This is a genomic window from Thermoanaerobacterium butyriciformans, assembly GCF_017874545.1.
Taxonomy (GTDB): Bacteria; Bacillota; Thermoanaerobacteria; order Thermoanaerobacterales; family Thermoanaerobacteraceae; genus Thermoanaerobacterium; species Thermoanaerobacterium butyriciformans.
Genome location: NZ_JAGGLT010000001.1, coordinates 1 through 57,671 on the forward strand (window position 1 = coordinate 1; position 57,671 = coordinate 57,671).

Sequence of the window (57,671 nt, forward strand, 5' to 3'; positions counted from 1 at the left end):
AAGACTGATAATCAGAATGCGAACGCCATGCGCCCAACATAAAATCACCTCAATAACAAGTAGTATGGTAAAAATACCATCCATTTCGATTATTGGGGCGATTAAAAAAAGTCAAGATAGAATGCAACCAGATATGTTAAAAGAAGGGAAAAAAACAAAGAAAAAATTCTTACGATGTAAATAAAGATGTAAGTGAATTGGAAATCGAAAAATGATTTCAGAATGAAATTTTGGGGGATAAATTTAAAATATGTCTCCTGAAATTCAGTTATATCAGGCAACAGAAGTTGCCGAGAATACTCATTATTTTAGAGGAGGACATTTTATGAAGACAGGAACAAAAATTAGGGACAAATTGACACCTTATGCGTTTTTGTCACCTGCAATATTATCAATGACGGTATTAAGTTTCTTACCTATTGCATATACCATATATATTGCGTTTACCAATTTTAGCCTGAATCACTTTAAACAATATCAATTTGTAGGATTTAAAAACTTTATAGATATTATAAATGGACCGTTAAGAACGGTATTTTTACCAGTGCTTTTATGGACGGTGGTTTTTGCAGCGATAGCAACATTGGCTAATTATGTTATAGGTTTATTTTTAGCGGTTTTACTCAATAACAAAAATATGTGGGAAACGAATATTTATAGAGCCATACTTATAATTCCATGGGCATTGCCATCAACAATTGCAATATTAGCTTGGCAGGGTCTGTATAATCAAGATTATGGTGGAATAAATACTTTGTTAAGTTACTTGCATATTTCAAAAATACCTTGGCTTACGGATCCGTTCTGGGCAAGAGTGGGAATAATAATTGCCAGTGCGTGGATGGGATATCCTTTTATGATGAATGCATCTTTAGGGGGATTACAAGCGATACCACCAGAATTATATGAAGTAGCAGATTTGGATGGTGCTACTTGGTTTCAAAAGTTAAGACTTATAACACTTCCTATGCTTATGTCATCAGCGCTGCCACTTATTATCTCATCATTTGCTTTTAATTTTAATAATTTTGGTTCTGTGTTTTTGATAACTGGTGGAGGTCCTCCAAGAACAGATACAGCTTTTGCTGGTACTACCGATTTGCTTGTAAGTACTGCTTACAAAATGACGATGCAATTTAATAGATACGATTTAGCATCAGCATTGTCAATAATTATATTTTTGATAATTGGGACATTAAGCTATGTAAATATGAGGATGACGCATGCATTTGAGGAGGTGGACTAGATTGATGGATTCAGCTAATGCAAATATGAATAAAAAGAAATTAAAAGAAGATCGAAAAATGCGTCCAAATGAGAAAGTCACTTTGTGGGTTAGCAGAGTTATAATCTGGATTTTTATTGTAATAATTCTTTTCCCTGTAGCATGGGTTGTAGGTGCTTCGTTAGGGACAGGTGATGCTTTCTTCTCCGGTACGATTTTTCCAAAGCAAATAAGCTTTCAAAATTATATAGACTTGTTTCAGAAAACACAACTATTAATATGGATAAAAAACAGCATGATTTTGTGCTTTGGTGTGGCGATCATACAATCTATTTTAACATCTACTTCCTCATATGCATTTAGCAGAATGAAATTCGTTGGAAGAAAAAATGGATTAATGACTCTTTTGATTTTACAGATGTTTCCGACATTTATGTCTTTGCCAGCGATATATGGAATTTTGGCAAAATTAGATTTGCTCGATAATTTATATATATTTGTTTTGGTGCTTGCAGGTGGTAGTGCTTTTAATATATGGCTTCTAAAGGGGTATATAGATGGATTGCCAAAAGAACTTGATGAAGCAGCATTGGTTGATGGTGCATCGTATTGGCAAATATTTATTAGGATAATATTGCCACTTACTGCACCTATGCTTGTTGTAATATTTTTGTTTAGCTTTATAGGGACATATAGCGAATTTATATTATCGAGTGCTGTACTGAAATCACCTGAAAGTTATACTGTAGCACTTGGACTGCAAAGATTTATTACAAATCAATTTTCAGCCCATTGGACATTATTTGCGGCAGCGTCTGTTGTAGCATCATTGCCTCTTGTAATCATATTTATGGCGTTGCAGAGGTATTTGCAGCAGGGACTTGCAGCTGGTGCTGTAAAAGGATAAAATGTTACACATGGAACAAATTGTAAACACTGGAATACATTCCAGTGTTTTTTGTATATTATGGTCGTTTAATGTTAAAAATAATAGTGTTTTATTATTAAATTATTTGGAGGTAAGAGATGAGTAAAAAAGTTGGTATTCCAAAAGGGCTTTTATACTACAACTTTTATCCTATGTGGAAAGCATTTTTTGAAGAACTGGGCGCTGAAGTGGTTACTTCCAGTGATACATGCAAAAAAATAATTGATGATGGTGTCAAGACTTGTGTAGATGAAACCTGCCTTCCTGTAAAGACATTTATGGGTCATGTGATTGATTTGAAGGGAAAAGGCGTTGATTATATTTTTGTTCCAAGAGTCATAAGCGTAGAAAGGCGTAGATATCTCTGCTCAAAATTTTTAGGGTTACCTGACTTAGTGAGAAATCTGATTTCGGATTTGCCGCCAATAATAGATATGAAGATTGATTTTTACCGTGGCGATGATTTTATGAAAAAAGAAATTTTGAGAGTTGGCAAATTGTTTATTAACGATATCAGTAAAATTAAAGGCGCATACGAAAAATCTTTAAAAATGCAAAGGACTTTTGAATGCATTATTAGAGAAGGATTTTCAAATACAGAAGCAATAAAAATTATGGAAGGGGAAAAATTAGATGCAAATACAAAAGGGGATTTAAAAATAGCCTTATTAGCCCATTCCTACGACATAATGGATGATTATTTATCTATGGGGTTGATAAATAGGCTTAAGAATATGGGAGCTTATGTGCTTACGACAAATATGATAGAAAGGGATAAAATTGAAAAGGGCGCCAGCAAACTTCAAAAAGATTTATTTTGGAATTATGGAAGGGATATTTTAGGTGCAGGTAAATATTTTATCGAGAGTGAAGACGTGGATGGTGTAATTTCTGTTTCAGCATTTGGATGTGGACCAGACTCTATCACTGAAGATCTTTTAGAAAGAGATTATAAAAGAGATGGTAGGATTCCATTTATGTCCATAACTATTGATGAACATACTGGTGAGGCAGGTCTAAATACTAGGATAGAAGCATTTATTGATTTGTTAAGATGGCGCAAAGGAGAGATTATGGCATGAAAATAACATATCCACATATGGGTTCGTTAAATATGATATTAAAGACGATGTTTGAAGGAATCAATGTAGAAGTTGTGGAGCCGCCACCTGTGACTAATAAAACCCTGTCAATTGGAGTAAAATATTCACCTGAGTTTGTCTGTCTTCCATATAAGATAAATCTGGGGAATTTTATAGAAGCACTTGAAAATGGTGCTGATACTATAATAATGTTGGGTGGCATAGGACCTTGCAGGTTTGGCTATTATGGGCAAGCACAAAAAGAAACATTGATAGATTTAGGATATAAGTTTAACATGATAATATTAGATCCGCCTCATGGAAGGTTAGTTGATTTTTTAAAAGAACTTTCATCGTATTTTCCAGACGTATATTGGAAAGATGCTTTGAAGGCTTTTATTTTTGCTGTTCAAAAAATGATAATTGCTGATAAATTCGAAAAGAAACTTTTGATTTTAAGAGCACATGAAAATAGATCAGGAATTACGACTAAAATTTTTGAAGACTACATGGAAAAAATAAAAAATGCGAAAAACAAAAAAGAGCTAGATAGCATTTACAAAGAAGGCTTGGAAAAGTTAAGACAAAATGCAACCATAAAAAGGGAAATTCAGCTTAAAGTCGCTTTAGTAGGGGAAATATATCTTATGCTGGAACCTTTTTCTAATTTAGATATTTTAAAATCGTTGAATGAATTAGGCATAGAAGTTACTAAAACTGATTTTCTCTCTGATTATTTAATAAACAGTGCTTTTAAATTGCCTCAGAGAATGGAATTTAAAAAATATGCCCATGGGTATTTAGAAAGGGATATTGGTGGTCATGGTTTAAATACAGTTGCAAACACTGTAAAATATGCAGAAAAAAATTACGATGGAATAATACAGATTTTTCCTTTTACGTGTACGCCTGAAATTGTCGCACAGGGAATAATCGCCAAAGTAAGCAGTGATAAAAACATACCGGTTATGTCACTAAGCTATGATGAAAAAACCGGTGAAGCAGGGTATCAGACGAGATTAGAGGCATTTAAAGATTTATTGGAGAGACGGAGATTGAAAAATATAAAAAAATATTAAATTTTTTATCTGGATATCGAAAAAATTATAAATTATTGGTATACTTATATTTGTATATAAATAGATTATTTTTATGGAAGATCGACGATGAGGTGATTTTATGAATGAACTTGGTGATATACTTAAAAATGCGAGATTAAAAAAAGGCATGACACTTGACGATCTTCAGGAGATTACGAAAATTCGCACGAGATATTTGAAAGCTATAGAAGATGGTGACTTTAATGTAATACCAGCTTTAGTTTATGCAAAAGGGTTTGTTAAAAGCTATGCAGAGGCTGTAGGTTTAGATGCTGGTGAACTGTTAAAAAAGTATAGCTATCTTTTTGAGGAACCTAAAGAAAAGGATGATGTAGCACAATATGTGACTACACCTTTAGAAGAAGAAAGCTCTTTTGATCTATCGGTACTCCTGAGAAGGTTTATAAAGCCATTTATAGGGGTTTTAGTGGTGTGCCTTTTCGCCTTTGGCATATATTACATGGTGAGCCAGATAAATAAAGGACTGGCGCCTCTTCCAAGTACAGAGCAAAGCACGAATAACACTACTCATAAGTCACAAAATCAAAATAAAAATAATACTACTTCAAATGATGTCTATAGCAATAACGAGAAGACAACTACGTTTAATTTGGTAAACAGCACAAAAAGCGAATTCGATTATAAAGTCTCACCTGTTGCTGATTCATACAAAGTCGATCTGTCTGTACCTGGACAAAAATGCTGGGTTAGTGTGAAGGTGGATGGTGTCAATACCTATCAGTATTTGATGACATCAGGCATGATAAAAACTTTTGATGTCAAAAATGACATAGAAATCTTGATGGGAAATCCGCCAGATGCTAAAATAACAGTAGATGGCAAAGAAATACCACATATCGATATTCCAGCACCAGTAACTGTAAAACTTGAAAAATGAGAGAGGGGTATTGTATGATAAGACAAGCTATATATCACAAAAGTGATGTTCCGTTTGCATATCCTTTAAATAAGGATGAGCTTCATATAGTCTTAAGGACTGCTTCTACAGATATAAAAAGATGTTACATTTTTTATCGTGACAGGTATGATTGGATGGGTAAGTTCAAAGTAAAAGAGATGTTTTTAACTCAATCAAATGATTTATTCGATTATTATGAAACGACACTTAAATTAAACAAGAAATTTGTATACTTTTTTTACCTAATATCTAAGATGAATGAAAAAGTCTTCTATACAGAGTCAGGTTTTTATGAGGAGAGGCCAGAAAAAAGTTTCCATGGATTTTTCCAGTTTCCTTACATATGCGATATGGATGTTTTTTTTGCACCAAAATGGACAAGCGATTGCATTGTATATCAAATATTCCCTGATAGGTTCAACAATGGGGATAAATCAAATGATCCAGAGAATGTGAGACCTTGGGGTGAGAGACCTGAACCAACTACATTTTTTGGAGGAGATATTCAGGGGATTATTGATAAAATTGGATATCTTAAGGAACTTGGAATTAATGCAATATATATGACGCCAATATTTTTGTCACCTTCTACACATAAATATAATACAACAGATTATTATAAAATAGATCCTCATTTTGGTGATACACAAAAGGCAAAAGAATTAATTGATAAATGCCATAAAAATGAGATAAGAGTGATTTTTGATGCTGTCTTCAATCATTGTGGCTATGACTTTTTCGCATTTCAAGACGTAATTAAGAATGGGAAAGATTCAAAATATTGGGATTGGTTTAACGTATATGAATGGCCTATAAAAACAATACCTCTTCCATCATATGAGGCTTTTGCGGATCATGAATGGAGAATGCCGAAGCTTATGACTAAAAATCCTGATGTGCAGGAGTACTTGCTTAATGTTGCTGAATATTGGATTAAAGAAGTAGGCATTGATGGTTGGAGGCTTGACGTTGCAAATGAAATAGACCATCATTTTTGGAGAAGATTTAGGGAGACTGTGAAAAAAGCGAAGCATGATGCTATAATTGTCGGCGAGGTTATGCATGATGCATCACCTTGGCTTTATGGCGATCAGTTTGATAGTGTCATGAATTATCCTTTTAAGAATGCTCTTGTTGACTTTTTTGCAAAGAGAAGCATAGATGCAAAGCAATTTAACACTATTATGACTGAACAGTTGATGAGGCATATGGACGGTGTTAATAGGGCTATGCTAAACCTGATAGGAAGCCATGATACAGAGAGATTTTTGACAATGTGCAATGGCATGGTAGTGCGGATGAAGTTGGCTCTTGTATTTCAATTTACATATATTGGAGTTCCATATATATATTATGGGGATGAAGTTGGTATGGTTGGTGGTTATGATCCTGATTGTAGAAGATGTATGATTTGGAATGAAGAAAAACAAAACTTGAAGTTATTCAATTTTTATAAAAGGCTTATTTCTTTGAGAAAGGAAAATGAAGAACTAAGATATGGAACATACAAGACACTATATGCGAGAGATGGAATTATAAGTTTCAAAAGGGAATACAAAGGTAAATCGATTATTGTGATAATAAATAATAGCAGCAAAGAGCATTCAATATTATTAAATGGTGTACAAGGGAAGATAGATATTTTAGGAATGGGTAAGATAAAAATAAAGGGTAAAATTATATCATTAGAGCCAAACTGTGCCTATATTTTGAAATAATTTAATGAATATTTTAAGTTAATCTTTATGGAATAAAGCCGGACTTTTTGTCCGGCTTAAATCATGGGATATTTAATGTTTTGCATACATTAATTCGTAGTATTCTTTAAGCATTCTATTTGCTGAAAAGGCATCATAGGTTGTTCTAATGCTTTCTCTCATCATATTTTCCCATTTTTCCTTATCGTTATAATATGTTGGTACAACTTTATTTAACAGTACATCGTACAATGCTTCAAGGTCGTGCTTGTCTAAAATTTCTACATCATTAGATTCAAATCCATCGCCAAATTGCCAGCCATTTACACCGTCAATGCAAGCTTCAGGCCACCAACCATCTAAAATACTTAAGTTTAATACACCGTTCATAGCAGCTTTCATGCCAGATGTACCACTTGCTTCCTTTGGCCTTCGAGGATTGTTAAGCCAAACATCGGAACCTCTTGTCAACATTTTGCCTATTGTCATATCATAATCTGGAAGAAATACGACGCTTTCTGGGTATTTTCTGGTCATCTCAATTAGTTTTGCTACGATTTTTTTTCCAACATCGTCTAAAGGATGTCCTTTTCCGGAAAACACCATTTGTATTTTTCTTGATTTTAAGTATTCACCTATAACTTCATCATTTGTGAAAATAAGGTCACTTCTCTTGTAAGGAGCAGCTCTTCTTGAAAAGCCTATTAACAATTTATCAGAATCAAGTTTTACACCAGTGCGATCATATACAAAATCAATTAATTCTTGCTTTATTATATTATGTGTTTTCAGGAGATTTTCACCTTTATTGTATGCTTCCGTGATTCTACTATCTACCCATGTTTTTCTGTCAATACCGTTTGTAATTGATATGATTGGAGCTGCATTATCAACATGTGCCCACATTTTATTTGCCGTTTGTCCGTGTAGTTTTGCGACACCGTTTGCAATTCGTGAAAGTCTTAGCCCTGCAACAGTCATATTAAAAGGAACTCCGCCTATTTGAGCCATTTGCTCAATTGTTAGACCGTTGTTTGCACCCATGTACATGAGAAGCTCTATGTTGTGAGATTCGTTCCCTTCAATTACAGGTGTATGTGTTGTAAATACAACTTCTTGTCGTGTTGCATTCCATGCTTCATTAAACGTCATATTTTTATTTTCCATTTTTTCTCGTATAAGTTCTAATGCTGCTAATGCGGCATGGCCTTCATTAAAGTGATAGACATCGACGTCGATTCCCAATGCTCTTAAAGCTCTTACGCCACCGATTCCAAGCACGATTTCCTGTGCAACTCTTTCTTCGCCAAACCACCCGTAAAGTTGTCCTGTTATCCATCTATCTCCATTTTCAGGTATGTCTGTATCTAAAAGATACAGCGGTGCATTGTCAAAACTATCTACAAGCCAGACTTTACAGTATACATCTTGATTTCTAATTTTAACTTTTACTTTTACACCTGTATCTTTTAGAAAATCGTACTTGTAGTTATGATATGCATCATAAGGATAACCGTCTTCGCCTATATGCTGTTCTGTATAACCTTGTTTCCACAGGATGCCGATGCCTACAAGAGGCATGCCAAGTTCTTTTGCGGCTTTCAAATGATCACCTGCTAAGATTCCAAGTCCTCCAGCGTAAAGTTTAAAATCCGAATGAAGTCCGTATTCCATGCAAAAGTATGCTACTCTTGGAAGTTTTTCTCTGTCCATTTTATACCTCCTTATAGAACTTTTAAGTATATTATAATATTAAAAAATCAACAATGCAATTGGTTGCACAAAAACTTTATAGTCAAATAGATGCTTAAGTAACCTTATTTGAGATTTGTGAATATTATGCAGTATATATTAAAATATGGCTAAATGCCATCTTTCCATATTGTAATTGGGGTGAGAGTATGGAGGCAAAAGGGAGATACGGAAGAGATTATCAGTATTACAAGGAATACGAAAAGCTGTATGGAAGCTTTGATATTTTCAGATTCTTAACTGCAAAAAAATTAAATGAACTAGGAGAATACGAGGAATGGAAGGACTATAAAGAATTCAAAGAGTGGCTTTCATCAAAGGAAAAATTTGATTGGAAAGATTCTAAAGATTATCTTGATTGGGAAATCAGAAAATTAAATTCATAAATAATTTTTGTACTCCTATAAAAATTTATAGGAGTTTTTTTTAGAATTATGTAGTATAATAAACTTAGGACTTGCGAGGTGAATTATATGTCCTTTTCATCAATCACAAAAAATGAGCTATCAAGAATATACCCTGAGGAAAGGTGCTGTAAATTAGCCGAGCTTGCTGCTTTGATAAGAACTATAGGCGTTATATCTATATATGGACATCAAAGAATTAGTTTGAGCCTTGTCACTGAAAATGCTTCTGTTGCAAGATTGGTATTCAAAGTTTTAAAAGATATATTTAATGTTGTAGCAGAGGTGATGGTGAGAAGAAACAGTCAATTAAAAAAATCTTTAAGTTATCTTATTTTGGTGTCTGATAAGACGGCTGCGGAAAATATCTTAAAAGAAGTCGGATTTATAAAGCATGACAGCGAAGGCATTAAGCTTAATTACGGCATTGAGAAAAGCTTGATAAGCAAAAAGTGTTGCAAGAAAGCTTATATTAGAGGAGCTTTTCTTGGAGGTGGTTCAATAAGTGATCCAGAAAAGGGATATCATATGGAGTTTATTAACCACAATATTGATCATGCTAAAGATTTAAGTAAATTAATAAATAATTATCATTTGCATTCAAAAATTATTGCAAGAAAAAATAATTATGTAGTATACTTAAAAGAGGGAGAACAAATAGTAGATGTCCTAAACATAATGGGGGCACATAATTCCTTATTGAACTTAGAAAATATACGCGTATATAAAGATATAAGGAACAATGTAAATAGGCTTGTTAATTGTGAAACTGCCAATCTTACAAAGACTATCAATGCATCATTGAGGCAGATAGAGAATATAAATTATATAAAGGATAACGTAGGATTGAATTATCTCCCTGACAATTTAAAAGAGATTGCAGAAAAAAGGCTCAAATATCCAGATATAAGTTTAAAAGAATTGGGACAAATGCTAGATCCTCCTGTTGGAAAATCAGGAGTAAATCATAGATTAAGAAAAATTGAAGAAATAGTATCAAAATTAAAAGAGAGGAGAGTCAATAACTATGACTGAAAAGACAGTAGAAATTAAAAATAAGACAGGTCTTCATGCAAGACCGGCAGCTTTATTTGTACAAGCAGCTAGCAAATTTTCTTCACAGATTTGGGTGGAAAAAGAAAATAAAAAGGTGAATGCTAAGAGCATCATGGGTATTATGTCGCTAGGTGTTGCACAAGGGAATACAGTAAAACTTATAGCTGATGGTAGCGATGAGCAGGAAGCTATAAAGGCTCTTGTGGACTTAATTGATTCAAAATTTGGAGAAGAATAATCTAAAAAAGGTTTCTTTAGGAAACCTTTTTTGTATGAAGGATGATTTTTTTATGACTAAAAATGAAAAAGTACTGGAATATCTTAAAAGCCTGCCAGAAGGTACAAAAATATCAGTCAGAAGCTTAGCTCAGGCTTTAAAGATAAGTGAGGGTACAGCATATAAAGCCATAAAAGATGCAGAAAGTATGTATATTGTAACAACTATTCCCAGAGCTGGAACAATAAGGACGAAGGCAAAAAGTAAACAGATTGATAGGCTTACGTATGAAGAAGTAAAGAATGTGGTTGATGGAGTTGTACTGGGAGGCGAAAATGGGCTTGATATTGAGCTTCACAAGTTTTTGATAGGCGCTATGACAACCGAAGAAATGGTTAAGTATATTCAGCCTGGAGATTTGATAATACTTGGAAACAGGGACAATGCACAGACAGCTGCATTAAAAGCGGGTGCAGCTGTCTTAATCACTGGTGGATTTGATGCTAAAGATGAAGTAAAAAATCTAGCAAATCAACTTTCACTACCTCTGATTTCTACTACCTATGATACTTTCACGGTTGCCACATTGATAAATAAGGCAATTAATGAAAGAATGACAAAAAAGAGAATACTTCTGGTAAATAATATCATGTCTACAAATCCAATTTATATGACAACAAAACAGACTGTTAAGGATTGGAAAATGTTATTAAACAAGACAAGCCATACAAGGTATCCGGTTGTTGACGATAGCGGAGCTTTGGTGGGTATAGTCACATCAAGAGAGGTAGCCAAAGCTGATGAAGAAGATAGAATTGGAGACATAATGTCAAAAAACCCCATATATGTAACAGAGACTACAACTGTAGCTTTTGCTGCACATTTAATGATATGGTGGAATATAGAAGTTTTACCTGTCACAAATAATAAAGAGCTTGTAGGCATTATAAGCCGAGAAGATGTTATAAAGGCATTGCAATATATGGCAAAGCAACCTCAGATTGAAGAAACTATAAATGATACATTGTTAAAGGATTTTCGAGCCGAGAAAATTCAAGACGGTATGAAGTTTTTTGGTACGATACCGCAGAACATGGTAAATCAATTGGGAACTGTCAGCAGTAGTGCGCTTATGATGCTTATGTGTGAATGTGGTGTATCATCAGTGACGAGAAATAAAAGATTTGATGCTGTTGTTGACAATTTTTTAGTTTATTTTATAAGGCCTCTTCAAACAGAGAAAAGTATTGAAGTAAATACTACAATAATTGATTACAGCGGTAACTTTTGCAAAGTTGAGATATCTGTCATATACGATGGAACTATGATTGCTAAAGCATTAATGTCATTGAGGCTTCTAAAAAACAAGAAATTATTTTAAGGTGATTGACATGTTTGTACATTTGCATGTTCACAGTGAATATAGCCTTTTAGACGGTTCTTGTAGAATAAAAGAACTAGTTAAAAGAGCAAAAGAATTGGGTATGGATTCTATCGCTATTACAGACCATGGAGTTATGTATGGTGCTATAGAATTTTACAAAGAGGCAAAATCTCAAGGGATTAAGCCTATAATTGGATGTGAAATTTACGTTGCTCCAAGGTCATTGTATGACAAAGAGTATGGCATAGATAACTTAAACTACCATTTAATATTGTTATGTAAAAATATGACTGGATATGAAAATTTGATGAAGATCGTATCGAAGGCATCTATTGATGGTTTTTACTACAAACCTAGAGTAGACCATGAATACCTAAAAAAACATAGTGAAGGATTAATAGCACTAAGCTCTTGCCTTGGCGGTGAAATACCGTCGTATCTTCTCTCAGATGATTATGAAAAAGCTAAAGATACAGCTATTTTATACAATTCTATTTTCGGAAAAGGCAATTTTTATTTAGAGCTTCAGTATCATGGCTTAAATGAACAAGAAAAAGTAAATTCTGAATTAATAAAGTTATCTAAAGAGCTTGATATACCGCTTGTTGCAACAAATGATGTGCACTACCTCAATGAAGACGACCACATGGCACATGAAGTTTTACTATGCATACAGACAGGTAAAAATATGGATGATGCTGACAGGATGTCATTTCCAACAGATCAATTTTACTTAAAGTCATCAGATGAGATGTACGAGATGTTTTCATATTGCAAGGACGCTTTAGAAAATACCAGAAAGATAGCGGAAATGTGCAATTTGGAATTTGAATTTAATAAGACTAAGCTGCCTAAGTACGACGTACCAGATGGCACGACATCGGCGGAATACCTGCGAAAGCTTTGCATTGAAGGGCTTAATAAAAGATATGCAAATCCAAGCAAAGAGGTAATTAAAAGGCTTAATTACGAATTATCTGTGATAGAAAAGATGGGCTATGTTGACTATTTTCTTATCGTGTGGGATTTTATAAAATTTGCCCGCGATAATGGTATTATGACTGGCCCAGGCAGAGGTTCTGCTGCTGGAAGCCTTGTGGCATACTGCCTTGGGATAACAAAGATTGATCCTATAAAGTACAACTTGCTGTTTGAAAGATTTTTAAATCCAGAGAGAGTCAGCATGCCTGATATAGATTCTGATTTTTGTTATGAGAGAAGACAGGAAGTAATTGATTATGTTGTAAAAAAGTATGGCGAAGATAAAGTGGCACAGATAATCACATTTGGTACAATGGCTGCTAGGGCCGCAATCAGAGATGTAGGGCGAGCATTAAATTTTCCATACGCTGAAGTTGATGTTATTGCAAAAATGATTCCCTTTGAACCAGGGATGACCATAGATAAAGCTATTGAATTAAATCCAGAGTTAAAGGAAAAGTATAAAAATGATGAAAAGATAAAGCAGCTAATAGATATATCCAGATCTCTTGAAGGACTTCCAAGACATGCTTCAACGCATGCGGCAGGTGTCGTCATATCTAGTGAACCACTTGTAAAATACGTACCATTGCAAAAGAATGAAGGATCTATTGTTACACAGTTTACAATGACGACTCTGGAAGAATTAGGTCTATTAAAGATGGATTTTTTAGGTTTAAGAACTCTTACAGTCATCAGAGATACTTTAAATATCATAAAAGAAACTCGAGGTATAGATGTAGATATCGATAATATAGATTTTGAAGATAAAGAAGTCTATGCGCTAATATGCAAAGGCGAGACTGAAGGTGTTTTTCAATTAGAGTCATCTGGAATGAAACAGTTTATGACAGAGTTGAAGCCAGAAAAACTTGAGGATATAATAGCAGGGATATCTCTTTATAGACCTGGCCCTATGGATCAAATACCTAGATATATTGAGAATAAAAATCATCCTGAAAATATAAAGTATGAACACCCGCTTCTTAAGCCTATACTTGATGTAACATATGGATGTATGGTGTATCAGGAACAGGTTATGCAAATTGTAAGGGATCTTGCAGGGTATTCGTTAGGAAGGTCTGATTTAGTTCGCCGTGCCATGGCAAAGAAAAAAATGAAGGTCATGGAGGAAGAAAGAAAAAACTTTATATATGGAATAAAGGATGAAAGTGGAAACTATGTGGTACCTGGAGCCATAAATAAAGGTGTCGATGAAGCTACAGCTAATAGGCTTTTTGATGAGATGATTGATTTTGCCAATTACGCATTTAATAAATCACATGCAGCTGCTTATGCTGTTGTAGCATTTGAAACAGCCTATTTAAAAAAGTATTATCCAGTTGAATTTATGGCTGCTTTACTAAACAGCTTTGTTGACAATACCGATAAGGTGGCTTTCTATGTTCAAGTTTTAAGAAAGATGGGTATTCAGGTGTTGCCGCCAGACATAAATGAAAGCTATTCGCATTTCAGCGTTACAAACGGAAAGATAAGATTTGGACTTGCGGCTGTAAAAAATGTCGGATTAAATGCCACATTAGAGATCGTTGAAGATAGAAAGAAGAACGGCAAATACAAATCGATTGTAGATTTTTTTGAGAGAATAGATGACATGCAGTTAAATAAAAAGGCTGTTGAAAACCTAATTAAATCAGGTGCATTTGACTCATTTGGTGTATATAGGTCACAATTGTTGGCTGTTTATGAAGATATTATGGACAGCATACATAAAAACAAAGAGAGAAATATAAAGGGGCAAATGTCACTATTTGGCAGCGAAATCGAAAGAAATGAAGTTAACTATTCACTTCCTGATATTAAAGAATTTTCTCAAAATATGATACTTTCAATGGAAAAAGAAACGATGGGATTATATATAAGTGGACACCCACTTGATGAATTTCAAGAAGACATTCAAATGGTAGCAAATTGTACGACGCGGGATTTGAAAAACAGCGATGACACATTTGTAAAAAAATCGATTTTTGATAATCAAGATGTGGTTTTGGCTGGAATAATCGAAAGCAAAAAAATAAAATTTACAAAAAACAATAATATGATGGCATTTGTAAACCTGGAAGATTTGTATGGGACGATAGAGGTTATCGTATTTCCTGCAGTATATGAAAGGTATTCAAAATTTTTAAAGGAAGATTTACCTGTGATAATAAAAGGCAAGGTCAGTTTAAAAGAAGAGGAAGAGCCGAAAATTTTATGTGACGAAATTGAGCCACTTACCCACAAAATTAGAGAAAAACTGTGGCTTAATGTAAAAGAGCAAAAAGATATTGAAAAGATTAAGGGAGTTTTGTTAAGGCATAGAGGAAATATCCCTGTATTTATAAAATACACGAATAAAAGCCTTGCTGCCAAAAAAGATTTGTGGGTAAATGGAACGAATGAGCTTTTAGATGAACTTGTCAGTATACTTGGAAAAGAGAATGTTAAAATTGTATAATACATAAATATATATTGATATTATAAAAAAAATAAATTAAAATAGTAGTTAGAATAATCAAGGAGGCCTTTTTATGTGGACTGTTATATACATGGCGCACAGCATGGAGATTGCTGAAAAGGTCAAGGATATACTGACAAAGGAAGGCTTTTTAGTAAAATTAAAACCTCTAAAAAAAAATGTAGATAATAGTGAAGGATATTGCGAGGTTATGGTTCCCAATTCAGAAGCACAGGACGCACAAAATACTATTATTGAATATGGTCTTTAATTGCCCCTATAAGGGGAACTTTTGATAAAACGGGACGCAATATGACCCGGTTGGTAAGGAGGATATATTATGAAAACTATAGGAGTATTAACAAGTGGTGGAGATGCGCCAGGCATGAATGCCGCAATAAGAGCAGTTGTAAGATGCGGTATATACAATGGACTTACAGTTAAAGGCATCATGAGAGGATATCAAGGACTTATCGACGATGAAATAGAAGACATGACATTGTCATCTGTAGGTGATATTATACAGAGAGGTGGCACAATACTTCGAACAGCCAGAAGTGCTGAGTTTAAGACAAAAGAAGGTAGGGCTAAAGCTGCAGAAATTCTAAAAAAACATGAAATTGAAGGGCTTGTAATCATTGGTGGCGATGGTTCTTTCAGAGGGGCACAATTGTTAAGCAATGAGCATGGAGTCAATACTATTGGAATACCAGGTACTATTGACAACGATATACCATGTACTGACTATACAATTGGTTTTGATACAGCGTGTAACACTGCGATAGATGCTATAAATAAGATCAGAGATACAGCTACATCGCATGAAAGAGCCAATATCATTGAGGTAATGGGGAGAAATGCTGGATACATAGCGCTTTATGCAGGACTTGCAGGTGGAGCAGAGATCATTATAATACCTGAAGTAAAATTTGACATTGATGAAGTGTGCGAAAAAATTTCATACGGCATTAAGAGAGGTAAATTGCATCACATAATTGTATTGGCAGAAGGAGTAATGAGCGGACTAGAGTTATCAAAGATGATTCAAGAAAGGCTTCCTAAGCTTGATTTGAGGCATACTACGTTAGGCCATATACAAAGAGGCGGTGCACCGTCGGTTATGGATAGAATTATTGCAAGTCAAATGGGAGCAAGAGCTGTTGAGCTTCTATTGGAAAATAAATCACAGAGGATAATCAGCATAAGAAACAATCAAATAGTTGATGATGATATTGACACTGCATTAGCCATGAGAAAAGAGTTCAACTTTAAGTTATATGAACTTAGCAAAATATTATCAATTTAAGGAGTGAAGATATGCGTAGAACCAAGATAATATGCACGATAGGTCCTGCAAGTGAGAAATATGAGATACTGAGAGAACTAATTGAAAGTGGCCTGAATATTTGCAGATTGAATTTTTCTCACGGCGATCATGAAGAACATGGAAGCAGAATAGACAATATAAAGAAGATTAGGGAAGAGCTTCAGCTACCGATTGCTATTATGCTTGATACGAAGGGACCGGAAATAAGAACAGGAAAATTTAAGGGTGGTGTTGCAGAATTAAAAGAAGGACAGACATTTACAATAACCTCAAGGGATATTGAAGGAGATAATACTATTTGTTCTGTGACATATAAAGGCCTTCCTCAAGATGTGGAGAGAGGTTCTCACATATTGATTGATGATGGTCTAGTATCTTTAAAAGTCAACGATGTAAAAGGCGAAGACATAGTATGTACAGTTGAAAATTCTGGAACGATTGGAGATCATAAAGGTGTAAACGTGCCGGGTACAAAGCTTAATTTGCCTGCTATCACGCAAAAAGACGTAGACGACATAGAGTTTGGAATAAAAAAGGGCATTGATATGATAGCTGCATCTTTCGTTAGAAAGGCTGCGGATGTAATTGCAATAAGAAGGCTATTAGAAGACAATGATGCAGGTCACATACTCATCATCTCTAAGATAGAAAACCGTGAAGGTGTAGAGAATATAGACGAGATTATAAAAGTTTCAGATGGCATAATGGTTGCTCGTGGAGATTTAGGTGTAGAAATACCAATAGAAGAAATACCGATTGTTCAAAAAAGAATAATTGAGAAGTGCAATAAAGCAGGTAAGCCAGTTGTCACAGCCACTCAAATGCTTGATTCTATGATAAGAAATCCAAGACCTACAAGGGCAGAAGTTACCGATGTAGCAAATGCTATATTAGACGGTACTGATGCAATAATGCTTTCTGGTGAAACGGCCCAAGGAAAATACCCTGTAGAAGCATTTAAAACAATGTCAAAGATAGCTGAAAAAATAGAGACGTATATAAATTACAAAGAAAATTTGGACAAGAATGTGGACTACAATATTTCCATGACAAACGCTATAAGCCATGCAACATGCACTACCGCAAGGGATATAGGTGCAACTGCAATTATCACATCTACGATATCAGGTTACACTGCACGAATGGTATCTAAATACAGACCGTCAGCTCCTATAATCGCGGTAACACCAAACAAAGATGTAGCGAGAAGGCTTAGTATTGTATGGGGTGTACATCCTTTGATATCACAAGAAGTCAACTCTACAGATGAAATGATAGAAGTTTCGGTAAATACTGCTTTAAACGAAGGTCTAATTCGGAATGGTGACATTGTTGTAATCTCTGCGGGAATACCAGTTGCTACGACAGGTACAACAAATATGTTAAAGGTCCATATAGTCGGCGATGTGATAGTAAAAGGAACGGGTATAGGTACGAAATCGATAAGCGGTGTTGTATCTATCATAAGAGATCCGTATAAAGACAAAGATAAGTTTAGAGAAGGAGATATTATAGTTGCACAAAAAACAGAAAGAGATTATATGCCTATAATAGAGAAGGCGTCGGCGATAATAACTGAAGAAGGAGGCCTTACATCACATGCTGCAATAGTCGGATTAAACTATGGATTGCCTGTAATTGTAGGATGTGAAGGAGTTACTGCAAAACTGAAAGATGGCATGACTGTTACGCTAGATGCAGCGAGAGGCTTAGTGTATAAGGGAATAGTAAATATAAAATAGACAGGAAGATTTCTTCTTGTCTTACTTTTTTGAGGTGAAAATTTATGTATACATATGATGCTAAAATTCGGGTCCGTTATGGTGAAACAGATAAGATGGGCATAGTGTATTATGCTAATTATCTAAATTGGTTTGAAATAGGTAGGACAGAATTTTTCCGCTCTTTAGGTATGACATATAAGGAACTTGAAGATAATAAAATTATGCTACCTGTAATAGAAGCAAACTGCAGATATGTTTGGTCTGCAGAGTACGATGATGTCATTATTATCAGGACTAGGATAGATTTTTTGAAAGGAACCAGAATAAGGTTTGCCTATGATATCATAAGAGAAAATGACAATAGGCTTTTGGCGCAGGGAATGACGGAGCATCCATTTACTACTTTAGATAAAAAGCCTGTAAATATCAAAAAAGTTTTACCTCATGTATATGAAATGCTTAATAAATATTATGGCGATCGCTAAGAAATTGCTTAAAAGGTATGTTGCAAACATAGCGAGAGGTGGCGACAAAAAAATTTTTTCAGGCGATGAATATAATTGAATAAGTTGGTTATAATGGTAAGGGTAGCCGATTGTACTGTGGGGCATTTTGCCCTATTTTTTTACATTTGAAGCAAAAACGGTTGCACAAATATCAGATATAATGTAAAATGTTATTGGAGGCGATGAAATTGAAAAGGAAGTTTATAAAATATTTACCGGTATTATTTTTTGCATCCAGCGTATTAAGTGGATGTGCTAATAATAACATATCAAATATAAAAATTGAGAGATTGAATAATACACAAGCAGTAAATGGCCCGGGAGAGGCCGATACATGGGCAAAAGCTCAGAAACAAGGTGTAGGGACTGCAAACAATTATACTTCGAAAGTTTGGTTTACACTTGCAGATGGCGCCATATCAGAGGTATATTATCCTACTATAGATACTGCTGATGTAAAAGATATTAAATTTTTTGTGACAGATGGGAAATCGTTTGTCTCTGATGAGACAAAAGACACGATGACCAAAGTAGAAAAGTTCACTGAAAAATCGTTGGGTTATAAAATCATTAACACAGATAAAGATGGGAGATATATGATAACTAAAGAAGTATTTACTGATGTAAAGCGAAATTCTCTCATAATTAAGACGAAATTTGAAGCATTAAAAGGCAAAATTGATGATTACAGGCTTTATGTAATATGTGATCCTCATGTAAAAAATCAAGGCAAATACAATGAAGGATATGCAGTTAAGGCAAATGGCAATGTTGCGCTAATTGCTGAAAGAGATGGAATTTACACTGCATTGTCATCTGACATAGGATGGAAAAAATATTCAATAGGGTATTATAAAGTAAATGACATTGAAACTGATCTGTATAAAAACATGCAGATGACTTACAATTACGACAGTGCAAGAGGCAACATAATAGAAGGTGCGGAGATAGACCTTAAGAAAAACAGCCAATTTGAAATCGTATTGTCTTTCGGACAAAGTGAAAATGAAGCGGTAAGGACAAACATGGAAACTTTAAATGATGATTATGGTAGTTTAAAGAAGGCGTATATAGACGAATGGGAGAAGTATTGCGATAGCCTTAATGACTTTGGCGGAAAAGCAAATTCACTGTATTTTAACAGCATGATGATATTAAAGGCTAGCGAAGACAAGACAAACAAAGGTGCTTATATAGCATCGCTATCTATTCCGTGGGGTGATGGTCAAGAAGATGACAATATCGGTGGTTACCATCTCGTATGGTCAAGAGATCTGTACCATGTAGCGAATGCGTTTATTGTTGCTGGCGATACTGATTCAGCAAATAGAGCACTGGATTATTTAGTCAAAGTAGTAAAAGACAATGGAATGATTCCTCAAAATACATGGATAAATGGAAAGCCTTATTGGACAGGCATACAGCTTGATGAGCAGGCAGACCCAATAATATTAAGCTACAGGCTTAAAAGATACGATCTCTATGAAAGCCTTGTTAAGCCTTTGGCGGAGTTCATCGTGAAAATAGGCCCTAAGACGGGACAGGAAAGATGGGAAGAAATAGGAGGATATTCACCAGCGACGCTGGCTTCAGAAGTAGCAGGACTTACATGTGCTGCGTATATAGCTGAAGAAAATAAGGATTTTGAATCTGCTAAAAAGTATCAAGAAAAGGCGGACAACTGGCAAAGGCTTATTGACAGCCTAACTTACACAGAAAAAGGTCCTTTGGGAAATGGTCAATACTATATAAGGATAGCAGGACTTCCAGATCCAAATGCCGATTTCATGATAAGCATAGCGAATGGCGGTGGTGTATACGACCAAAAAGAAATCGTAGATCCAAGTTTTCTTGAACTTGTAAGGCTTGGAGTAAAATCAGCAGATGACCCTAAAATACTAAATACGTTAAGAGTTGTTGATAGCACTATTAAGGTCGATACACCGAAAGGACCGTCGTGGTACAGATATAATCATGATGGATATGGTGAGATGTCTAAGACAGAACTATATCATGGGACAGGGAAGGGAAGATTGTGGCCACTGCTTACAGGTGAGAGAGGCATGTACGAGATTGCTGCAGGAAAAGATGCGACATCTTATGTAAAAGCCATGGAGAACTTTGCAAATGAAAGCGGCATAATATCTGAGCAAGTATGGGAAGATACTGGACTTCCTACAGATTCAGCATCACCGCTTAATTGGGCACATGCCGAATACGTAATATTATTTGCATCGAATATAGAACATAAAGTGCTTGACATGCCAGACATTGTTTATAAAAGGTATGCTTCGAAGTGATACACAGATTTTCCGGATGACTATATCCGGGAAATCTGTTTTTCATTGTTTAAATAGGGTATAATTGTGTATGTGAAAATATTAATTTGGAGTGATAATTGTTGCGAAATTTAAACATTGGCGATATATACGAAGTATTCATTGACAATATGGCGCATGAGGGCCAGGGCGTCGGAAGATTAGATGGAATTGCTGTTTTTGTAAAAGGCGCTTTAAAAGGAGAGAAGGTCTTAGCCAAAATTGATGAAAAACATAAAAATTATTTAAATGCACATGTAGAAGAAATATTAGAGCCATCACAGGAAAGAATTATGCCTAAATGCCAATATGCTGATAAATGTGGAGGTTGTATGCTTCAACATTTAACATACAGCGGACAGTTAGAATTTAAAAAACATATTGTTGAAGAAAGCTTGAAAAGAATTGGGAAAATTGATGCTTCTGTATTTGATACGATAGGCATGTCTGACCCACTGCATTACAGGGATAAAGCGGAATATCCATTGAGCTTTAGAAATGGCATGGTAGAAGGTGGATTTTACGCATCTAAATCAAATGAAGTGATCAGCATAGATTCCTGCATGATTCAAAATAGCGTCAGTGTCGATGTGATGAAAACCGTTGTAGAATGGGCAAACGACTATAAGATTGCAGTTTACGATAAGAAAACTGGGAAAGGGCTTTTAAGGCATGTTATAACAAAGATTGGTTTTGCAACAAAAGAAGTCATGGTTATCATTGTGGCAAATGGCAGAGACATTCCACACAAGAAAGAACTTATAAGTCGGCTTAAAGGAAATATTGACAATGTAAAAAGCATTGTTTTAAATGTAAACAGAAACCGCGGGAAACAAGTTATGGGAAACGAAAATATTGTCATATATGGCGATGGGTATATTACTGATTTTATTGGAGACAAAAAGTTTGAAATATCTCCTTTGTCATTCTTTCAAGTAAATCCTGTTCAGACTAAAGTGTTGTATGAAAAAGCGCTGGAATATGCTGATTTAAAAGGTGATGAAACAGTCTTTGATGTGTACTGTGGTATAGGCACGATATCGATATTTTTTGCAGAACATGCAAGAAAAGTCTATGGGATAGAGGTAATACCAGACGCTGTAGAAGATGCGAAACGAAATGCAGCTATAAACGGAATATATAATGCAGAATTCATCGCTGGAAAGGCAGAAGACGTCATGAAAAAGCTTTTTGACAAAGGACTAAATCCTGACGTCATAGTGTTTGACCCACCAAGAAAAGGCCTGGACAAAGAGGTTGTGAAAACGTCCATAGAGATGAATCCTAAAAAAATAGTTTATGTTTCTTGTAACCCGACTACATTGGCAAGGGATTTAAGGATTTTTGAAGACAATGGATATAAAACAAAAAAAGTACAACCGGTCGACATGTTTCCATACACATATCATGTGGAGTGCGTGACATTGATGTCAAAGGTTGAGAAATAAAAAACTGAAAAGCTTGTAAATAAAGGGTTTCCAGACATTTAGTTTTTCTCGAGGCCGATCTGCTGGATGTGGCAATGTCAGGAAACCCTTATTTTTATTGTTTGCGGGAACATATCAACCGTCCCGAAAATTAATAGTTGAGTTACCAGATTAGATAACCCCCTTTTTTACAGGGGGTTGAGGATACAGGATGGATGTATAATTTAATCTTCTCGCTCAGCATCCGTATCAAAAATTCTATCAAGTTCCTCGTTTGATGTAATGCCACGAACTTTATTTCTAACAGCTACTTTTGCCATATCAAGTCTATAGAAATGTTCACGACCGTCTAATCCTTTCTTTTGCCGGATAAGTTGAATTCTTCCAAATTTATCCCAATGTTTCTCTGCGAATTTTGCTAGGCCAACTGCCTTGGGATAATTGTCCTTACGGCTGGGGTCGTGTGGTTCTAGAATATCAAAAATGTAACCTTGTGCATCAGCTCTCACTACCACTAAATCAGGAAACATAGAAGTGATAACACCGCCGACCTCATATGGGATTTCAAGTGACCACTTTTTACGATCAAGATTACGTAACCAGCAAACGGCACCGTTTTTTAGTTCTTCTTCAATAACTCCCTTTTCCCATGGGTTTAGTGATGCTTGGAATGTCCCATCCTCAGAACAATAGAGGTGTCGATCAATTTTTATACTGTTATCTGAAACTGAAAAATCGATTGAATCTGGCAATACCCAAGGAATAGCTATTGGTTGAACGGAAGCATTTATTAATCTTTCATAGATGTTTTTTCGAGCCTCATTTAATCTTGCAATAGAGCGTTTATTATTCTCATATAGACTAATAAATTTCTCTTCTGCAAAGGCGTTTATTCGCTCCATAGCAGCAGTATCACTTGTAAGCACAATGACTTCAATCTTTACTTCGATATGGTCTCGGGTACTGTGGCGAATCCAATACTCCTTATGTAAGCCTTCTCCCAATATCCTTCCAGCTTGTTCAAAATGTCGAGAAATGTCAAATTCGGTAACAGTCATGGTTTGTGTAGCTTCATCAAATGAATAAGCATTTTCTCCATAGTCAAATGTTAGCGTATTAAGAGCAAATCCAGTGATTGAAGCAACTCGACCATCAAAGTCACCACTTTCTTTTATGCGAGCAATTTCTTCGTCCATTTTTGATAAAACTGCATTTTTAACGGCTTTTTGTGCTTCCAAATCAATACCATCCATTGTTAATGCTCTAGAAAGCTGTATTAATAACTTAAGCGGTGCTTGCTTGCGGGATGAATCCAGGCGGTATGTAATGAGCTTATCCATTGAATCAAACACATCAGAATAAGCGAGGTTGCGCCCGAGTGTTATAAGCTCTTTATTTGTACCAGTTTCAGTGGGCATAACCGATTCACTATCATGTAGAGCATTAACAACATTTTTTACTGTATCTTTATCAAAGTATGGAAGAAACAGACTTACATTATTAAGTTCAGCATCGGAGGCAATTCTTCTTGCCAAAGGAGTGCGAATCATACGCCCCAAAAGCTGTGCTATGTAGGTATAGTCCTGCGCGCTACGAAATGACATCATTGTTTCAGCACGAGGACAGTCCCAACCTGTGGAAAGGTTCATTTTGAAGAACACAACCTTCACATTTTCTTCGTCTTCGATTCTAGAAGCTTCAATTTGATGAATTTCAACGTCACGCACTTTGATCGTACCATAATCATTAAAGGTATGTACCACTTCACCGGGCAATAACTTGCGTACCATTGCCTCTTCCAGCAAATCGATACAAATCCCTAAATCGGTACGGGTTATTTCTCGTTCATTACCATCTTCGACTTGGACGACAAGGATAGGGTTTACCATTTTCTCATTTTCACGTTCACAGTAAGCTTTCCAGTGAGCACATTTATTAAGCCAATTTTCGACTGCACCTTTGAACATTGTCATATCGGCACCAAGTTGGATATCTGGGTAATGAATAATGATTCTGTCCTTTAAAAGCCCCGATTCACGTACTTGTTCAGGTGGAACAATAACTTTTTGTACTGTCGAAGTAGTCCCAGCAATTAAGTTATCAAATCTCTGGGGTGTTGCGGTCACGCCGATAACTAAAGGCATAATACAAAGTCCGTCTTCTTCGCTACCTTTGATGAATTTTTGCATGATGGATTGTGCTTTATTTTCTGCTTGAGCAGATGTATAAGTCCCTCTATGTGCTTCATCAATGACCACATAGAACTGTTTGGGAATGCGTTTAGCTGTATTTGTGAGTGTTTCCCAAATTGTATATTGCCTTGTATCGGACTTAGTTGTTAATAACTTGTCAGAACCGAGTTTTTGTGTGTTAATAAAATAAATACGTCCACCCTCCAAATACTCGGCATCAAAGTTTGAATCTACAGTTACTAAGTCCCGTACACGAATTTTGTCTGATTTGCTTTCAATTTTTAATCGCGTTTGCTCGTTAAGTTCCGGCGAATCGGAAAGCCAAACAAATACTGAATTCGGATCGCCGATATTATCTGAACCTCCATATAGGATTTCTTCAAAAAGTGCAGTCATAATTATAGTTTTTCCAGAACCCGTAGGTGCGGAAAACGATATTACCTGAGGGTCTTTTTCGCTCCACATTAAATGAGCTTTATTAATTTTCTCATGCAATTCTGCAAGAGCCGTTTCCTGAAATGGAAATAAAGTAACTCTCATTTATGAATCCCTCCTACTTCCCAACACAAAGTTATCAATGTAATCGCGGTATAGTTGGTATGTATTTTTTATTTTTATGCCATCAGTCATTTCGCGGAAAGCTTCCTCCGAGTTTGTTACAAAATATACCACTTTAATATTATTTACTTCTGAAATCTTTTTTGCAAACTCGGCATATTTTGTTTCATCAACCAGAACTGCAAAGCCGTTTTGAGGAAGAATTAACATATCTGGTTCTTCATCGCTGTTTATTTCTGGCCTCCGGCCGATAGCACCGGATTTTAGCCAAAGCAATGGTAATATTTCGCGGAATTGTTGACCTAGTGATACGCTGTTTTTATCTAAAAAACCTAGTTTAAAATACTCAACATTTGCAGGAAAACCATCGCTCATGGGACGTTTAACTTGCAATGTTACATTCATTGGACCGAGCAAGTTTGATACCTGTGCTTTAATTTCCTTGAAAGTGGCAGCAGATTTTACCACTATATAAAAGTCTGTGATGTGGTCTTGATCTTCTAAAGCTTCCAGCCATTCATTAACAGCATTTACATCAAACAAGATCGTCGCCGAATGTTTATCCGAAACAATGAATTTACTATCTGCTTTGACTAATGATTGTGGTAATTGCGACTTTCCATCCTTACCGCGTAGCAAAGAAACAAGCTGCTTTTTTGCATTAGTTGTTAGTTCCGTAGGATTATCAATAAAGCCAAGCTGATAGAATGAACGCTCTACCTCTTTTGATACTGTTTGGTTTGTGTAATACTCTCCTGATAGGATAGTGCCATCATCACGTTTTCCAAGGATACTATATTTTATCCTAGGCCAAGTAACCGAGCGACATATACCATGTTTTTCCCATTCTGGGTCGCCAGGTTGATATCCTTGTTCGCGTAAAGCTTTTGATTCTGCGTCTGATACTTCGTTATTTGTTACTAAAATACAACGACGGTTACCATTATCCTCTACGTTTAGTAAATTTACCGCATGGAGCGTTGTTCCACTACCAGCAAAAAAGTCGACAATTAAAGCATTTTTCTTTCCTGATACAGCGAATAACAATGCATCATGGACAGCATAGAGTGATTTTGGGTAAGAAAAACCGCCACCAATTATGGTTTTAAGCATATCTGTACCATGGGCTTCTGCATTATATAAAGGATCAGTCCAAACCGTTTTTGGAGGTTCGCTTTCTCTACGTAAAATAATTTCTATTCGATTTCCTCTTTTTTCAATAAACATTCTATCTTTTACTGATTCTACGGTATCACGTCCATATCGCCATTTCTTTTCAATGCCATTCTTATCAATTGGCCAAACATAAATTGTACCATCTGCATTATATTCTACTTGAGCTGTAGGGTGTAACTCTTCATCGAGTAAATCACCAAAACCGATGATGTTATAGTTAGAGTCTAGAATTACTGGATAAAAACATGTTGCACCTTCGTAGCGACCTGAAGTGCTTCCCCAACGTCTTAAATTTATACATCTCCACCAGTATGTTGCTTGCGAAAAATAGTACTTTCTGATGAATATGAAAATATTGCATATTCATGAGTCACAGAAAATTTTTTGCCCTGAGTTCCGCCGGGATTATGCTGAATGGTTATGCAGGTATGAGTTAGGTTTGGAAAAATTTCGTGAAGGAGAATCCATAGATGAGCATATTCATTGTCATCTATTGTAGTAATCAAAACACCATCATCAGCAAGTATTCTTTTTGCTATCTTTAAACGTTTCTGCATCATGGATAGCCATTTACTATGACGCCAATTATCAGTGGAATCAACATAATCATTATTATATTTCCAATCCCGAGCACCGGTATTGTATGGTGGATCTATATAAATGCAGTCTACTTTCTTTGGATATAAATATTCTAATAACTGGAGAGCGTGGTAATTATCTGCTTCAATAATAGTGTGCCATAAATTACTGTCACGTGCATTCTCTACAGCAGCAATTGGCTGAAGCATGGGGAAAATAGGTTCTCCAAATTGAGCAACTGAAACCAACTCCGAAACTGGGATATTTCTAGTATCACCTGTTGTTTTGTTGCGGCAAAGGGCAATATCCTCTTCTATTTTTAACACCGTATACAAATCGTTAATATGACCTGTTTTGAGTGCAACCGTCGAGCCACGTTTTACAGGAACATCATAAAGAGGAGTACATTCAGGAATGTGCTCTTCAAATACAAGACCAAATTTTTTATTTTTTGATAAGCGGGCAAATTCCTGTTCTAATCGATCACGCAAAGAAGTGTCAGGAATTTGACGCAGTAAATCATTGATTGCAGCCATATTTTTCATCCTCCTAATATTTAATCATTCGATTCGTATTTACTCCACGAACGACCAAATAGTTCATTACCATCTGATAATCGCAAGATTGCTGTTTCTTCTAAAATCTTGTGCGCTTTCTCAGTTGTAGAATCAGCTTTATCAAACGCAATGAAAACCTGGCGATTACTGGATTGATAACGTTCCAATATATGTTCTAAGTGTATATCCTCAATACGTTTAAGGATATTGGAGTCGTGGATAAGTGCAGGGATTGGACGTAGTTCAAGTATAGTTAAATCGTATATAACTAGGCTCTTGAAAGCGGTTCCCTCACTTGTGTTTCCGGGTGTTTCAAATATAATTTCCTTTTGAGGAGTTATCTGCAAAAGTGGGGCGATTTCCTGCTGTTCAGTTACTACGTCGTTAATCATTTTCATTCGTAGGTTAATGTTATCTTGTATTTCATGTATTATTTCGGTTTGTTGCAGCAGCAAATCTTTTAATTTCCTCTCCGCTTCAATGCGAGCTTCTTGAAGCTCTTTCTGACGAATTAAATCCGCCGTTTCTTCTTCAAGTCTATCAATTGTTTTAGACACATTAACACACTGTGATAGTATTCTCTCTGACATTTCCTTAGCTAAGCCAGTTTCTTTAATTTTTCTATTAAGGCGATTTATTTCTTTATCATATTGATCAATTATTTGCTGCAAACGCTCAATTTCCTGATTCATCTCTTCGCCTAAAATTTCTCTAATTTTCTCATGAAAATATTCAATCTTTTCAAATGCTGCTATATTAGCATTTGGGAAAAAGTGTAACAATGAATCAAATTCACTTGCGATTTCGGCCTTACTATCAGCTATATTGCTCGTAATAGCATTAAGCTGCGATTGCAAGCGATTACGTTTGCGAATAAAACTATTCAATTCTTTTTGAATTGCAGTTATTTGTTCGAATGTATGTGTATCAAACCCAAAAACTGCTAATTGCGCTTCTTCGTTGTTTTTCATTAATTTTTGAAGCCTTTTCTTTAAAGACTCGATCATTTTTTGATTGGTTTCGATTTTTTCTATATCCACTCTCTGATGTTGGCGGTATTTGAGCTGCGAAAATTTAATCCCAAGTTCTTCTTCCATGCTCTTAATCGCAGATAGAATTTCATAATGCCCAAAAAGTTTTAATAAAAAATCGACTGCCTTTTCATCTTGTTCACGAGGTTTTACAAGTAATGGATACTTTTCAAGCGTATTTTCGCGCCCATAAATGCGGAAAAAACGCTCAGTTATATCTGAAAATGTAAGAGAGGGGATACCAACTTTATATTCTTGAAATAGAAAGCTACGAAATTCATCAAGTGTCAATTTTGTAATAAAATGTCCGTCCTTATCACTTCGATATACATTTTTAGTATCTTCAGTACTTCTATAAAAATAGTACGGTTGTCCTTCAAACTCGTAAGTGAAATGGATGGTATGTGGGCCTATTTCCTTTTTTATATCATCCGACATGGAGTAGTATCTGTCACCGCCGAATGCATAATCTATAACCCACAGAAATGTTGATTTTCCTATTGCATTAGTACCGCTGGAACTGCCCAAAACCGTGTTTAATCCTTCATTAAGTTTTATCACTTGATGATTTGGAGCAAATTTATCGCATCGTATCTCTTTTAACATAGCGCAGTACCCTCTTTTCCTCAATTAGTTTAATTCTGCCTAATGCAAACAAGCAGTCTAAAGCACTTAGAAAATCAGCCATGTTTTTTTGGCGTGGCATGGTTCGTTCAAATAATTCTTTTGGGGACATATCTTGCTGTGACAATGCTTCTAAAATACCTGGAAAAAGCGCAATAATACTGTTTGAATATGATGTTACTTTATTTGGTAATCTCATCGAACACCTCACACCTTTGCACGAAGTAGGAGATTATTATCTCACAAGCCTCTCTGTATTTACGACCGGTCTTTTCAAATAATGTCTCAACAAGGAGGTTGTAAATAGCACTTTGTGAAATCTGTGATTCACTAGCATCTTCATACATCCGTTTAATACTTTTAGCAAATCTATCCACATTTAATTTATTTTCTCCGGCTAACCGATCTAATGTATCATTTACTCCTTCATAAAACTGTCTAACATCAAAAAGCACTCTTTCTTTCAGGCGTTTTTCAGTAATTTTATTTTCAACCTTAATAGGTTCCATTTTGAGTTGTGTATCGGCTGTAACATCCATTAGATCAACTTCTCGAAGTACTTGTTCAATTTGCTTTTCTATTTCATGTCTTGATGTAGCATCTCTTGCCTTAACAAGTATTTCTAAGTCATGCTTGTCGGATAATAAAGCCAATTTATCTTCTTCAGATAAATTTCGAATTTCGCGTTCACAGTCAACACATAGAATAATATCGTCAGTTTCTGAAAGGCGAACGATCTTAGCGTAGTTAATATCGTTGCCTTCTTTTTTTATACCAAGAATTCTACCGCACTTTTGGCATCTGCCGCCTGTTTCAGCTAGTAGCACCAAAGCTCGAGCATCGATCGCAACTTCATTAGCGGCTTCCATAGAAAAATTATTGTAAGTTGTAATAAATTTAATGCTTTTCTTTTGAGTTTCAAAGGATTGTATGTACTCATCGGTTATCTCTCTTACACTATTTTCACAATTCCTGTTTTCGACATTAAGTACTGTATAAAGAAATATTCCGGCAAGAAAGTCTTCCAGAACAAATGAATTACAGCTAACAATATCCTTCTTTGTCATGTTATTTACTTTCTCAACAATTGTTTCAGGTTCGATTGTGTCATCAGAAGCAATGATGTCCTTCAATGCAAGAACTATTAGGCTATTTTTATTACTATCCAACATGGGGAGGACTTTCTCCTTAAAGAAAACCGAAATATCACGAGCATCTACATCCGGAGCAGCATCGGTTACAACAGGTGAAAGATTTTTTTTACCTAATATCAAATCTGAAACGGTGCCATCATCGCTGCGAATATCATAAGTAGGCGCAATAGAAAGCAGCATGGTACCGCACAATTGCTTTTGTGTTACTCTTTTTGCCATGCAAATCTTTAAAATTGTTGCAAAAGTGCCAAAACATAGCTTCTTCATGTATTGCGCCCTCCTGTTATTTTGTTTTATTGGTTGGAATATCGTCGTCAACATAGTCGACAATATCGCCTATGTTGACATCAAGAGCTTTACAGATTCTTCCTAACACATCCATGCTTACCGGCAAATCTTTACTCAACTTCGCTATTGTTGTCGATGTTAAATTCGTCATCGCCATCAGATCTTTTTTCATCATCTTTTTATCAATTAATAGTTTCCAAAGTTTATTATAACTAAATGCCATTTTAATCGCCTCCAAGCACTATTGGATGGTATTCCCAACAGGTTATTTATTATTATAGCAATTAACTATACAAATTACAATTAGTTATTTATATATACAAACTTCGGCTTTACAAACGCTTATGTTAGTTTTGTTCCAAAAATAAATGGAGATTTGCGGAGTTTCAGCGGAGTAACAGCGGAGTCATAGCCGAGGACTTCAGGTGCTCGAATTAATAAAATTTAGATAGACGGCGGAACAAAGCTGTAATTTAAGAAAAAGGAGGGTAACTCATGAAAGATATTCGCGATTTCAATGGTCGCTTAGTCTGTAAAGCTGACGCAGCCACAGGTCTTGTAGAAGTTGCATATAAACGATGTAAAACCAGCACACAGATACCTATCGGAGGAACATTGAAGATTGAACGTGATGGGGTTGTCACAATAATCAAACGAATAAATGATGCTGCTTTTCATGTAGAAAGCTATGTCTGCGCAGCATAAGACGTTAATCAACTAAATAGAAAATCCGCGGAGCTGCATGACGGCCAGGATTAATTCTCATACCAGAGAATTATCCCGGCCGTCATTTTTTGTTCTACGGATTTTCGGCTCCTGCGGATTTCAAAAATCTGAAATTCAAGGAGCTGAGAAAAATGAAAATCAAATATCACTTCAACACTGAAACCATTGAAATTGAAGTATCTGAAGAGTGGGGAGAAATTCTGGTCGAACTTGACCGTCAGGAATACAACATTAACCATAAAGAGACTCGCCGACATACATCACTTGATGCAATGAAATATGAGGGAGAGATTTTCGCAAGCAATACCGACATTGCCGCAGAGTACATAAGAACTCAAGAAAATGAGACATTGCTAAAAGCCATCGATAGTCTTCTCCCACAGCAAAAAGAACTGGTACGAAGGGTGTACTTCAATAATGAATCCCTTGCTTCAATAGCACGAGAAGAAGGGGTCAGTAAGATGGCTATTACAAACCGCATGAAAAAGATCCATGAAAAACTAAAAAAAATTTTGAGTTAGGGGGTTTACTTTTACTGTTTTCGTGGCCTAACAGTGAGGGCCAAAACATCAGTCCTAAGAAAGATGAGGTGAAAAGAGCATATGAAACACAAACTCAAAATCAATATCTCGGATAATGACAGAGATTTAGGTATTGTGAAATGTCGCAATGTCACTCTACGAGAAAGGTTTTTGCAATATCTGCTGGGGAGAAAACAGAGAGTAACGATTATTGTTCCTGGTAACAGTGTAAAGTCTGTCGATATCCGCGAAGTTTCGGAGGTAGATGATCTTGATGCATTCTAAACGCGAAGAAATTATTCCAATGCCCATAAAGGGCAGACCATATAAGCATCAGATTCGTGCTTTCAATTTCATCTGTAGTCTATTTGGGCTTTTGAAGGGTGGTGGTGTTCCTGCCATTTCCGGATGGGGTGCAGCGCTCCTGATGGAAATGGGTTGACCGGCACCGGAAAAACGCTTGTCTCAATCGCCATTATAGGCGCATTGCTTGCTGCAGGAAGAATAAAACGTGTGCTGATTGTTGCTCCGCTTTCCATACTTGGAGTGTGGCAAGATGAGTTTAAACGGTTCGCAGATTATCCATATCAGCTTATAGTCCTTAATGGCACGATTCAAAAGAAAATCCAACAACTAAGATTTTTAACTGGCGAAGGTGTCCATGTAGTGGTAGTCAACTACGAATCTGCATGGAGAATGGAAAAGGAACTGGCAAATTGGCATCCTGACATTATCATCGCCGATGAAGGACATAAAATTAAAACTCATAATACAGCGGTTTCAAAAGCAATGCACCGATTGGGCTTGCTTGCACGGTATCGGCTCCTACTGACAGGAACGGTTATAACCAACAAAGCCATAGATGTATTCAGCCAGTATAAATTTCTCGATCCACGCATCTTTGGCAACAGCTTTTATGCATTCCGAAACCGGTATTTCAACATGGTCGGCTATGGCAACCATACACCAGTGCTGAAAAAATCAATGGAACAGGATTTGATGAAAAGGATCCACAGCATTGCATTCCGGGCGACCAAAGCGGAGTGCCTGGATTTGCCGGAAACCACCGATATTATTCGCCATATTGAGCTTGAGCCTGTCACTTTAAAGAAATATAAAGAGCTTGTCAAACAAAGCTATACTGAGCTGTCAGCAGGAGAAGTAACAGCTACAAACATACTGACACGCTTGCTTCGTCTTTCGCAATTAACCGGCGGCTTCATCGGAAGCGATGACGGTGGGAAAATCGAGCAAGTCAGTGATGCCAAGTTGAAAGCTCTTGAAGATATCCTTGAAAGCAGTATTCAAGAAGGACATAAGCTGGTTGTTATAGCAAGGTTTATCCCTGAAATTCATGCCATATGCAGGTTGCTGGAGAAGAAGAACATCGGTTATGCGTGTATTTATGGGGCAACAAAGGATCGCCAAGGGCAAGTAAACCGGTTTCAATGTGATCCCGACTGCATGGTGTTCGTAGGCCAGATTGCAACTGCTGGACTCGGTATTACACTAACCGCTGCAAGCACAATGGTATTTTACTCACTTGATTATTCCATGTCGAATTTCGAACAGACAAAAGCCCGCATCCATAGAGTTGGACAAAAGAACGGTTGCACATATATCTACCTTATCGCCAAGGGTACTGTAGACTCAAAAATCCTGACTGCTCTGCGCAATAAGGCAGATCTTGCAAAAATGCTGATAGACGACTACCGCAAAGGAGCAAATCCTTTTGCCCCAGAGGGAGGTGAAAGCTGTGAGCAATAATGCGATGTTTGAACTTGCTGACCGTCTTAAGGAGCTTCGCGATGCAAAAAAGGCCGCGGAAGAGGAACTAAAAAGCATTAATGCAGAGATTGACGATGTTGAATACCGCCTGTCTGAGCTGATGATCAGCAGTGAGACGCAAAACTTCACAAGAGCAGGAACAATGTTCTGCCTTTCAACGACAACAAGAGCCAGTGCTGCCGCAGGCATGAAGGAGGAACTGTTTGACGCACTACGCAGTAAAGGCTTTGGAGAACTCATCTATGAAACAGTCAATGCAAATTCCCTGTCAGCATTTGTTAAAGAACAGATTGCGGAGAATGGGGACGAGCTTCCGGACTGGCTGAAAGGCCTTGTGAATGTCTTCGAAAAGACAACAGTAACTGTGCGGAAAGCAGCAAGGTAAATAGCTTCAGAAAGCAATGCTCCAATATCAATGTTCAAGGAATAACTGTTCGAAGAACAATGCTTCAAAGAACAATGATATAGATTACATTTCAAATTCATATTTACGGAGGTATAAAAGCATGAAAAACAATGAACTCGTAACTATTAACGAAAATACAGGTTTTCTTCAGCTCGCTGATTTCAATCTTGACGAGGCAATGGCATCAGAACTTGACGGTCTTGACATGACTTTTGAACGCATAAAAATCCCGTCCGCAGGCAGCACAGTATTCGAAGTACCCGGGGAAAATCCCGGAGAACCTGATACTGTCAAGGAATTCTCAGCGGTAATTCTTTATCATCATCCACTTTATGCATACTACAAGGACAAGTATACCGGAGGCAGTAACCCACCGGATTGCGGAAGCTTTGATGGTATAACCGGCGAAGGAGACCCCGGAGGAAGCTGTGCCAAATGCCCATATAATCAGTTCGGTTCGGGGGAAAACGGCAGCAAAGCTTGCAAGAACCGCCGCAGGATATATGTACTGCGTGAAGGGGAGATTTTCCCGTTGATACTCTCATTGCCAACAGGATCGTTGAAAGAGTTTTCCCGCTACATCAAAAGGCTGCTTTCTAAAGGTAAAAAATCGAACAGCGTAGTTACCCGCTTTTCATTGAAAAAGGCGACCAATTCAAGCGGTATCACCTATTCACAGGCTCAGTTTGCTGTAGATCGGGATCTGACCGCTGACGAATATGCGTTGATATCCAAGCTCTCCGAGCAGGTCAAAGTATTCAGTACCCGAGTCGGCCATGACACTGAACCTGCCGGTGAAGAGGTAATAAATGTAGACCCTGAATCAGGTGAAATTACTGAGCCGCTTAAGTGATCAAAGGCCCTATCGGAGAGTAACTTCCATCTCCGATAGGGCGGAAAGGAGAACCGCATGGGATACAAATGTGTTTATATGCTGCCTGAAATAAAAGAGTATCTGAAAAACACTGGTTTATTTGCTTTCGATTTTGAAACCTCGCCTTGCGATAAATGGAGGAACGATAAAAGTGCAGCTCTGGATGCTCATAAAGCAGATATTACAGGGATCAGTTTTTCAGTATCAGAAGGGACTGCTATATATGTTCCACTTAAACATCGTAGCGGGCGAAATGCAGAGAACCAGGCGGCAATATGGGATTATCTGAAATTACTATTCGAATCAAAAGATGTAATAAAAGTTGCTCATAATCTGGCTTTTGAGTCTATGTTCCTTTACGCAAGAGGTATCGTCCTTCAAAAGCCTTGCTATGACACGATTGCAGCATCACAACTTACATTAAAAAGCAAGTGGGAGTTCAGAAGTCTTGCTGACAGCGGACTTAAAACGCTTGCGCCTGCACTCTGCAAAGCAGAAATGACAGAATTCTCAACGGTTACTGAAGGTCGGTTTTTCGATAAATTGAACCCTCAGGATGAGAAGACTGTCCGCTACGCTTGTGCTGACAGCGACTACACTCTTCGCTTGTATCATGTTTTCAATCAGTGGTTTGATAGATTTTTACCCAAACACAGAACTATTGTGGAAGAGGTAGAATCGCCTACATCAGTATATGTCGGGATAATGAAGTATAACGGCATATTGGTGGATAAGTCAGCCATGCTGAAGAAACAAGCGGAAGCCACAGAAAAGATTGTCAGTATCAGAAAAGAGATTGCCGGAATTATCGGCAATGTAGAGATTGGGGCAAATGCTTCAACTTCAGCATTTAAAAAATATCTTTTTGTGGATCTCGGTCTTCCGGTAATGAAAACGACCGCAAAACATCAGGAAGCTGCCGATGATGAAACCATGATCCTATTAAAAGAATGGTGTGAATCCAACAGGCCTGAACTTGCTCGCTTATTTGAACTGGTGCAGGAATACCGCAAGTGGGGAAAACTCAAATCCACCTATATAGACGGGTATCTTCGATTTATTGATGAGGATACCGGCAGGATTCATCCGGACCTTATGCCACTGGGGACAGAGACAGGCAGATTTGCGTCAAGAAACCCGAATATGCAGAATTGTCCGCAGAAAGACAATGACCCAATAGGCGTACGGAAATTTATCATTTCGCCAGCCGGAAAGGTTCTTTTATCTCTTGACTTTTCACAGATAGAACTGCGCGTCGGAGCATTTTATTGCAGGGACAAACGTATGCTGGAAACCTATCGTACTGGCGGTGATATCCATGCTCAGACCACTTCTATTATTTACCGCATTCCTTTTGAGGAGGCAGCAGACAAAAATGCTCCACATTATAAAGAGCGTAGGACCATTGCAAAGAACTGCAATTTCGGTGTGTTCTATGGCCTGTTTCCTACTGGCTTACAGAGAACACTTAAATTTAAAGCTGGGCTGAACCCAACTTTGTCCGAATGTGAGACCATCATTCAAAACTTGAAATCCGGATACCCCGGTCTTGCCAAATGGCAGGATGAGGTAAAAAAGCGGGCTGCTGTAAGCTGCTATTCAGAAACATGGCTGGGCAGGCGAAGATACCTGCTGGGAATTCGGTCATCAGATTGGGGCAAGAAGTCGTTTGCCGAGCGGTGCGCATTAAATACACCCATTCAAGGTACTGCGGCAGATATTCTAAAGCTTGCCTGTGGGCGCATCATCAGTGGACTTCCCGAAAGGCTCTGGCTGAAACCTATACTGCAGATACATGACGAGCTGGTTTTTGAATTACCGGAAGACAAGGCGGACGAAGCAGTTGTTTTTATAAAAGAGTGTATGGAAACACAACCCTTCCCTGAATTTGATGTACCTATTGTGGCAGAGGCTTCGGTAGGAAGAAATTTTGGAGAAATGAAAGAAATGGAGGATTGATATTATGAATAATTTACAGGTTTTTAAGAATACAGAATTTGGCGAACTTAAAGTACTCGTTATTGATGGAAAGGAATACTTCCCTGCAACAGATTGTGCAAGGATGCTGGGATACAGTAACCCACACAAGGCAGTAATAGATCATTGTAAGTACCTAACAAAACGTGAGGTACCTCATCCGCAAAATCCTGAAAAAACCATCAACATAAATTATATTCCTGAAGGTGATTTGTTCAGACTGATAGTTAAATCCCAACTTCCTGCAGCCGAACGCTTTGAGAGATGGGTCTTTGATGAAGTGCTGCCCACGATCAGAAAATATGGAGTTTATGCTACAGATAAAGTTATCGAAGAGATGATTTCTAATCCGGAGTATGGTATCAGGATTTTCTCTGAACTGAAGGCAGAACGCGACAGACGGAAAGCTTTAGAAATAGAAAATGCAAAGAATAAACAGATTATCAGCGAGCTAAAGCCCAAGGCGAGCTATTATGATCTCATATTGCAAAATAAAAGCCTTGTGCCGATCAGCAAGATTGCCAAGGATTACGGAATGTCTGGCCGCGCTTTCAATAAGCTGCTTCATGAGCTTGGAGTACAGTACAAAATGGGAAACTGCTGGCTTTTATATCAGGAGTACGCCGATCAAGGATACACGCAGTCCAAGACCCACGCTATTGATGCAGAAAGAAGCGTAATGCACACATATTGGACACAAAAAGGAAGGCTATTTATCTATGACCTTCTTAAAAACAAGAAAGGTATATTGCCTGTAATCGAACGTGAACAAAAAAGCACATAGGCAGGGGGTAATACCATGAGTATCAGCAAGTTTAACGCGGAAGGATATTACGACCCCACACCTTATGAAGCATTGCTTAGGATTGAGCGAGAGGCCAGGAAAGCGCCTTACAGACCGATGGTATTTATCTGCAGCCCATATGCTGGTGATATAGAACGTAATATCCGTAAGACTCAGGGGTACTGCCAATTTGCAGTGAGCAGGAATTGCATACCTATTGCTCCGCACCTCTTGTTTCCGCAGTTTATGGATGACGATGATGAACAAATGCGAAATCTGGGATTGTTCTTTGGCATGGTATTGATGTCAAAGTGCTCAGAAGTGTGGGTATTTGGCAGAAAAATTACTAAAGGGATGTCCATTGAGATTGAAAAGGCAAAGCAGCGCAGCATTCCGATTCGGTATTTTAATGAACGATGCGAGGAGGTGCAGTGTAAGTGAGAATCTCATTCCCTAAAGAATTGGCAAACCGGAAGCAATGGATATGCTGGCGTCTGGAACCAAACACAAAGGACGGAAGAGACAGTAAAATCCCTTATAATCCCTTAACTGGTAGAAAAGCCTCAAGCACTAACCCAAACGACTGGTCGACGCTTGACGATGCGATTGCGGCAAAAGAACAATACCTCTATACCGGATTAGGTTTTGTATTCGCAAAAAGCGGAGGTTTAGTAGGGATAGACATAGATCACTGCCGCGACAAAAACACTGGGGAATTAAGCGATACCGCCAAGGATATCCTTGAGCGGTTTCCGTCCTATACGGAAATCAGCCCTTCAGGAACTGGGCTTCATATTTTCTATAAAGGGGAGATGCCTGCTAAGGGCAATAAAAACACTAAAACCGGCGTTGAAATGTATGCCCACAGCAGATACTTCACAATGACTGGCGAGCGACTGCCAGGGACCCCTGATTACATTACTGAAGATAACGGGGCACTGGCCTGGATACATGAGAATTATATCAAAAGTAAAAAATGGAGAGGAAAAAGCAAGAAAGACCGTAAAAATTTTAAGCTAGAGCCGCTTACAGATGAAGAAATTCTGGAGAAAGCCCGTACAGCCGAAAACCATAAGGAATTTAATCTGCTATGGGAAGGAAAATGGCAGGAAGCAGGGTATCCGAGCCAGTCCGAAGCCGACCTTGCCCTTTGCTGTATGCTAGCTTTCTGGTCAGGCAAAAACAAAGAGCAGATGGACAGGCTGTTTAGAAATTCCGGGTTATTCCGGGAAAAGTGGGATACGGTACATCATGCAAGTGGAGCAACATATGGGCAGGAGACACTGGATAAGGCCATTGAAGTTACAGAGAACGTATACAGCCGCGAAAGCGAGTCAGTTATCTTTGAACATGAGGGCAGGTATTACCGCACCAGAGGCGAAAGTGTGTATCCTATAACAAATTTTATCATTCAACCGGTGGAGATGATTGTATCGGAAGATGAAACGCAGATGACTGCTGACCTTATTACAATTCGTGATGAAATATACCGCCAGACATTTATGACTACCGACTTCAATAACATCCAAAAATTTAAAAATATCTTGAACCGCCGGACAATATCCTTAGGCTATTTTGGCTCAGAAGGAGATTTGGAACTGCTGAAAGGTTATATATCTGAAATGGAGTGGGTAAGGAAAACAGGGGTCAAGGCTCTTGGGATTTATGAGCATGGCGGGCGGATGGTATATGTTTCAACGGATGGTGCCATTGAAGCCGGAGGCAACATGGTTGAAGATATCGTGCAGCTTGATAAGTATAAAAGCATAACAACCGATATCCTAATCTTTGAACCATTGACAAAGGAACAGCTTATTATGCTTGGTGAATGGCTTCTCAGCTATAACGAGCCCATAAAAACGGTATCAGTGATGGCCTGGGTGGCCGGATGCTTTATTAAACCGCATCTAAAAAAATCAGGTATCAAGTTTCCTCATTTATTGCTTGTCGGAGAACAAGGCAGCGGAAAAAGTAATACATTGGAGCGGGTTATTCTGCCGGTATTTTCATGCAGTAAAATCCGTGCGGCTACGCAGGTTACTGCATTTACACTGATGAAGGAATCTGCATCATCGAATCTGATACCGCAGTTGATGGATGAGTTCAAGCCTTCAAAGATAGATAAGTTAAGGCTAAATGCTTTATACAACCATCTTCGAGATGCATATGACGGCCATGAAGGTGTCCGCGGTAGGGCGGATCAAAGTGCTGTTACTTATGAACTGTTGGCGCCTATTATTGTAGCTGGTGAGGAATCGCCGGATGAAGCGGCTATCAGGGAACGGAGCATAGAATTGCTTTTCAGCAAGAAGGACTTAAAACCAGCCAGCCACAGGCAAGCATTTTATAAGCTGTGTGCAAAAGCGGACCTGCTTGGCAGCTTCGGTCGGAGCCTGCTGGATACAGCACTCAGAGTATCGGTTGCTGAGGCAGAGAAGTGGTATGAGGAAGCAAAGTCAGAGATATCTGATGAGTTTCCATCTCGTATCATCAATAATCTCGCCTGTTGCTATGCCGGACTGAGCCTAGTAAACAAACTATGTGAGTTCCTTAATGTTACATGGTCTGAAGTGTTTCCCATTAACAAAGGGGCGTGTATTCGATATCTTCAAAACGGTGTGCAGGAGTATTTGCTGGATGGCGGCAGCAATAACAAGACTATTGTAGAACAGACGCTGGAAATCATGGCCCGGATGAAACTGGCTCCGAATCAAGACTACACTTTTGATAAAGATGGCAAGGTTATCGGGATTCGTTTCTGTGATGTATATGACCGCTATACCAAGTACAGACGCGATTATGCAATCACTGGTGAATGTCTTCCATATAACCAGTTTCTGAAGCAATTGAGGCAAAGTGACTTTTTTATAGAGAGCAATAAAACGATGCGTTTCGGGAATGAAACAAAAAAAGCCTGGGCTCTTGATTTCTCGATACTGAAAGAGCGATGCGATGTGAGCGGCTTTGAAATCACAGATATTGAGCCTCTTTAACCTCAAAAAAAGGTAACAAGGTAACAAAAAGGTAACACCCGAAACGCTGATGAATAGCCACTTGTTACCGATGTTACCTTTGTTACCTCAACTTTATATATACGCGCGAGAGATGAAATTATTTTTTAAAAAATAAAAAATAAAAAAATATAAATATTTGTGTCTATACCTACCCCAAAAAAGAGGTAACAAGGTAACAAAATCCGCAAATGCGCTTGTAAAGCGGGTTTGAGAAGTTACCTTTTTAGAAATACCGAGGTAACAAGAGGGAAAAAGGTAACATTATTTTGGAGGATGAGCAGGTATGTCCGAAAAAAGTATTGTGACTAAAATCCTGCGGTACTTAAAGACAGTACCGGGGTGCTTTTGCTGGAAGGAACATGGTGGTATGTACGGGACAGCGGGGATACCAGACATTATTGCCTGTGTAAATGGGCGGTTTATAGCTTTTGAAGTAAAAACCCCATCGGGAAAGACAACAAAACTGCAGGAAGCAACTATAAGGAAAATCCTCAGTGCCGGAGGTGTGGCAGCGGTTGTCCATTCGGTAGATGAGGTGAAGGCTATTCTGGAAAAGCATGACCTTCTGCAAGGAACGAAGCAATAACAAACAAGGAAACAAGCACTGCAAAGCAATGCAAAAAAGCACACTGCTTCAAAGATCAAGGTTTTTATCTTGATTTTTTGGAGGTGCGATATGCTGATTGCATGGCAGTATTTAGATAAAAAAGCGGCTGCTGTTGAAGCTTTGAAAGATTACAGCAGCATGCAGTACATTATTGAGCATAGTGATGAGGATATATATGAAGTTGAAACCCGTATGACAAGCCCCCATAGTGCAAAGATTACCGGAGTTCCGGGCAAACATAATCCCAAAAGTGGCGAAGAACGCCTTGCTGCTTGCCTTGACGAGATTGATGTGTTGAAAGAACGTTACAGACGGGCATTGGAATATATGGAGTGGTTCAAGCCTGCTTGGGAAGCCTTGTCGGAGGAAGAACAGTTTATACTGACAGAATTTTTTGTTAATGATGTGAGCAAGACAGAAGCCGTAGCAAACATCGGAGAGAAGCTGTTTCTTGAAAGAGCACAGGTATACCGCAGAAAAGACAAGGCACTTAATCATCTGGCACTGCTTTTATATGGGAAGTAGTAATGAGATTTTTATGAGATGCAAAACACAGGTATCCCATATATAATGGTATTGTGGAAAAATGACATAAAAATGTATAAGCCCTTCGGGGCTTTTTCTTATGCCATAAAACAGGAGTGAGGAAAGATGGTTGATAAATGCTTTGGCAGTAACGGAAGGGATGGCTGCAATATCCTGACTGTACACAAGTGTCAGCAAGATAAATGTTCCTTCTATAAGAGCACCCAAGATTTAGAGGAAGACAGAAAAAAAGCTTATCTTTTGCTTGCAGCTTTACCACCCGATATGCAGCGGTATATCTCCGATAAGTATTATAACGGCAGGATGCCATGGGTGAAAAGCAATTGTGCTGTTTAGTATTCCAGATGAGATTTTTATGAGATGAAATTCATTATAAATCCAAATATAATGGTATTGTGAAAAGTTATGGATAAGCCTTCATGGGATGAACCTGTGAGGGCTTTTTTAATACCCGAAAAGGAGGTGGCCAGATGCCAAGAAAGCCAAAAAGGCCTTGCTCCTTTCCCGGCTGTCCTGAGCTGACGGACGGAAGGTACTGCGACACGCATCAAAGGCAAATGGATGCTTATTACAACAAATATGAACGAGATCCCCAAACAAGAAAACGCTATGACCGGAGATGGAAACGCATCAGGGACAGATATATATCAGAGTACCCGCTTTGCGAGGAGTGTCAAAAGTACGGAAGGCTAACACCAGCCGAAGAGGTACATCATATTATCCCTTTATCCAAAGGCGGAACCAATGCAGACAGTAACCTTATGAGCCTGTGCAAACAATGCCACTCATCGATTACTGCCCGCGAAGGAGAGCGATGGGCAAGACGGTAGGGGGGTCAAAATCTCTGGTGAAGCAGTTTTGTGCAACGGGCGGGGGGTCACGCGCGAAAAATCGCAGTTTCAAACGGGGTATATCCCTCGTCGTCGCAAACTGCGCTTTGCTCGTTTTGACGCCAGCGTCAAAAGCTCGCCTGCTCCGTTGCTCCTCCTCTCCCCGCAAAGCCTGCGGCTTTGCGGGGGGCCCCAATTAATTACAGGAATCGAGGTGATGTGTATGGCAAAGGACGGTACCAACCGCGGCGGGGCACGTATTGGTGCAGGACAGAAGAAAAAACCTCTGGCGGATAAGATTTTGGAAGGAAACCCCGGCAGACGAAAGCTCATGGTAATGGAGTTTACGGATGCTGCGGAACTAGAAGGAGAGAGCATGCCGCCACCGAGGGATTATCTTGCTGCAAAGCAGAAGAACGGAAAAACAACACTGGCGGTGGAAATATACGAAAAAACATGGCAGTGGCTTAAGGAACGCAGGTGTGTTCACCTTATCCCTGCGCAGCTTATAGAGCAATATGCCCAGAGTGTGGCGCGGTGGATCCAGTGTGAGGAATGTATCACTGAATTTGGCTTTCTTGCTAAGCATCCGACAACTGGCAATGCCATCCCGTCACCTTATGTGGCTATGAGTCAAAGCTTTATGAAACAGGCCAATAACCTGTGGTATCAAATTTATCAAGTCGTGCGGGAAAACTGTGCTACCGAATACAAGGGGGCTACTCCTCACGATGATGTTATGGAAAAACTACTGACAGCCAGGAGGGGTGGCTGATGCATAAAACAAATTCAATCTTTCTTAGGGAACTAAGAAAATATAAAGACCATTTAACGAAGCAGCAGTTTAAGACTCTGCGGGGACAAGTAATAAACGGAGATTGTGAGGGCGCAAAAAAGGGTCTTAAGAAAATATTGAACAGGAGAATGCAGCATGAACATACAAAAAATATCTGTTGAAAAACTTAATCCAGCAGCATACAACCCGCGCAAGGATTTAAAACCTGGCGATAAGGAATATGAAAAGCTAAAACGGTCAATAGAGGAATTTGGCTATGTGGAGCCTGTTATCTGGAACCAAAAAACAGGTAATGTGGTAGGCGGGCATCAACGCTTAAAGGTTTTGCTGGACTTGGGACAGACAGAGATAGATTGCGTCGTTGTAGATCTTGACCCGCAGAGGGAAAAAGCGCTTAATCTTGCTCTTAATAAGATTCAGGGAGAGTGGGACGAGAATAAACTGGCTGAACTGATGGCCGAGTTGGACGCAGGTGCATTTGATGTTTCACTTACAGGGTTTGACGCTTCTGAAATAGACGAACTGCTTAACCGATGGTACTCCAAAGAGGCGATACAAGACAGCTTTGACATAGATAAAGCGCATGAGGAAATTGTGCAGCGCGAGCCTGTAACGAAGCGGGGCGATATCTGGCTTCTCGGGAATCATCGCTTGATGTGCGGCGACTCTACTAAGGATGAGGATTTTGAGAAGTTGATGGAAGGGTGTCACGCACAGATGGCAGTAACTTCCCCTCCATATGGGGTAGGCAAAGAATATGAAAAGGCTGGGATTGAACCATGGTTCGAGACAGTACGCCCAGTGATTAGAAACCTGTGCAGGTATGCAGATATTGTCTGCTGGAACTTAGGTGATCTCTATGCCACCGGCTCTCAGTTTATTGAAACCACCAGTGTTTACAGCGTGAATATGTTCTTGGACAACGGTTACCGCCCTATCTGGATCCGCATTTGGAAGAAACAAGGGCAAAATTTCGGTGTAGGACCTTATCATCTTGTTTCAAACAAGCCGGTTCAGCAGTATGAGTATATTTCAGCCTTCAGCAATAAAGGAGAAGTTGAGGAATATAACGATCAGGAATATGTATGGCTTTCAGCCTTTGCGGGACACAGTTATAAATTTGTGAAACGGCTTACAAAGGAAGAACGCAAGAAATGGGGCTATGCTGGGATATGGGAGATGACCACTGTACGGGCAAACAAGGAGCATCCTGCAATGTTCCCTGTGGAGCTTCCATGGCGGTGCATCAAAATGCACAGCGACAAAGGCGGTATTGTGCTTGAGCCGTTCTCTGGTAGCGGAACTACTATAATTGCGGCTGAACAGACCGAGCGTAAATGCTACGCAATGGAGTTATCCCCTGTTTACTGTGATTTAGCTGTTAAGCGCTGGGAGGAATTCACCGGTGAAAAAGCCATAAAATTGGAGGGTTAAGATTTATGGATATACTGAAAATACCAGCAGAAAAACTAAAACCTTCTAAATATAATCCGCGGAAAGATTTAAAGCCTGGTGACCCTGAATATGAAAAATTACGTCGGTCTATTGAAGAGTTTGGATATGTAGAGCCGGTCATATGGAATAAACGCACCGGGAATATTGTCGGCGGACATCAGCGTTATAAAGTACTTACAGCTTTGGGGTATAAGGAGATCGACTGTGTTGTAGTTGATTTGGATGAACAGCGGGAAAAGGCGCTCAATGTCGCGCTGAATAAAATCAGTGGTGAGTTTGATATTCCGCTTTTGACTGATCTGCTTATGGATTTAAATGAAGATGGCTTTGATGTTTCTCTTACCGGGTTTGATGCTGCGGAAATTGATGAGTTGTTCCGTGATAAAACAATCGCTAATGTCAAAGAGGATAATTTCGATACAGAAAAGGCAATTGCAGAGATTAAAATTCCGGTTACCAAAAAGGGCGACATATGGGTACTTGGCAGCCACCGTCTGATGTGCGGTGATAGCACCATGCTTTCAGATGTGCAAAAGCTGATGAACGGACAAAAGGCGAGATTTGTTTTCACCGACCCACCCTGGAATGTTGATTACGGTTCAGATACCAGGCATCCAAGCTGGAAGCCAAGACAAATTCTAAATGACAATATGAGCACCGAAGAATTCGGTGCTTTTTTATTGCGCGCTTTTAAATGCATGAAAGAGGTTTCTGAAGCCGGATGCATGACCTATGTGGTAATGAGTGCTCAGGAATGGGGCAGTTTGATGAACGTCATGCGGGAGGCAGGGTATCACTGGTCGAGCACAATTATATGGAAAAAAGACAGCTTGGTACTATCAAGAAAGGACTATCATACCCAGTACGAGCCGATCTGGTATGGTTGGCTTGAAGGAACACGCCTTTGCCCGCTTAAAGACCGTAAACAGTCAGATGTTTGGGAGATACCCCGTCCTAAAGTATCGGAGGAGCACCCTACCATGAAGCCGGTATCGCTTGTAGCAAAGGCAATGCTCAATAGTTCCCATATTGGAGATTTAACTCTTGACCTGTTCGGTGGTTCTGGTACGACAATGATTGCGGCACAGCAGACCGGGCGGGTTTGTTTTATGATGGAGCTTGACTCGAAATACTGCGATGTGATTGTAAAGCGCTATGTTTCACAATTTGGCACAGATTCAGTATTCTTGGTAACAGGTAGTGAAAAAATACCTTACGCGGAAACACAGATTGATTAAAAATGTCCTTGCTTTCCCCTCAAAACAGAGCGTTAATGTACCCCACCAAAAAGGAAAGGTGGGATTTTTTATGGGAATCAAAAATGTTTTAGCTTATTTGAGGGGAGGTGTATGGCATGAGCAATAACAGCTTTCGCTTTTCACAGAAGATTGTCGGTCAGGAGAGAAAAGCCATTGCCTCGGTCATAGCTGAAGCCCTTGAAGGCCAGGTGCGCTATGCCGGAGCACCGGAGTTTTTGTATGAGATTAAAGACGAAAAATCTGCTGGCAGTTGGACGATTGACAGGGACAGTGTGGTTCACTCACCGAAAATCAGTCTCAATGAAATAAAAACCATCCGTTCAGTTATTGACACGTTGAATGTGGAGGGCTTTTCAGCAGAGGGGACCATGACAATTACTCTTTCGTTGGAGGGTTTTAGCGCGATTAGCCTTGAAAACCTAAATAATATGCTGGCCAGCAAAGAGACATTGATAAAGAAGGCGATGTTGATTGAGGGGGAACTTGCAGTCTTAGCTGAAAATGATGAGATTTCCTTCCCTTTCTGGAACGCGACTTTAAATGCTGATGAAGTGCAGACCTATATAACGCTGGCAAAGCAGATGGCAGAACAGGCAAAATTACAGAAGCGAGTACTACGAAAAGAAAAACCAACAGATAATGAAAAATATGCTTTTCGATGTTTCCTGCTTAGGTTGGGGTTTATAGGTGATAACTTCAAAACTGAACGCAAGGTGTTGCTTTCAAGGCTGTCCGGTAACGGGGCGTATCGGAAAGGCAGAGCAAAGGCGGTGGACGAAAATGAATGATTTTCATAGCACCGCCTTCTTTGTCAAGCATCCGTTTAGAATAGAGGATTTAAAAGTGCCGCATCGGTATGAGACGAGGAAACGATTTGTAGTTGTAAAAACTATCGAGCTATCAAAGATTGATTATGATAACTTCGTTGCCGACCTATGTGTTGATCGCATTTTCATTGAGGAAAATAAAGGGCTTTGTCATGTTAATGAGGATGGAGTGTGGCGTTGCCTGCTGGTTAAGCAGCGGGGACGGTCTGATGGAGTGTTGGTAATGCCGGATGGTAGAGATTACCCAAAGTATGCCGCATATTATCCTGGAGAGGAGGACGAACTATGAGTGCAAGAGGCTTCCCTTCAAAAGAAACAGTCCTTCGCATTAAAGAGCAGTATCCGCCGGGAACACGTGTTGAGCTTATCTGCATGGATGATCCGTATTCTAAGCTGAAACCGGGAGACCAAGGAACAGTATCTTTCGTGGATGATATCGGAACTGTTCATATCAACTGGGACTGCGGTTCTTCTTTGGGTGTAGCCTATGGTATAGATGTGATCAGAAAGCTGTAAATGTACACAATTCAAGATGTGTAAAATTGTTCAAAATCCAGTGGAAACTCACGCAGAATTGCCTTGCTATCCTGTGTTTTCAATGGCCTAATGTACACTGCCAAAGGGCAAAAAACACAGAGAAAGCGAGGAGAAAGCGCAATGCTAACAACGAGATTTGGAATCGAGGTAGAATTGACGGGGATGACAAGAAAACAAGCGGCAAAAACTGCAGCAGCTTTTCTTGGAGGGAGGGTTGAATCCAGCGGAGATTATTACGATACCCAAAAGGTTATTGCACCGGATGGACGGATATGGAAATTCATGAGCGACGGGAGCATCCGGACTCAGAAAAAGGAAAACGGCAGGATTGTGGCGGCTGGCCGGGAATATAGCGTCGAGTTGGTAAGCCCGATACTGACATACCGCGAAGACATTGAAACCCTGCAGGAATTGATAAGGAGGCTTCGCAAGGCTGGAGGTTTTGCAAACACAAGCTGTGGAATTCATATCCATATAGACGGTGCAGACCACTCACCGCGAAGCATCCGTAATTTTATCAACATTATCGCCAGCAAGAATGACCTTTTCTATAAAGCATTGCAGATTGAGCCGGACAGGATGCGGTTTTGTAAAAAGATGGATGCGGCACTGGTTGAGAAGATGAATCGGCGTAAGCCCAAAACCATGGCGGCGATTGAGAGCATCTGGTACGAAGGTTACAGCGAAAGCCGAAGCACCCATTACCATAATAGCAGATACCACTTTTTGAACCTGCACAGCTTTTTTAATGGCAATGGGACAATTGAGCTTCGAGGCTTTAACAGCGAACTTCATGCGGGAAAAATTAGAAGCTACATAGTGCTTGCCCTTGCGTTAAACCATCAGGCGTTAACGCAAAAATGCGCTTCCAGCAAGAAACCACAGGTTGAAAATGAGAAGTTTGCCATGCGGACATATCTCAACCGCATAGGACTTATTGGTGATGAGTTCAAAAACTGCCGGGAGCATCTTTGCAAACACCTTGATGGTAACGCTGCATGGCGGTTTCGGGCAGCATAGATAGACAAGCGCAGGGGTGGCTCTCCGCCTCTGCCTTGGTAAATACAAGGAGGATGATACGATGAGCAAAGAAAAAGGAACCATATATTTAGCATACGGAAGCAATCTGAACTTAAGGCAGATGGCATACCGCTGCCCAACGGCAAAAGTGCTGGGGAGTGCAAAACTCACAGGATACCGGCTGTTATTCAGAGGAGGGAATGGCGGCGCAGTAGCGACAATAGAAAAACAAAAAGGTGAAAGTGTACCGGTAATGCTTTGGAGAATCATGCCTAATGATGAGAAAGCGCTGGACAGATATGAAGGTTATCCGCATCTATACCGGAAAGAAACGGTTAAGGTACGTTTCAAAGGGCAGTGGGTACCCGCAATGGTGTATATCATGAATGAAGGTAGACCTTTGGGAGCACCGGGTCGTTACTATTACGAGGTGATTCGGCAGGGCTATTTAGATGCGGGTTTTGATATTTCATTTCTCAATAAAGCGGTAAGAGATTCAATTTCAGCGGCAGAGAAGTCAGAGGTGTAGGACATGGGTACAGATTATGGCCATACGGGACAGCGGTGCCTGTAATATGTTTGACTTGCCAAGAGTACAGGAAGAGGCATATAAAATGGGGTTTTATGAATTAGTAGTATTTCTTAATGAACACAAGAAAGAATATGCCGAGTTTATCCTGACAGGCAAACGATAACGTTTATAACGTAACAAGTTTCATAGAAATCCACTAAGGAGAGGAACTTCATCCATGAGGTTCCTTTTTTCTTGCTCAATTTTAGGAAAGGAGGCGGCAAAGCTGCGGAAGTTAAAACGATATAAACCAACCAAGTTTATGGCGGAAGGTTCTCGATATGACAAGGAAGCGGCTGATGCCGCTGTTACTTTTATAAACTGCCTGAAGCATACCAAGGGTGAATGGTATGGAATGCCTTTTGAATTAATTGACTGGCAGGAACAGATTGTCCGGGACATATTCGGAATTTTGAAACCTAATGGATACAGGCAGTTTAACACTGCCTATATAGAAATTCCAAAAAAGCAGGGTAAGAGCGAACTTGCAGCGGCAATTGCTTTATATCTTACCTGCGGTGATTTCGAGCATGGCGGCGAGGTTTACGGATGTGCGTCTGATCGTCAGCAGGCATCCATTGTTTTCGACGTTGCAGTAGATATGGTGGAACAGTGTCCGGCATTAAAATCTCGAATTAAACCAATGCTGTCACAGAAGCGGCTGGTTTATAAACCGTTAGGCAGTTTTTATCAGGTGCTTTCAGCGGAGGCATATACAAAACATGGCCTAAACGTCCATGGTGTGGTATTTGACGAACTTCATGCTCAGCCAAACAGGGATCTTTATGATGTAATGCTTCACGGATCTGGCGATGCAAGAAAACAACCGCTGTTTTTCCTGATCACAACTGCTGGCACAGACCGCAATTCCATCTGCTGGGAAGTACATCAAAAGGCTGAGGATATTCTTCAAGGGCGTAAGATAGATCCGACTTTCTACCCTGTTATCTACAGCGCAGCCGATACCGATGACTGGACAAGTGAAAAGGTATGGAGAAAGGTTAACCCGTCACTGGGCATTACAGTTGACATCGAAAAATTGAGGGTGGCTTGTGAAAATGCCAAGCAAAATCCTGCAGAGGAAAATTTATTCCGTCAGCTCCGCTTAAATCAGTGGGTGAAGCAATCGGTGCGCTGGATGCCAATGGATAAATGGGATAAGTGTGCGTTTCCTGTTGATGCAGAAAAATTGCGCGGCAGAACCTGTTACGGAGGACTTGACCTGTCATCTACTACCGATATTACCGCCTTTGTGCTGGTGTTTCCACCGCTTGATGAATCTGATAAATATCAGATTCTACCTTTTTTCTGGATACCGGAGGAGAATATTGATCAGCGTGTGCGGAGAGATCATGTGCCTTATGATGTCTGGGAGAGGCAGGGCTTTTTATTTACCACCGAGGGTAACGTGGTACATTACGGTTTTATCGAGACCTTTATTGAGGAACTCGGAATGAAATATAACATTAAGGAAATAGCCTTTGACCGCTGGGGCGCAATTCAGATGACGCAAAACCTCGAGGCTTTGGGGTTTACGGTTGTTCCATTCGGTCAGGGTTTCAAGGATATGTCGCCGCCTACAAAAGAGTTGATGAAGTTGACATTGGAAGAACGCATCGCCCATGGTGGTAATCCAGTACTGCGGTGGATGATGGACAATATCTATGTCAAAACCGATCCCGCCGGAAACATTAAGCCGGATAAAGAAAAATCCACCGAGAGAATAGATGGTGCGGTAGCGTTAATTATGGCGCTTGACCGCGCGTTAAGGCATGACGGGGATGAACGCAACGGATCAATTTATGATGAAAGGGGGCTGTTGATTATATGAGTGTATTTTCCCGTTTGTTCAAAGCAAGGGATAAGCCGAAAAACAGCCTGTTCGGCAACGCATACAGCTTTTTCTTCGGTGGCACATCCAGCGGAAAGACTGTCAATGAGAGGACGGCCATGCAGACAACGGCAGTGTATGCCTGTGTAAGGATACTTGCAGAAGCCATCGCCGGGCTTCCGCTTCATGTGTACCGCTATAAAGAAGACGGTGGCAAAGAAAAAGCGTTGACCCACCCGCTCTATTATTTGCTCCATGACGAACCAAACCCTGAGATGACTTCATTCGTGTTCCGAGAAACACTGATGAGTCATCTTCTTTTATGGGGAAATGCTTACGCTCAAATTATTAGGGACGGTTCCGGACGAGTGCTGGCGCTTTATCCACTTTTGCCAAACAAAATGACGGTAGACAGGGCTCCAAACGGAGAACTGTTTTACACTTATCGGCGCGACAGCGATGAGAGCAGGGTTAATCCAAAAGCAGGCCTTATATACCTACGAAGTGATGAGGTTCTTCACATCCCGGGACTCGGTTTTGACGGCCTTGTAGGATATTCCCCTATTGCTATGGCCAAGAACGCCATAGGCATGGCTATTGCCTGTGAGGAGTATGGTGCATCCTTTTTTGCCAACGGAGCAAATCCGGGTGGCGTTCTGGAACATCCCGGCGTATTAAAGGATCCGGCAAAGGTGCGAGAAAGCTGGAACGCTGTTTATCAAGGAAGTGCCAATGCTCATCGCATTGCAGTTCTGGAAGAGGGAATGAAGTTTCAACCAATCGGCATTCCACCCGAACAGGCACAGTTTTTAGAGACAAGAAAGTTTCAGATAAATGAAATTGCTCGGATATTCCGAGTACCTCCCCATATGGTTGGAGATCTTGAAAAGTCAAGCTTTTCAAACATCGAACAGCAATCTCTGGAATTTGTTAAATACACACTTGACCCGTGGGTGGTGCGTTGGGAACAGGCTCTCCAAAAAGCGCTGCTTTTACCATCAGAGAAGCGGGCATACTTTGTCAAATTCAATGTAGATGGCCTTCTGCGCGGTGATTATGCAAGCCGCATGAATGGTTATGCTGTAGCTCGCCAGAACGGCTGGATGTCTGCTAACGATATCCGCGAGCTTGAGGACATGAACCGGATCCCGGCAGAGTTGGGCGGAGATCTGTATCTTGTTAACGGTAACATGACCAGGCTTGCCGATGCAGGTGCCTTTGCAGGCAAAAACAATGCTAAAACGGAGGGATCAAAAGTTGAACAAATCACAAAAACCAAAACCGGTTCGCCGCTTCTGGAACTGGATACAAAACGATGATGGCAGCCGGACATTATATATTGACGGCCCAATAGCTGAAGAAAGCTGGCTGGGAGACGAAGTAACTCCCAAACAGTTCAAATCAGAGCTGTTGTCCGGAGAGGGTGATATAACGATCTGGATCAACAGCCCTGGCGGAGATATATTTGCAGCTAATCAAATTTACAACATGCTTATGGATTACAAAGGCAAAGTGACGGTAAAGATTGACGGTATTGCAGCCAGCGCCGCTTCGGTCATAGCTATGGCCGGAGGTGACGTCTTTATGTCACCAGTCAGCATGATGATGATTCACAACCCTATGACAATAGCCATCGGTGATACGGAAGAAATGGAGAAAGCTATCGCAATGCTGGAAGAAATAAAGGAATCCATCATCAACGCTTATGAGCTGAAAACCGGGCTTTCCAGGGCAAAAATATCGCACCTAATGGATGCAGAAAGCTGGTTTAACGCAAGAAAAGCGGTGGAACTTGGCTTTGCCGATGGAATCTTGTTTATGGAGGATGAATCATTCCCATCCGAATTTGAAGTATCAGGAGGAATGATCTTCAGTAGGCAGGCAGTAACAAATTCCATCCTGCAAAAGCTTAAACCAAAAGAAAAACCAAAAGGAACACCAATTGAGTCGCTTGAAAAGCGGCTTTTTCTACTTTTACCCCACTAAATCTGCGATTTAGCGGGGACCCCAAATAAAACCGTAAGGAGGATTTGATTATGAGCAAAATACTGGAACTGCGTGAAAAACGCGCTAAAGTATGGGAAGCTGCTAAAGCTTTCCTCGACAGCAAACGCGGGAACGACGGACTGCTTTCACCGGAGGATACCGCGACTTATGAAAAAATGGAAGCCGACGTTATTGCGCTGGGCAAAGAAATAGAGCGTCTTGAGCGTCAGGCTGCCATAGATTTGGAACTGTCAAAACCGTTGAATATTCCTATTACAGACAAACCCACTTCCATATCTGGCAACAATGAAAAAACCGGACGTGCCAGCGATGAGTACAGGCAGTCTTTCTGGAACATGATGCGCGGCAGGCGCAAATATGACGTACACAACGCGCTGCAGATTGGAGAGGACACCGAAGGTGGATATCTTGTTCCCGACGACTTTGAGCGTACTCTTGTGGAAGCACTGGAGGAGGAGAATATCTTTAGGCAGATTGCCAATGTTATTACCACGTCCAGCGGTGACAAGAAAATTCCTGTGGTGGCAAGCAAGGGTACTGCATCCTGGGTGGATGAGGAAGGCCAGATTCCCGAAAGCGATGACTCCTTTGCACAGGTATCCATCGGCGCATATAAGCTGGCTACTATGATCAAGGTGTCAGAGGAGTTGTTAAACGATAGTGTATTTAACCTTGAACAGTATATAGCCAAAGAATTCGCCCGCCGAATCGGAGCAAAAGAGGAGGAAGCATTTTTTATCGGTGACGGATCTGGCAAGCCAACCGGTATCTTGGCAGATAACGGCGGTGGCGAGATAGGAGTAACTGCGGCGAGTGCAACAGCCATTACCCTTGACGAGATCATGGACTTGTTCTACAGCCTAAAGTCTCCGTACCGCAGGAACGCTGTATTCATTATGAATGATTCGACAATTAAAGCTATAAGGAAGCTCAAAGACAACAACGGTCAGTATCTCTGGCAGCCTTCTGTAACTGCTGGAACACCGGATACTATCCTCAATCGTCCAGTTAAAACTTCTGCATTTATGCCAGCCATTGCCGCTGGAGCAAAAACGATTGTATTCGGCGATTTTTCTTATTACTGGGTGGCAGACCGTCAAGGCAGGGTTTTTAAGCGGCTTAATGAGTTGTATGCTGCGACCGGACAAGTTGGATTCATGGCAACCCAGCGTGTAGATGGAAAGCTGGTACTGGCTGAAGCAGTCAAGATACTGCAGCAGAAATCAGCTTAATTAAAACGGAGGGCTGCGGCATGGAACTTTTGGAGAAGGTTAAAGCAAACCTCATATTGCAGCACAGCGAAGATGACGCACTTTTACAAGAGTATATCAAAGCCGCAGTTGCCTATGCGGAAAGTTACCAGAAAAAGCCGGAAGGATATTATGCCGAAAACCCCATGCCGCCTACTACTGAGCAGGCTGTCATTATGCTGTCGAGCCATTTTTATGAAAGCAGGGATGGCTCGACGGCTGGCTTTTTTGGGGATAGTGTGCAGGCAGGACAGCAGGTATGGAATACAGTTAACCTATTGCTGCGGCTTGACCGGGATTGGAAGGTGTAAATATGGGCTTTGGGAAAATGAAAACTTTCGTGGACATTATCTCAGTCAAGCCGGTTAAGGACAGTGAGGGTTTTACTGAAAAAGGTGATGTCATTCTTACTTCGGTAAGGGCATACAAGGAAGATAGGCATGGCAGTGAAAAATGGGCAAACAGGGCGGCGTTTTCGCAGGCGTCTGCCCTGTTTCGCTTCCGTAAGATACCTAACCTGGAAGTTACCACAGATCTTGTACTCGTTTGCAGCGATGGCAGGTACAACATTATCAGTGTAGAGGATGTGAAGGGACGTGGAATGTATATTGAGGTGCTTGCGGAAAAAGTGAAATCAAGCAAAGCATAAGAGGAGGTGGCTGCAACGTGGCTAAGGTGGAAGTTAAAATGCCGGAAGAGTTCTTGCTCAAGTTATCCAGACTTGGAGAAGGAACAGATGAAATCATACCTAAGGTGCTGGAAGCAGGCGGGGAAGTGGTTCTTTCAAAAGTGAAGTCCAATCTTCAGTCAGTTATCGGGAGCGGCACTAAATATCCGTCCAGAGCAACCGGTGAATTGGTAAATGCTTTGGGGCTCTCTCCTGCCAAACAGGACAGGGATGGAAACCACAACATAAAAATCGGCTTTACTGAACCAAGGAAGGATGGGGTAAGCAATGCGAAGATTGCTAATATTATTGAGTATGGCAAGTCCGGGCAGCCTCCAAGGCCCTTTTTGAAACCGGCAAAATCAGCTACAAGGAAGTCCTGCATCGAAGCAATGAAGTCAAGACTGGAACAGGAGCTGGGTCGTATATGAGCATATTGTCAGAATTAAACTCGTTATTGGATGGTTTGGGTATCCCCATTGAAACCGGGGTATTTAGCGGTGTACCGCCAGATGAGTACCTTGTCATTACTCCGATGACAGATACATTTGAAGTTTTTGCAGACAACCGGCCTCAGGTAGAAACCCAGGAGGTAAGGTTGTCTTTATTTATAAAGGGAAACTACACTGCCCGTAAAAACGAAATAGTGAACACATTGCTTCAAGCAGGCTTTACCATTACCGACAGGCGGTATATAGGCCATGAGGACGATACCGGCTATCACCACTATGCCATTGATGTGGCAAAAGAGTATGAAGTAAAGGAGGAATGAAAAACATGGCCACAATCGGACTGGACAGGTTATATTATGCCAAAATAACTGAGAATGAAAACGGAGAAGAGACATACAACACGCCTGTTCCGCTGGCTAAGGCTATTACGGCAGAACTTTCTGTGGAGCTGGCAGAGGCGACACTTTATGCCGATGACGGGGCGGCAGAAGTGGTCAAGGAATTTCAAAGCGGCACCCTGACTCTTGGTGTTGCAGATATCGGAGTAGACGCTGCTGAGGTTTTGACGGGAGCCACCCTTGATGACAATAAGGTGCTGATTTCCACCAGCGAGGATGGTGGCGCGCCTGTAGCAATCGGCTTTAGAGCCAAGAAAGCTAACGGCAAGTACAGGTATTTTTGGCTTTACAGGGTTAAATTCGGAATCCCGGCTACAAATCTCCAAACGAAAGGTGATAGCATTACCTTTTCGACACCCACCATTGAAGGGACAGTCATGAGACGTAACAAACCAGATGGCCAGGGAAAGCACCCTTGGAAGGCGGAGGTCAGCGAAGACGATCCCGGTGTATCGCCTGAAACTATTACCGGCTGGTATACGGAAGTTTATGAGCCGGTATTTGCTGTGGGAGGAGGCAGCGAATAATGCAGGATAATGACAGAAGCGCAATTATCAAAATAGGCGATAAAGAATATCAGCTTATTCTAACCACTAAAGCGACAAAGGAGATTGCAAAAAGGTACGGCGGTCTTGAAAACCTCGGCACGAAACTGATGAAAACCGAGAACTTCGAGATGGCTCTTGACGAAGTGGTATGGCTGATTACACTGCTGGCTAACCAGAGCATTTTGATACACAACCTCAAAAATCAGGATAAGCGTGAACTCCTGACTGAAGAGACAGTGGAACTTCTCACATCTCCTTTGGAACTGGCAACATATAAAGACGCTATCATGGAAGCAATGTTCAAGGGTACCAAAAGAAACGTTGAAAGTGAGGATGACTTAAAAAACACACCGGCCGAGTGAGCGATGAGGAATTGTTCACTCGGCTTTTATATTACGGCACTGTCCAGCTCAACCGTTCAGAGGATGAAGTATGGCTAATGCCTATTGGGTACCTGCTTGATTTATGGGAGTGCCATAAGCAGTTTTTAGGGCTGGCGAAACCAAAGCGTATGCTTACCATTGATGATGTGATACCTTATGGAATTTAAAAATTTTGCAGGAAAGGAGGCGGTTATGTGGCAGACAATTTTGGCTTGAAGATCGGGATTGAAGGCGAAAAGGAATTTAAAAACGCCATTCGTGAGATCAACCAAAGTTTTAAGGTACTGGGTAGCGAAATGAACCTGGTTGCATCTCAGTTCGACAAGCAGGATAAGTCAGTTGAAGCTGTTACTGCAAGAAACAAGGTGCTTAATAAAGAAATCGAATTGCAGAAAGAAAAAATAGCTACTTTGGAGAAAGCGCTTGCCAATGCCGCCTCATCTTTCGGAGAAACCGACCGGCGTACTCAGTCGTGGCAAATACAGCTTAATAATGCCAAAGCCGAACTGAACAAAATGGAGCGCGAACTCGAACAGTCTGCTGAAAGTGCAGACGAGCTTGGGGACGAATTGAAGGAAAGTGGAGACAATGCCGAAAAATCCAGCTCGAAATTTGAGAAGCTGGGCAGCGTTCTTAAAGGTGTTAGCGCGGCTATGGGTGCTGCAGCGGCCGCAGCGGGCGCGGCTGCCATCAAGCTGGGAAAAGAGGTCGTGGAGCAGTTTGGTGAGCTTGAGCAGAACCTTGGCGGTTCTGAAGCTGTGTTTGGCGAATATGCTGAACGTATCCAGAAAACAGGAGAAGAAGCCTACAAGAATCTGGGCTTGTCCCAATCCGAGTACCTTGCCACCGCCAACAAAATGGGCGCACTGTTTCAGGGTGCTGGTGTCGATCAGCAAAAAAGTCTGGAGCTTACTGAGAAGGCCATGCAGC

General features: G+C 39.8%; 61 protein-coding genes (1 of these 61 running past the window's edge). 53 read left to right on the top strand and 8 right to left on the bottom strand.

Annotated features, from left to right (window positions below):
- The 7 genes from J2Z80_RS00005 to J2Z80_RS00035 all read left to right on the top strand — a co-directional run.
- On the top strand, window positions 1-184 hold a 184-nt coding region (locus J2Z80_RS00005; RefSeq protein ID WP_209452547.1), incomplete at its 5' end, for a hypothetical protein.
- Window positions 185-325: 141 nt separating this feature from the next.
- On the top strand, window positions 326-1,246 hold the full coding sequence (locus J2Z80_RS00010) for a carbohydrate ABC transporter permease (protein WP_209452548.1): 921 nt from the start codon (window positions 326-328) through the stop codon (window positions 1,244-1,246).
- 4 nt (window positions 1,247-1,250) lie between these two features.
- On the top strand, window positions 1,251-2,132 hold the full coding sequence (locus tag J2Z80_RS00015) for a sugar ABC transporter permease (RefSeq protein ID WP_209452549.1): 882 nt from the start codon (window positions 1,251-1,253) through the stop codon (window positions 2,130-2,132).
- Between the two features lie 119 nt (window positions 2,133-2,251).
- Window positions 2,252-3,235, top strand: a complete 984-nt coding sequence (locus J2Z80_RS00020; RefSeq protein WP_209452550.1) for an acyl-CoA dehydratase activase-related protein — start codon at window positions 2,252-2,254, stop codon at window positions 3,233-3,235.
- Window positions 3,232-4,314, top strand: a complete 1,083-nt coding sequence (locus J2Z80_RS00025) for a 2-hydroxyacyl-CoA dehydratase (protein WP_209452551.1) — start codon at window positions 3,232-3,234, stop codon at window positions 4,312-4,314. The genes J2Z80_RS00020 and J2Z80_RS00025 overlap by 4 nt, the downstream gene beginning before the upstream one ends.
- 100 nt (window positions 4,315-4,414) lie before the next feature.
- Window positions 4,415-5,233, top strand: a complete 819-nt coding sequence (locus J2Z80_RS00030; protein WP_209452552.1) for a helix-turn-helix domain-containing protein — start codon at window positions 4,415-4,417, stop codon at window positions 5,231-5,233.
- 14 nt (window positions 5,234-5,247) lie between these two features.
- Complete coding sequence (locus J2Z80_RS00035) at window positions 5,248-6,972, top strand: glycoside hydrolase family 13 protein (protein ID WP_209452553.1); 1,725 nt, start codon at window positions 5,248-5,250, stop codon at window positions 6,970-6,972.
- 72 nt (window positions 6,973-7,044) lie between these two features.
- Here J2Z80_RS00035 and glgP read toward each other — a convergent pair whose 3' ends face one another.
- Entirely contained in the window at window positions 7,045-8,664 is a 1,620-nt protein-coding gene (gene glgP, locus J2Z80_RS00040; protein WP_209452554.1) for an alpha-glucan family phosphorylase, read from the bottom strand.
- Window positions 8,665-8,852: 188 nt separating this feature from the next.
- Between glgP and J2Z80_RS00045 the strand changes: the two genes are divergently transcribed.
- The 11 genes from J2Z80_RS00045 (at window position 8,853) to rlmD (ending at window position 22,529) form a co-directional block, all read left to right on the top strand.
- Window positions 8,853-9,089 carry a hypothetical protein gene (locus J2Z80_RS00045; protein WP_209452555.1) on the top strand — a complete coding sequence of 79 codons (237 nt, stop codon included), beginning with the start codon at window positions 8,853-8,855 and terminating at the stop codon, window positions 9,087-9,089.
- A gap of 87 nt (window positions 9,090-9,176) precedes the next feature.
- The gene (gene whiA / locus J2Z80_RS00050; protein WP_209452556.1) at window positions 9,177-10,142 is read left to right on the top strand and encodes a DNA-binding protein WhiA; all 966 of its coding nucleotides are present in this window, start codon (window positions 9,177-9,179) and stop codon (window positions 10,140-10,142) included.
- Window positions 10,135-10,401 carry an HPr family phosphocarrier protein gene (locus tag J2Z80_RS00055; RefSeq protein WP_013297295.1) on the top strand — a complete coding sequence of 89 codons (267 nt, stop codon included), beginning with the start codon at window positions 10,135-10,137 and terminating at the stop codon, window positions 10,399-10,401. The genes whiA and J2Z80_RS00055 overlap by 8 nt, the downstream gene beginning before the upstream one ends.
- Before the next feature lie 52 nt (window positions 10,402-10,453).
- Window positions 10,454-11,761, top strand: a complete 1,308-nt coding sequence (locus tag J2Z80_RS00060) for a DRTGG domain-containing protein (protein ID WP_209452557.1) — start codon at window positions 10,454-10,456, stop codon at window positions 11,759-11,761.
- Window positions 11,762-11,771: 10 nt separating this feature from the next.
- A complete protein-coding gene (locus tag J2Z80_RS00065; protein WP_209452558.1) occupies window positions 11,772-15,206 on the top strand; it encodes a DNA polymerase III subunit alpha in 3,435 nt (1,144 codons plus the stop codon).
- 73 nt (window positions 15,207-15,279) lie between these two features.
- Window positions 15,280-15,477: a hypothetical protein gene (locus J2Z80_RS00070; RefSeq protein WP_013297298.1), complete on the top strand. Its 198-nt coding sequence runs from the start codon at window positions 15,280-15,282 to the stop codon at window positions 15,475-15,477.
- A gap of 69 nt (window positions 15,478-15,546) precedes the next feature.
- Window positions 15,547-16,512: a 6-phosphofructokinase gene (pfkA, locus tag J2Z80_RS00075; protein ID WP_209452559.1), complete on the top strand. Its 966-nt coding sequence runs from the start codon at window positions 15,547-15,549 to the stop codon at window positions 16,510-16,512.
- A gap of 11 nt (window positions 16,513-16,523) precedes the next feature.
- On the top strand, window positions 16,524-18,275 hold the full coding sequence (gene pyk, locus J2Z80_RS00080) for a pyruvate kinase (protein ID WP_209452560.1): 1,752 nt from the start codon (window positions 16,524-16,526) through the stop codon (window positions 18,273-18,275).
- A gap of 44 nt (window positions 18,276-18,319) precedes the next feature.
- Complete coding sequence (locus J2Z80_RS00085; protein ID WP_209452561.1) at window positions 18,320-18,742, top strand: acyl-CoA thioesterase; 423 nt, start codon at window positions 18,320-18,322, stop codon at window positions 18,740-18,742.
- A gap of 209 nt (window positions 18,743-18,951) precedes the next feature.
- Window positions 18,952-21,063, top strand: a complete 2,112-nt coding sequence (locus tag J2Z80_RS00090) for a glucan 1,4-alpha-glucosidase (RefSeq protein WP_209452562.1) — start codon at window positions 18,952-18,954, stop codon at window positions 21,061-21,063.
- A gap of 101 nt (window positions 21,064-21,164) precedes the next feature.
- Window positions 21,165-22,529 carry a 23S rRNA (uracil(1939)-C(5))-methyltransferase RlmD gene (gene rlmD / locus J2Z80_RS00095; RefSeq protein ID WP_209452697.1) on the top strand — a complete coding sequence of 455 codons (1,365 nt, stop codon included), beginning with the start codon at window positions 21,165-21,167 and terminating at the stop codon, window positions 22,527-22,529.
- A 203-nt stretch (window positions 22,530-22,732) separates the two neighbouring features.
- Here rlmD and J2Z80_RS00100 read toward each other — a convergent pair whose 3' ends face one another.
- From J2Z80_RS00100 to J2Z80_RS00130, 7 genes are all read right to left on the bottom strand, one after another.
- Complete coding sequence (locus J2Z80_RS00100; RefSeq protein WP_209452563.1) at window positions 22,733-25,240, bottom strand: DEAD/DEAH box helicase; 2,508 nt, start codon at window positions 25,238-25,240, stop codon at window positions 22,733-22,735.
- Entirely contained in the window at window positions 25,241-26,485 is a 1,245-nt protein-coding gene (locus J2Z80_RS15330; protein WP_209452564.1) for a DNA methyltransferase, read from the bottom strand. It abuts the gene before it with no gap.
- A 242-nt stretch (window positions 26,486-26,727) separates the two neighbouring features.
- Window positions 26,728-27,549, bottom strand: a complete 822-nt coding sequence (locus tag J2Z80_RS15335) for a DNA methyltransferase (RefSeq protein ID WP_209452565.1) — start codon at window positions 27,547-27,549, stop codon at window positions 26,728-26,730.
- A 20-nt stretch (window positions 27,550-27,569) separates the two neighbouring features.
- Window positions 27,570-29,207: a DUF2326 domain-containing protein gene (locus J2Z80_RS00115; protein WP_028306830.1), complete on the bottom strand. Its 1,638-nt coding sequence runs from the start codon at window positions 29,205-29,207 to the stop codon at window positions 27,570-27,572.
- Window positions 29,182-29,424, bottom strand: coding sequence for an ABC-three component system middle component 7 (locus tag J2Z80_RS00120; RefSeq protein ID WP_014451309.1), 243 nt, complete (start codon window positions 29,422-29,424; stop codon window positions 29,182-29,184). The genes J2Z80_RS00115 and J2Z80_RS00120 overlap by 26 nt, the downstream gene beginning before the upstream one ends.
- A complete protein-coding gene (locus J2Z80_RS00125) occupies window positions 29,408-30,646 on the bottom strand; it encodes an ABC-three component system protein (protein ID WP_209452566.1) in 1,239 nt (412 codons plus the stop codon). Before J2Z80_RS00125 ends, J2Z80_RS00120 begins: the two co-directional genes overlap by 17 nt.
- Before the next feature lie 16 nt (window positions 30,647-30,662).
- Window positions 30,663-30,890 carry a helix-turn-helix domain-containing protein gene (locus tag J2Z80_RS00130; RefSeq protein ID WP_028306832.1) on the bottom strand — a complete coding sequence of 76 codons (228 nt, stop codon included), beginning with the start codon at window positions 30,888-30,890 and terminating at the stop codon, window positions 30,663-30,665.
- A gap of 272 nt (window positions 30,891-31,162) precedes the next feature.
- Between J2Z80_RS00130 and J2Z80_RS00135 the strand changes: the two genes are divergently transcribed.
- The 35 genes from J2Z80_RS00135 to J2Z80_RS00310 form a co-directional block, all read left to right on the top strand.
- Window positions 31,163-31,372 (top strand): hypothetical protein, encoded by a 210-nt coding sequence (locus J2Z80_RS00135; protein ID WP_038002252.1) that lies wholly within the window; start codon window positions 31,163-31,165, stop codon window positions 31,370-31,372.
- 152 nt (window positions 31,373-31,524) lie between these two features.
- A complete protein-coding gene (locus J2Z80_RS00140) occupies window positions 31,525-31,914 on the top strand; it encodes an RNA polymerase sigma factor (RefSeq protein WP_028306834.1) in 390 nt (129 codons plus the stop codon).
- A gap of 81 nt (window positions 31,915-31,995) precedes the next feature.
- Window positions 31,996-32,199, top strand: coding sequence for a hypothetical protein (locus tag J2Z80_RS00145; RefSeq protein ID WP_028306835.1), 204 nt, complete (start codon window positions 31,996-31,998; stop codon window positions 32,197-32,199).
- Complete coding sequence (locus J2Z80_RS15340; RefSeq protein WP_209452567.1) at window positions 32,189-32,356, top strand: hypothetical protein; 168 nt, start codon at window positions 32,189-32,191, stop codon at window positions 32,354-32,356. The genes J2Z80_RS00145 and J2Z80_RS15340 overlap by 11 nt, the downstream gene beginning before the upstream one ends.
- On the top strand, window positions 32,323-33,681 hold the full coding sequence (locus J2Z80_RS00155) for a DEAD/DEAH box helicase (RefSeq protein ID WP_209452568.1): 1,359 nt from the start codon (window positions 32,323-32,325) through the stop codon (window positions 33,679-33,681). Before J2Z80_RS15340 ends, J2Z80_RS00155 begins: the two co-directional genes overlap by 34 nt.
- Complete coding sequence (locus J2Z80_RS00160; protein ID WP_200773642.1) at window positions 33,671-34,087, top strand: gp33 family protein; 417 nt, start codon at window positions 33,671-33,673, stop codon at window positions 34,085-34,087. Before J2Z80_RS00155 ends, J2Z80_RS00160 begins: the two co-directional genes overlap by 11 nt.
- Window positions 34,088-34,208: 121 nt before the next feature.
- Window positions 34,209-34,961: a hypothetical protein gene (locus J2Z80_RS00165; protein WP_209452569.1), complete on the top strand. Its 753-nt coding sequence runs from the start codon at window positions 34,209-34,211 to the stop codon at window positions 34,959-34,961.
- Window positions 34,962-35,018: 57 nt separating this feature from the next.
- Window positions 35,019-36,941 (top strand): bifunctional 3'-5' exonuclease/DNA polymerase, encoded by a 1,923-nt coding sequence (locus J2Z80_RS00170; RefSeq protein WP_209452570.1) that lies wholly within the window; start codon window positions 35,019-35,021, stop codon window positions 36,939-36,941.
- 4 nt (window positions 36,942-36,945) lie between these two features.
- Entirely contained in the window at window positions 36,946-37,743 is a 798-nt protein-coding gene (locus J2Z80_RS00175) for a phage antirepressor (protein ID WP_209452571.1), read from the top strand.
- A 117-nt stretch (window positions 37,744-37,860) separates the two neighbouring features.
- The gene (locus J2Z80_RS15345; RefSeq protein ID WP_489884376.1) at window positions 37,861-38,184 is read left to right on the top strand and encodes a DUF7768 domain-containing protein; all 324 of its coding nucleotides are present in this window, start codon (window positions 37,861-37,863) and stop codon (window positions 38,182-38,184) included.
- Window positions 38,181-40,736, top strand: coding sequence for a phage NrS-1 polymerase family protein (locus J2Z80_RS00185; RefSeq protein WP_209452573.1), 2,556 nt, complete (start codon window positions 38,181-38,183; stop codon window positions 40,734-40,736). The genes J2Z80_RS15345 and J2Z80_RS00185 overlap by 4 nt, the downstream gene beginning before the upstream one ends.
- A gap of 304 nt (window positions 40,737-41,040) precedes the next feature.
- Window positions 41,041-41,343: a VRR-NUC domain-containing protein gene (locus J2Z80_RS00190; RefSeq protein WP_209452574.1), complete on the top strand. Its 303-nt coding sequence runs from the start codon at window positions 41,041-41,043 to the stop codon at window positions 41,341-41,343.
- 69 nt (window positions 41,344-41,412) lie between these two features.
- Complete coding sequence (locus J2Z80_RS00195) at window positions 41,413-41,889, top strand: hypothetical protein (RefSeq protein WP_245301049.1); 477 nt, start codon at window positions 41,413-41,415, stop codon at window positions 41,887-41,889.
- A 126-nt stretch (window positions 41,890-42,015) separates the two neighbouring features.
- On the top strand, window positions 42,016-42,246 hold the full coding sequence (locus J2Z80_RS00200; RefSeq protein WP_209452575.1) for a hypothetical protein: 231 nt from the start codon (window positions 42,016-42,018) through the stop codon (window positions 42,244-42,246).
- Window positions 42,247-42,380: 134 nt separating this feature from the next.
- Window positions 42,381-42,740 (top strand): HNH endonuclease, encoded by a 360-nt coding sequence (locus J2Z80_RS00205; protein ID WP_209452576.1) that lies wholly within the window; start codon window positions 42,381-42,383, stop codon window positions 42,738-42,740.
- A 223-nt stretch (window positions 42,741-42,963) separates the two neighbouring features.
- Entirely contained in the window at window positions 42,964-43,515 is a 552-nt protein-coding gene (locus J2Z80_RS00210; RefSeq protein WP_003515999.1) for a P27 family phage terminase small subunit, read from the top strand.
- Between the two features lie 156 nt (window positions 43,516-43,671).
- Entirely contained in the window at window positions 43,672-44,970 is a 1,299-nt protein-coding gene (locus J2Z80_RS00215; protein WP_209452577.1) for a site-specific DNA-methyltransferase, read from the top strand.
- 5 nt (window positions 44,971-44,975) lie between these two features.
- Window positions 44,976-46,229: a site-specific DNA-methyltransferase gene (locus J2Z80_RS00220; protein WP_209452578.1), complete on the top strand. Its 1,254-nt coding sequence runs from the start codon at window positions 44,976-44,978 to the stop codon at window positions 46,227-46,229.
- A 116-nt stretch (window positions 46,230-46,345) separates the two neighbouring features.
- Complete coding sequence (locus J2Z80_RS00225) at window positions 46,346-47,038, top strand: virulence-like protein (RefSeq protein WP_023062551.1); 693 nt, start codon at window positions 46,346-46,348, stop codon at window positions 47,036-47,038.
- Window positions 47,031-47,366, top strand: coding sequence for a DUF6329 domain-containing protein (locus tag J2Z80_RS00230; RefSeq protein WP_023062550.1), 336 nt, complete (start codon window positions 47,031-47,033; stop codon window positions 47,364-47,366). Before J2Z80_RS00225 ends, J2Z80_RS00230 begins: the two co-directional genes overlap by 8 nt.
- Entirely contained in the window at window positions 47,363-47,593 is a 231-nt protein-coding gene (locus J2Z80_RS00235; RefSeq protein ID WP_013782362.1) for a DUF4314 domain-containing protein, read from the top strand. Before J2Z80_RS00230 ends, J2Z80_RS00235 begins: the two co-directional genes overlap by 4 nt.
- A gap of 141 nt (window positions 47,594-47,734) precedes the next feature.
- Entirely contained in the window at window positions 47,735-48,634 is a 900-nt protein-coding gene (locus tag J2Z80_RS00240; RefSeq protein ID WP_101303092.1) for an amidoligase family protein, read from the top strand.
- A 61-nt stretch (window positions 48,635-48,695) separates the two neighbouring features.
- Complete coding sequence (locus J2Z80_RS00245; RefSeq protein ID WP_023062547.1) at window positions 48,696-49,163, top strand: gamma-glutamylcyclotransferase family protein; 468 nt, start codon at window positions 48,696-48,698, stop codon at window positions 49,161-49,163.
- Between the two features lie 16 nt (window positions 49,164-49,179).
- Window positions 49,180-49,329: a DUF5049 domain-containing protein gene (locus J2Z80_RS00250; protein WP_041587426.1), complete on the top strand. Its 150-nt coding sequence runs from the start codon at window positions 49,180-49,182 to the stop codon at window positions 49,327-49,329.
- 138 nt (window positions 49,330-49,467) lie between these two features.
- A complete protein-coding gene (locus J2Z80_RS00255) occupies window positions 49,468-51,036 on the top strand; it encodes a terminase large subunit (protein ID WP_245301050.1) in 1,569 nt (522 codons plus the stop codon).
- Entirely contained in the window at window positions 51,033-52,355 is a 1,323-nt protein-coding gene (locus J2Z80_RS00260; protein ID WP_209452580.1) for a phage portal protein, read from the top strand. Before J2Z80_RS00255 ends, J2Z80_RS00260 begins: the two co-directional genes overlap by 4 nt.
- Entirely contained in the window at window positions 52,294-53,022 is a 729-nt protein-coding gene (locus tag J2Z80_RS00265; protein WP_008409538.1) for a head maturation protease, ClpP-related, read from the top strand. Before J2Z80_RS00260 ends, J2Z80_RS00265 begins: the two co-directional genes overlap by 62 nt.
- 50 nt (window positions 53,023-53,072) lie before the next feature.
- The gene (locus J2Z80_RS00270; RefSeq protein ID WP_046499151.1) at window positions 53,073-54,275 is read left to right on the top strand and encodes a phage major capsid protein; all 1,203 of its coding nucleotides are present in this window, start codon (window positions 53,073-53,075) and stop codon (window positions 54,273-54,275) included.
- A gap of 20 nt (window positions 54,276-54,295) precedes the next feature.
- Complete coding sequence (locus J2Z80_RS00275; protein WP_004400079.1) at window positions 54,296-54,604, top strand: head-tail connector protein; 309 nt, start codon at window positions 54,296-54,298, stop codon at window positions 54,602-54,604.
- Window positions 54,605-54,606: 2 nt separating this feature from the next.
- Window positions 54,607-54,942, top strand: coding sequence for a head-tail adaptor protein (locus J2Z80_RS00280; protein ID WP_209452581.1), 336 nt, complete (start codon window positions 54,607-54,609; stop codon window positions 54,940-54,942).
- A 17-nt stretch (window positions 54,943-54,959) separates the two neighbouring features.
- Window positions 54,960-55,391 carry an HK97 gp10 family phage protein gene (locus J2Z80_RS00285; RefSeq protein WP_209452582.1) on the top strand — a complete coding sequence of 144 codons (432 nt, stop codon included), beginning with the start codon at window positions 54,960-54,962 and terminating at the stop codon, window positions 55,389-55,391.
- A complete protein-coding gene (locus J2Z80_RS00290) occupies window positions 55,388-55,732 on the top strand; it encodes a hypothetical protein (RefSeq protein ID WP_003516028.1) in 345 nt (114 codons plus the stop codon). The genes J2Z80_RS00285 and J2Z80_RS00290 overlap by 4 nt, the downstream gene beginning before the upstream one ends.
- A gap of 5 nt (window positions 55,733-55,737) precedes the next feature.
- Entirely contained in the window at window positions 55,738-56,337 is a 600-nt protein-coding gene (locus tag J2Z80_RS00295; RefSeq protein WP_209452698.1) for a major tail protein, read from the top strand.
- Window positions 56,337-56,720: a hypothetical protein gene (locus J2Z80_RS00300; protein ID WP_209452583.1), complete on the top strand. Its 384-nt coding sequence runs from the start codon at window positions 56,337-56,339 to the stop codon at window positions 56,718-56,720. The genes J2Z80_RS00295 and J2Z80_RS00300 overlap by 1 nt, the downstream gene beginning before the upstream one ends.
- Window positions 56,721-56,935: 215 nt before the next feature.
- A protein-coding gene (locus J2Z80_RS00310) for a phage tail protein (RefSeq protein WP_209452584.1) crosses the window boundary here: on the top strand, window positions 56,936-57,671 show its start. 1,451 nt of this gene lie beyond the right edge of the window; the window shows 736 of its 2,187 coding nt (coding positions 1-736); the start codon lies at window positions 56,936-56,938; the stop codon falls past the right edge of the window.

Bases quoted from the DNA above. Each gene is read 5' to 3' on its own strand.
- J2Z80_RS00060 (WP_209452557.1), top strand. From the start codon at position 10,454: ATGACTAAAAATGAAAAAGTACTGGAATATCTTAAAAGCCTGCCAGAA.
- J2Z80_RS00225 (WP_023062551.1), top strand. From the start codon at position 46,346: ATGAGCAATAACAGCTTTCGCTTTTCACAGAAGATTGTCGGTCAGGAG.
- J2Z80_RS00245 (WP_023062547.1), top strand. From the start codon at position 48,696: ATGAGCAAAGAAAAAGGAACCATATATTTAGCATACGGAAGCAATCTG.
- J2Z80_RS00045 (WP_209452555.1), top strand. From the start codon at position 8,853: ATGGAGGCAAAAGGGAGATACGGAAGAGATTATCAGTATTACAAGGAA.
- J2Z80_RS00170 (WP_209452570.1), top strand. From the start codon at position 35,019: ATGGGATACAAATGTGTTTATATGCTGCCTGAAATAAAAGAGTATCTG.
- J2Z80_RS00290 (WP_003516028.1), top strand. From the start codon at position 55,388: ATGAGCATATTGTCAGAATTAAACTCGTTATTGGATGGTTTGGGTATC.
- J2Z80_RS00175 (WP_209452571.1), top strand. From the start codon at position 36,946: ATGAATAATTTACAGGTTTTTAAGAATACAGAATTTGGCGAACTTAAA.
- J2Z80_RS00255 (WP_245301050.1), top strand. From the start codon at position 49,468: ATGGCGGAAGGTTCTCGATATGACAAGGAAGCGGCTGATGCCGCTGTT.
- J2Z80_RS00145 (WP_028306835.1), top strand. From the start codon at position 31,996: ATGAAACACAAACTCAAAATCAATATCTCGGATAATGACAGAGATTTA.
- J2Z80_RS00085 (WP_209452561.1), top strand. From the start codon at position 18,320: ATGTATACATATGATGCTAAAATTCGGGTCCGTTATGGTGAAACAGAT.
- J2Z80_RS00165 (WP_209452569.1), top strand. From the start codon at position 34,209: ATGAAAAACAATGAACTCGTAACTATTAACGAAAATACAGGTTTTCTT.
- J2Z80_RS00260 (WP_209452580.1), top strand. From the start codon at position 51,033: ATGAGTGTATTTTCCCGTTTGTTCAAAGCAAGGGATAAGCCGAAAAAC.
- J2Z80_RS00300 (WP_209452583.1), top strand. From the start codon at position 56,337: ATGCAGGATAATGACAGAAGCGCAATTATCAAAATAGGCGATAAAGAA.
- J2Z80_RS00135 (WP_038002252.1), top strand. From the start codon at position 31,163: ATGAAAGATATTCGCGATTTCAATGGTCGCTTAGTCTGTAAAGCTGAC.
- J2Z80_RS00070 (WP_013297298.1), top strand. From the start codon at position 15,280: ATGTGGACTGTTATATACATGGCGCACAGCATGGAGATTGCTGAAAAG.
- J2Z80_RS00115 (WP_028306830.1), bottom strand. From the start codon at position 29,207: ATGTTAAAAGAGATACGATGCGATAAATTTGCTCCAAATCATCAAGTG.
- J2Z80_RS00020 (WP_209452550.1), top strand. From the start codon at position 2,252: ATGAGTAAAAAAGTTGGTATTCCAAAAGGGCTTTTATACTACAACTTT.
- J2Z80_RS15335 (WP_209452565.1), bottom strand. From the start codon at position 27,549: ATGGCTGCAATCAATGATTTACTGCGTCAAATTCCTGACACTTCTTTG.
- J2Z80_RS15330 (WP_209452564.1), bottom strand. From the start codon at position 26,485: ATGTTTATTGAAAAAAGAGGAAATCGAATAGAAATTATTTTACGTAGA.
- J2Z80_RS00120 (WP_014451309.1), bottom strand. From the start codon at position 29,424: ATGAGATTACCAAATAAAGTAACATCATATTCAAACAGTATTATTGCG.
- J2Z80_RS00280 (WP_209452581.1), top strand. From the start codon at position 54,607: ATGGGCTTTGGGAAAATGAAAACTTTCGTGGACATTATCTCAGTCAAG.
- J2Z80_RS00275 (WP_004400079.1), top strand. From the start codon at position 54,296: ATGGAACTTTTGGAGAAGGTTAAAGCAAACCTCATATTGCAGCACAGC.
- J2Z80_RS00025 (WP_209452551.1), top strand. From the start codon at position 3,232: ATGAAAATAACATATCCACATATGGGTTCGTTAAATATGATATTAAAG.
- J2Z80_RS00210 (WP_003515999.1), top strand. From the start codon at position 42,964: ATGGCAAAGGACGGTACCAACCGCGGCGGGGCACGTATTGGTGCAGGA.
- J2Z80_RS00155 (WP_209452568.1), top strand. From the start codon at position 32,323: ATGGGGTGCAGCGCTCCTGATGGAAATGGGTTGACCGGCACCGGAAAA.
- J2Z80_RS00250 (WP_041587426.1), top strand. From the start codon at position 49,180: ATGGCCATACGGGACAGCGGTGCCTGTAATATGTTTGACTTGCCAAGA.
- J2Z80_RS00035 (WP_209452553.1), top strand. From the start codon at position 5,248: ATGATAAGACAAGCTATATATCACAAAAGTGATGTTCCGTTTGCATAT.
- J2Z80_RS00235 (WP_013782362.1), top strand. From the start codon at position 47,363: ATGAGTGCAAGAGGCTTCCCTTCAAAAGAAACAGTCCTTCGCATTAAA.
- J2Z80_RS00130 (WP_028306832.1), bottom strand. From the start codon at position 30,890: ATGGCATTTAGTTATAATAAACTTTGGAAACTATTAATTGATAAAAAG.
- J2Z80_RS00065 (WP_209452558.1), top strand. From the start codon at position 11,772: ATGTTTGTACATTTGCATGTTCACAGTGAATATAGCCTTTTAGACGGT.
- J2Z80_RS00015 (WP_209452549.1), top strand. From the start codon at position 1,251: ATGGATTCAGCTAATGCAAATATGAATAAAAAGAAATTAAAAGAAGAT.
- J2Z80_RS00030 (WP_209452552.1), top strand. From the start codon at position 4,415: ATGAATGAACTTGGTGATATACTTAAAAATGCGAGATTAAAAAAAGGC.
- whiA (WP_209452556.1), top strand. From the start codon at position 9,177: ATGTCCTTTTCATCAATCACAAAAAATGAGCTATCAAGAATATACCCT.
- J2Z80_RS00240 (WP_101303092.1), top strand. From the start codon at position 47,735: ATGCTAACAACGAGATTTGGAATCGAGGTAGAATTGACGGGGATGACA.
- J2Z80_RS00055 (WP_013297295.1), top strand. From the start codon at position 10,135: ATGACTGAAAAGACAGTAGAAATTAAAAATAAGACAGGTCTTCATGCA.
- J2Z80_RS00295 (WP_209452698.1), top strand. From the start codon at position 55,738: ATGGCCACAATCGGACTGGACAGGTTATATTATGCCAAAATAACTGAG.
- J2Z80_RS00190 (WP_209452574.1), top strand. From the start codon at position 41,041: ATGTCCGAAAAAAGTATTGTGACTAAAATCCTGCGGTACTTAAAGACA.
- pyk (WP_209452560.1), top strand. From the start codon at position 16,524: ATGCGTAGAACCAAGATAATATGCACGATAGGTCCTGCAAGTGAGAAA.
- J2Z80_RS00230 (WP_023062550.1), top strand. From the start codon at position 47,031: ATGAATGATTTTCATAGCACCGCCTTCTTTGTCAAGCATCCGTTTAGA.
- J2Z80_RS00270 (WP_046499151.1), top strand. From the start codon at position 53,073: ATGAGCAAAATACTGGAACTGCGTGAAAAACGCGCTAAAGTATGGGAA.
- J2Z80_RS00220 (WP_209452578.1), top strand. From the start codon at position 44,976: ATGGATATACTGAAAATACCAGCAGAAAAACTAAAACCTTCTAAATAT.
- J2Z80_RS00125 (WP_209452566.1), bottom strand. From the start codon at position 30,646: ATGAAGAAGCTATGTTTTGGCACTTTTGCAACAATTTTAAAGATTTGC.
- J2Z80_RS00140 (WP_028306834.1), top strand. From the start codon at position 31,525: ATGAAAATCAAATATCACTTCAACACTGAAACCATTGAAATTGAAGTA.
- J2Z80_RS00100 (WP_209452563.1), bottom strand. From the start codon at position 25,240: ATGAGAGTTACTTTATTTCCATTTCAGGAAACGGCTCTTGCAGAATTG.
- J2Z80_RS00215 (WP_209452577.1), top strand. From the start codon at position 43,672: ATGAACATACAAAAAATATCTGTTGAAAAACTTAATCCAGCAGCATAC.
- J2Z80_RS15345 (WP_489884376.1), top strand. From the start codon at position 37,861: ATGGTATTTATCTGCAGCCCATATGCTGGTGATATAGAACGTAATATC.
- J2Z80_RS00200 (WP_209452575.1), top strand. From the start codon at position 42,016: ATGGTTGATAAATGCTTTGGCAGTAACGGAAGGGATGGCTGCAATATC.
- J2Z80_RS15340 (WP_209452567.1), top strand. From the start codon at position 32,189: ATGCATTCTAAACGCGAAGAAATTATTCCAATGCCCATAAAGGGCAGA.
- glgP (WP_209452554.1), bottom strand. From the start codon at position 8,664: ATGGACAGAGAAAAACTTCCAAGAGTAGCATACTTTTGCATGGAATAC.
- pfkA (WP_209452559.1), top strand. From the start codon at position 15,547: ATGAAAACTATAGGAGTATTAACAAGTGGTGGAGATGCGCCAGGCATG.
- J2Z80_RS00205 (WP_209452576.1), top strand. From the start codon at position 42,381: ATGCCAAGAAAGCCAAAAAGGCCTTGCTCCTTTCCCGGCTGTCCTGAG.
- J2Z80_RS00010 (WP_209452548.1), top strand. From the start codon at position 326: ATGAAGACAGGAACAAAAATTAGGGACAAATTGACACCTTATGCGTTT.